This window comes from Sutcliffiella horikoshii (assembly GCF_002157855.1).
In the GTDB taxonomy this organism is placed as follows: domain Bacteria; phylum Bacillota; class Bacilli; order Bacillales; family Bacillaceae_I; genus Sutcliffiella_A; species Sutcliffiella_A horikoshii_C.
In genome coordinates, this window is record NZ_CP020880.1 from 687,276 (window position 1) to 744,946 (window position 57,671).

General features: G+C 41.8%; 55 protein-coding genes and 3 pseudogenes (1 of these 58 only partly in view). 41 read left to right on the plus strand and 17 right to left on the minus strand.

The window, feature by feature from the left end; all coding sequences use genetic code 11:
• Window positions 1-46: 46 nt before the first annotated feature.
• From B4U37_RS03735 to B4U37_RS03750, 4 genes and pseudogenes are all read right to left on the minus strand, one after another.
• Window positions 47-1,345 (minus strand): annotated as a pseudogene (locus tag B4U37_RS03735) (FtsW/RodA/SpoVE family cell cycle protein).
• Window positions 1,342-1,779, minus strand: coding sequence for a PadR family transcriptional regulator (locus B4U37_RS03740; protein ID WP_088017140.1), 438 nt, complete (start codon window positions 1,777-1,779; stop codon window positions 1,342-1,344). The pseudogene B4U37_RS03735 and the gene B4U37_RS03740 overlap by 4 nt, the downstream one beginning before the upstream one ends.
• A 3-nt stretch (window positions 1,780-1,782) precedes the next feature.
• A complete protein-coding gene (locus B4U37_RS03745) occupies window positions 1,783-2,331 on the minus strand; it encodes a sigma-70 family RNA polymerase sigma factor (RefSeq protein WP_088017141.1) in 549 nt (182 codons plus the stop codon).
• Window positions 2,332-2,458: 127 nt separating this feature from the next.
• Window positions 2,459-3,253 (minus strand): sporulation protein, encoded by a 795-nt coding sequence (locus tag B4U37_RS03750; RefSeq protein WP_088017142.1) that lies wholly within the window; start codon window positions 3,251-3,253, stop codon window positions 2,459-2,461.
• 168 nt (window positions 3,254-3,421) lie between these two features.
• Between B4U37_RS03750 and B4U37_RS03755 the strand changes: the two genes are divergently transcribed.
• Both B4U37_RS03755 and B4U37_RS03760 read left to right on the plus strand, forming a co-directional pair.
• Window positions 3,422-3,775 (plus strand): PadR family transcriptional regulator, encoded by a 354-nt coding sequence (locus B4U37_RS03755; protein ID WP_010199323.1) that lies wholly within the window; start codon window positions 3,422-3,424, stop codon window positions 3,773-3,775.
• Entirely contained in the window at window positions 3,762-4,421 is a 660-nt protein-coding gene (locus tag B4U37_RS03760) for a permease prefix domain 1-containing protein (RefSeq protein WP_198317079.1), read from the plus strand. Before B4U37_RS03755 ends, B4U37_RS03760 begins: the two co-directional genes overlap by 14 nt.
• A 137-nt stretch (window positions 4,422-4,558) precedes the next feature.
• Here B4U37_RS03760 and B4U37_RS03765 read toward each other — a convergent pair whose 3' ends face one another.
• Entirely contained in the window at window positions 4,559-5,128 is a 570-nt protein-coding gene (locus B4U37_RS03765; RefSeq protein WP_088017143.1) for a biotin transporter BioY, read from the minus strand.
• 148 nt (window positions 5,129-5,276) lie between these two features.
• Between B4U37_RS03765 and B4U37_RS03770 the strand changes: the two genes are divergently transcribed.
• The 6 genes from B4U37_RS03770 (at window position 5,277) to B4U37_RS03790 (ending at window position 9,459) form a co-directional block, all read left to right on the plus strand.
• The gene (locus tag B4U37_RS03770; protein WP_088017144.1) at window positions 5,277-6,059 is read left to right on the plus strand and encodes an SDR family oxidoreductase; all 783 of its coding nucleotides are present in this window, start codon (window positions 5,277-5,279) and stop codon (window positions 6,057-6,059) included.
• Between the two features lie 290 nt (window positions 6,060-6,349).
• Window positions 6,350-6,514, plus strand: coding sequence for a hypothetical protein (locus B4U37_RS21815; RefSeq protein WP_157663702.1), 165 nt, complete (start codon window positions 6,350-6,352; stop codon window positions 6,512-6,514).
• A gap of 229 nt (window positions 6,515-6,743) precedes the next feature.
• Window positions 6,744-7,271 (plus strand): RNA polymerase sigma factor, encoded by a 528-nt coding sequence (locus B4U37_RS03775; RefSeq protein WP_088017145.1) that lies wholly within the window; start codon window positions 6,744-6,746, stop codon window positions 7,269-7,271.
• A complete protein-coding gene (locus B4U37_RS03780; protein WP_088017146.1) occupies window positions 7,246-7,953 on the plus strand; it encodes a hypothetical protein in 708 nt (235 codons plus the stop codon). The genes B4U37_RS03775 and B4U37_RS03780 overlap by 26 nt, the downstream gene beginning before the upstream one ends.
• A 143-nt stretch (window positions 7,954-8,096) precedes the next feature.
• Window positions 8,097-8,630, plus strand: a complete 534-nt coding sequence (locus tag B4U37_RS03785; protein ID WP_088017147.1) for an RNA polymerase sigma factor — start codon at window positions 8,097-8,099, stop codon at window positions 8,628-8,630.
• Window positions 8,620-9,459, plus strand: coding sequence for a hypothetical protein (locus B4U37_RS03790; protein WP_088017148.1), 840 nt, complete (start codon window positions 8,620-8,622; stop codon window positions 9,457-9,459). The genes B4U37_RS03785 and B4U37_RS03790 overlap by 11 nt, the downstream gene beginning before the upstream one ends.
• 52 nt (window positions 9,460-9,511) lie before the next feature.
• Here B4U37_RS03790 and B4U37_RS03795 read toward each other — a convergent pair whose 3' ends face one another.
• Window positions 9,512-10,150: a GNAT family N-acetyltransferase gene (locus tag B4U37_RS03795; RefSeq protein WP_088017149.1), complete on the minus strand. Its 639-nt coding sequence runs from the start codon at window positions 10,148-10,150 to the stop codon at window positions 9,512-9,514.
• Between the two features lie 256 nt (window positions 10,151-10,406).
• Between B4U37_RS03795 and B4U37_RS03800 the strand changes: the two genes are divergently transcribed.
• The 3 genes from B4U37_RS03800 (at window position 10,407) to B4U37_RS03810 (ending at window position 11,991) form a co-directional block, all read left to right on the plus strand.
• Window positions 10,407-11,042: a lysoplasmalogenase gene (locus tag B4U37_RS03800; RefSeq protein WP_088017150.1), complete on the plus strand. Its 636-nt coding sequence runs from the start codon at window positions 10,407-10,409 to the stop codon at window positions 11,040-11,042.
• A 137-nt stretch (window positions 11,043-11,179) separates the two neighbouring features.
• Entirely contained in the window at window positions 11,180-11,608 is a 429-nt protein-coding gene (locus tag B4U37_RS03805; protein WP_281252777.1) for a CBO0543 family protein, read from the plus strand.
• 11 nt (window positions 11,609-11,619) lie between these two features.
• Window positions 11,620-11,991, plus strand: coding sequence for an ATP-binding protein (locus tag B4U37_RS03810; RefSeq protein WP_088017152.1), 372 nt, complete (start codon window positions 11,620-11,622; stop codon window positions 11,989-11,991).
• 29 nt (window positions 11,992-12,020) lie between these two features.
• Here the strand turns inward: B4U37_RS03810 and B4U37_RS03815 are convergent, their stop codons facing one another.
• The gene (locus B4U37_RS03815) at window positions 12,021-12,533 is read right to left on the minus strand and encodes an acyl-CoA thioesterase (RefSeq protein WP_088017153.1); all 513 of its coding nucleotides are present in this window, start codon (window positions 12,531-12,533) and stop codon (window positions 12,021-12,023) included.
• A gap of 161 nt (window positions 12,534-12,694) precedes the next feature.
• Here B4U37_RS03815 and B4U37_RS03820 point away from each other — a divergent pair, with 161 nt between their 5' ends.
• Both B4U37_RS03820 and B4U37_RS03825 read left to right on the plus strand, forming a co-directional pair.
• The gene (locus B4U37_RS03820; protein ID WP_088017154.1) at window positions 12,695-14,158 is read left to right on the plus strand and encodes a protein adenylyltransferase SelO; all 1,464 of its coding nucleotides are present in this window, start codon (window positions 12,695-12,697) and stop codon (window positions 14,156-14,158) included.
• A gap of 356 nt (window positions 14,159-14,514) precedes the next feature.
• On the plus strand, window positions 14,515-15,105 hold the full coding sequence (locus tag B4U37_RS03825; RefSeq protein WP_245840053.1) for a Uma2 family endonuclease: 591 nt from the start codon (window positions 14,515-14,517) through the stop codon (window positions 15,103-15,105).
• A gap of 48 nt (window positions 15,106-15,153) precedes the next feature.
• Here B4U37_RS03825 and B4U37_RS03830 read toward each other — a convergent pair whose 3' ends face one another.
• Window positions 15,154-16,890, minus strand: coding sequence for an ABC transporter ATP-binding protein (locus B4U37_RS03830; RefSeq protein WP_088017156.1), 1,737 nt, complete (start codon window positions 16,888-16,890; stop codon window positions 15,154-15,156).
• Window positions 16,891-17,066: 176 nt separating this feature from the next.
• On the opposite strand from B4U37_RS03830, the gene B4U37_RS03835 reads away from it, so the two are divergent.
• Complete coding sequence (locus B4U37_RS03835) at window positions 17,067-17,636, plus strand: TetR/AcrR family transcriptional regulator (RefSeq protein ID WP_088017157.1); 570 nt, start codon at window positions 17,067-17,069, stop codon at window positions 17,634-17,636.
• A 51-nt stretch (window positions 17,637-17,687) separates the two neighbouring features.
• Entirely contained in the window at window positions 17,688-18,626 is a 939-nt protein-coding gene (locus B4U37_RS03840) for an SDR family NAD(P)-dependent oxidoreductase (protein ID WP_088017158.1), read from the plus strand.
• Between the two features lie 57 nt (window positions 18,627-18,683).
• On the opposite strand, the gene B4U37_RS03845 is transcribed toward B4U37_RS03840, so the two are convergent.
• Window positions 18,684-19,751, minus strand: a complete 1,068-nt coding sequence (locus B4U37_RS03845) for an AI-2E family transporter (protein WP_088017159.1) — start codon at window positions 19,749-19,751, stop codon at window positions 18,684-18,686.
• Between the two features lie 162 nt (window positions 19,752-19,913).
• Here B4U37_RS03845 and B4U37_RS03850 point away from each other — a divergent pair, with 162 nt between their 5' ends.
• The 5 genes and pseudogenes from B4U37_RS03850 to B4U37_RS03870 all read left to right on the plus strand — a co-directional run.
• Window positions 19,914-20,267: a PadR family transcriptional regulator gene (locus B4U37_RS03850; RefSeq protein WP_088017160.1), complete on the plus strand. Its 354-nt coding sequence runs from the start codon at window positions 19,914-19,916 to the stop codon at window positions 20,265-20,267.
• The gene (locus tag B4U37_RS03855; protein WP_088017161.1) at window positions 20,254-21,243 is read left to right on the plus strand and encodes an HAAS signaling domain-containing protein; all 990 of its coding nucleotides are present in this window, start codon (window positions 20,254-20,256) and stop codon (window positions 21,241-21,243) included. The genes B4U37_RS03850 and B4U37_RS03855 overlap by 14 nt, the downstream gene beginning before the upstream one ends.
• A 144-nt stretch (window positions 21,244-21,387) precedes the next feature.
• Window positions 21,388-21,738 (plus strand): annotated as a pseudogene (locus B4U37_RS03860) (STAS domain-containing protein); the annotation flags it as partial.
• Between the two features lie 65 nt (window positions 21,739-21,803).
• Window positions 21,804-23,356 (plus strand): IS3 family transposase gene (locus B4U37_RS03865; RefSeq protein ID WP_088016950.1). Its coding sequence is split into 2 segments (ribosomal slippage): window positions 21,804-22,440 and window positions 22,440-23,356, totalling 1,554 coding nucleotides; the frame shifts between segments, so codons are not numbered across the junction.
• 49 nt (window positions 23,357-23,405) lie between these two features.
• Window positions 23,406-23,900: pseudogene (locus B4U37_RS03870) on the plus strand (STAS domain-containing protein); the annotation flags it as partial.
• Between the two features lie 130 nt (window positions 23,901-24,030).
• On the opposite strand, the gene B4U37_RS21820 reads toward B4U37_RS03870, so the two are convergent.
• On the minus strand, window positions 24,031-24,183 hold the full coding sequence (locus B4U37_RS21820; protein ID WP_157663703.1) for a hypothetical protein: 153 nt from the start codon (window positions 24,181-24,183) through the stop codon (window positions 24,031-24,033).
• 129 nt (window positions 24,184-24,312) lie between these two features.
• Here B4U37_RS21820 and B4U37_RS03875 point away from each other — a divergent pair, with 129 nt between their 5' ends.
• Window positions 24,313-25,539: a helix-turn-helix domain-containing protein gene (locus tag B4U37_RS03875; protein WP_088017163.1), complete on the plus strand. Its 1,227-nt coding sequence runs from the start codon at window positions 24,313-24,315 to the stop codon at window positions 25,537-25,539.
• A gap of 44 nt (window positions 25,540-25,583) precedes the next feature.
• Here the strand turns inward: B4U37_RS03875 and B4U37_RS03880 are convergent, their stop codons facing one another.
• Both B4U37_RS03880 and sipW read right to left on the minus strand, forming a co-directional pair.
• Window positions 25,584-26,183, minus strand: coding sequence for a TasA family protein (locus tag B4U37_RS03880; protein ID WP_088017164.1), 600 nt, complete (start codon window positions 26,181-26,183; stop codon window positions 25,584-25,586).
• A gap of 82 nt (window positions 26,184-26,265) precedes the next feature.
• On the minus strand, window positions 26,266-26,811 hold the full coding sequence (sipW, locus tag B4U37_RS03885) for a signal peptidase I SipW (RefSeq protein ID WP_088017165.1): 546 nt from the start codon (window positions 26,809-26,811) through the stop codon (window positions 26,266-26,268).
• Window positions 26,812-27,055: 244 nt separating this feature from the next.
• On the opposite strand from sipW, the gene B4U37_RS03890 reads away from it, so the two are divergent.
• Complete coding sequence (locus tag B4U37_RS03890; protein ID WP_088017166.1) at window positions 27,056-28,831, plus strand: M4 family metallopeptidase; 1,776 nt, start codon at window positions 27,056-27,058, stop codon at window positions 28,829-28,831.
• A 177-nt stretch (window positions 28,832-29,008) separates the two neighbouring features.
• A complete protein-coding gene (locus B4U37_RS03895; RefSeq protein ID WP_157663704.1) occupies window positions 29,009-30,259 on the plus strand; it encodes a helix-turn-helix domain-containing protein in 1,251 nt (416 codons plus the stop codon).
• Between the two features lie 49 nt (window positions 30,260-30,308).
• Here the strand turns inward: B4U37_RS03895 and B4U37_RS03900 are convergent, their stop codons facing one another.
• Both B4U37_RS03900 and B4U37_RS03905 read right to left on the minus strand, forming a co-directional pair.
• On the minus strand, window positions 30,309-34,025 hold the full coding sequence (locus B4U37_RS03900) for a S8 family peptidase (protein ID WP_088017168.1): 3,717 nt from the start codon (window positions 34,023-34,025) through the stop codon (window positions 30,309-30,311).
• Between the two features lie 446 nt (window positions 34,026-34,471).
• A complete protein-coding gene (locus B4U37_RS03905) occupies window positions 34,472-35,374 on the minus strand; it encodes a TetR/AcrR family transcriptional regulator (RefSeq protein ID WP_088017169.1) in 903 nt (300 codons plus the stop codon).
• A gap of 182 nt (window positions 35,375-35,556) precedes the next feature.
• Here B4U37_RS03905 and B4U37_RS03910 point away from each other — a divergent pair, with 182 nt between their 5' ends.
• From B4U37_RS03910 to B4U37_RS03925, 4 genes are all read left to right on the plus strand, one after another.
• A complete protein-coding gene (locus B4U37_RS03910; protein ID WP_088017170.1) occupies window positions 35,557-37,128 on the plus strand; it encodes a DHA2 family efflux MFS transporter permease subunit in 1,572 nt (523 codons plus the stop codon).
• 286 nt (window positions 37,129-37,414) lie between these two features.
• Entirely contained in the window at window positions 37,415-37,708 is a 294-nt protein-coding gene (locus tag B4U37_RS03915; RefSeq protein ID WP_157663705.1) for an antibiotic biosynthesis monooxygenase family protein, read from the plus strand.
• A gap of 10 nt (window positions 37,709-37,718) precedes the next feature.
• Window positions 37,719-38,207 carry a hypothetical protein gene (locus B4U37_RS22175; protein WP_187442443.1) on the plus strand — a complete coding sequence of 163 codons (489 nt, stop codon included), beginning with the start codon at window positions 37,719-37,721 and terminating at the stop codon, window positions 38,205-38,207.
• Between the two features lie 14 nt (window positions 38,208-38,221).
• A complete protein-coding gene (locus tag B4U37_RS03925) occupies window positions 38,222-38,833 on the plus strand; it encodes a methyltransferase (protein ID WP_088017173.1) in 612 nt (203 codons plus the stop codon).
• Window positions 38,834-39,021: 188 nt separating this feature from the next.
• On the opposite strand, the gene B4U37_RS03930 is transcribed toward B4U37_RS03925, so the two are convergent.
• Complete coding sequence (locus tag B4U37_RS03930) at window positions 39,022-40,086, minus strand: GIY-YIG nuclease family protein (protein ID WP_088017174.1); 1,065 nt, start codon at window positions 40,084-40,086, stop codon at window positions 39,022-39,024.
• Between the two features lie 185 nt (window positions 40,087-40,271).
• On the opposite strand from B4U37_RS03930, the gene B4U37_RS03935 reads away from it, so the two are divergent.
• The 4 genes from B4U37_RS03935 (at window position 40,272) to B4U37_RS21830 (ending at window position 45,331) form a co-directional block, all read left to right on the plus strand.
• The gene (locus B4U37_RS03935; protein WP_088017175.1) at window positions 40,272-41,348 is read left to right on the plus strand and encodes a hypothetical protein; all 1,077 of its coding nucleotides are present in this window, start codon (window positions 40,272-40,274) and stop codon (window positions 41,346-41,348) included.
• 5 nt (window positions 41,349-41,353) lie between these two features.
• Complete coding sequence (locus B4U37_RS03940) at window positions 41,354-43,381, plus strand: McrB family protein (protein WP_088017176.1); 2,028 nt, start codon at window positions 41,354-41,356, stop codon at window positions 43,379-43,381.
• Entirely contained in the window at window positions 43,365-45,113 is a 1,749-nt protein-coding gene (locus B4U37_RS03945; RefSeq protein WP_088017177.1) for a DUF2357 domain-containing protein, read from the plus strand. The genes B4U37_RS03940 and B4U37_RS03945 overlap by 17 nt, the downstream gene beginning before the upstream one ends.
• Window positions 45,114-45,184: 71 nt before the next feature.
• Complete coding sequence (locus B4U37_RS21830) at window positions 45,185-45,331, plus strand: hypothetical protein (RefSeq protein WP_157663707.1); 147 nt, start codon at window positions 45,185-45,187, stop codon at window positions 45,329-45,331.
• On the opposite strand, the gene B4U37_RS03950 is transcribed toward B4U37_RS21830, so the two are convergent.
• Both B4U37_RS03950 and B4U37_RS03955 read right to left on the minus strand, forming a co-directional pair.
• The gene (locus tag B4U37_RS03950) at window positions 45,309-46,283 is read right to left on the minus strand and encodes a sensor histidine kinase (RefSeq protein WP_245840054.1); all 975 of its coding nucleotides are present in this window, start codon (window positions 46,281-46,283) and stop codon (window positions 45,309-45,311) included. The genes B4U37_RS21830 and B4U37_RS03950 overlap by 23 nt on opposite strands.
• Before the next feature lie 18 nt (window positions 46,284-46,301).
• Window positions 46,302-47,000 (minus strand): LytR/AlgR family response regulator transcription factor, encoded by a 699-nt coding sequence (locus tag B4U37_RS03955; protein ID WP_010199180.1) that lies wholly within the window; start codon window positions 46,998-47,000, stop codon window positions 46,302-46,304.
• A 190-nt stretch (window positions 47,001-47,190) separates the two neighbouring features.
• Here B4U37_RS03955 and B4U37_RS03965 point away from each other — a divergent pair, with 190 nt between their 5' ends.
• The 10 genes from B4U37_RS03965 to B4U37_RS04015 form a co-directional block, all read left to right on the plus strand.
• Window positions 47,191-47,943, plus strand: coding sequence for an ABC transporter ATP-binding protein (locus B4U37_RS03965; RefSeq protein WP_088017179.1), 753 nt, complete (start codon window positions 47,191-47,193; stop codon window positions 47,941-47,943).
• Complete coding sequence (locus B4U37_RS03970) at window positions 47,933-49,090, plus strand: ABC transporter permease (protein ID WP_088017180.1); 1,158 nt, start codon at window positions 47,933-47,935, stop codon at window positions 49,088-49,090. The genes B4U37_RS03965 and B4U37_RS03970 overlap by 11 nt, the downstream gene beginning before the upstream one ends.
• Window positions 49,091-49,273: 183 nt before the next feature.
• Window positions 49,274-50,692 carry a PTS mannitol transporter subunit IIBC gene (locus B4U37_RS03975; protein WP_088017181.1) on the plus strand — a complete coding sequence of 473 codons (1,419 nt, stop codon included), beginning with the start codon at window positions 49,274-49,276 and terminating at the stop codon, window positions 50,690-50,692.
• A gap of 220 nt (window positions 50,693-50,912) precedes the next feature.
• On the plus strand, window positions 50,913-53,045 hold the full coding sequence (locus B4U37_RS03980) for a BglG family transcription antiterminator (RefSeq protein ID WP_088017182.1): 2,133 nt from the start codon (window positions 50,913-50,915) through the stop codon (window positions 53,043-53,045).
• A gap of 3 nt (window positions 53,046-53,048) precedes the next feature.
• Window positions 53,049-53,486, plus strand: coding sequence for a PTS mannitol transporter subunit IIA (locus B4U37_RS03985; protein ID WP_088017183.1), 438 nt, complete (start codon window positions 53,049-53,051; stop codon window positions 53,484-53,486).
• 1 nt (window position 53,487) lies between these two features.
• Window positions 53,488-54,630 (plus strand): mannitol-1-phosphate 5-dehydrogenase, encoded by a 1,143-nt coding sequence (locus B4U37_RS03990; protein WP_088017184.1) that lies wholly within the window; start codon window positions 53,488-53,490, stop codon window positions 54,628-54,630.
• Window positions 54,631-54,938: 308 nt separating this feature from the next.
• On the plus strand, window positions 54,939-55,301 hold the full coding sequence (locus B4U37_RS04000; protein ID WP_088017186.1) for a PH domain-containing protein: 363 nt from the start codon (window positions 54,939-54,941) through the stop codon (window positions 55,299-55,301).
• A gap of 95 nt (window positions 55,302-55,396) precedes the next feature.
• Window positions 55,397-56,470, plus strand: a complete 1,074-nt coding sequence (locus B4U37_RS21840) for a PLL family lectin (RefSeq protein ID WP_198317080.1) — start codon at window positions 55,397-55,399, stop codon at window positions 56,468-56,470.
• Window positions 56,471-56,583: 113 nt separating this feature from the next.
• Entirely contained in the window at window positions 56,584-57,261 is a 678-nt protein-coding gene (locus tag B4U37_RS04010; protein WP_198317081.1) for a GntR family transcriptional regulator, read from the plus strand.
• Window positions 57,262-57,282: 21 nt separating this feature from the next.
• Window positions 57,283-57,671, plus strand: partial view of a sterol desaturase family protein gene (locus B4U37_RS04015; RefSeq protein ID WP_088017189.1) — the 5' portion only. 223 nt of this gene lie beyond the right edge of the window; only the first 389 of its 612 coding nucleotides appear in the window; the start codon lies at window positions 57,283-57,285; its stop codon lies beyond the right edge, outside the window.

The following is a 57,671-nucleotide window of genomic DNA, read 5'->3' on the forward strand; positions in this document are numbered from 1 at the left end:
GAGGTTTCTACAAGTACACAGTAGGAACCTCCCTTTTATTTCAGAACTAAACTTCACTTGTTTCGACTATATCTTTCCGTCTATAAACACTTAAGATAATCCCTAAAACGGCAGAATAAAATAGTAGTGTGGTTCCGCCATAACTGATGAATGGTAAAGAGACACCTATTATTGGTGCAAAACCTAACCCCATAAGAATATTCCATATAGCTGGGACCACGATTAAGGTAACTCCTCCTACTACTAGTACCCTTCCATAAGAGTCTTTTGTCTTGCTTGCATTACGTTAAATTTTCCATATGAACACTATTAATAACATACAAAGAAATATTCCAAATGCCCAACCGAATGAGTGAACAAGATAGGGGAAAGCGAAATCTGTATGGGCGTCCGGAAGGGATTGAATGGCATTGTTCCCATTTAGTCCATTTCCGAACCAGCCTGCGTCAGCAAGGAATTCCTTGATTAAGATGTACATATAACCCGTTCCATTTGGATCTTGTTCAGGAGAAAGAAAAGTAAACAATCTATCACTTAACAGGCTGCCACGGGAGCTTATTAGAATCGGCACGATGATAAAAAGACACGTTGATAATTTTGCTGTGATTAAGTTGATCTTGGTTTTTTTTCGGATAGATGAAAAAATAAACATTGTTAACACACAAGAGAAATAGATGATACTATAAGGAAAGTATGGAAGCATCATGAAAAGTAGAAATGGCACCCAAAATAGACCAAACATCATTCCTTGTCTCCACCCGTTAAACATGTCAGATTTAGTGAAAATACCAGACCAAGCCAGGAAAAACAAAAGCATAGATATGGTAGCCGCATCCACCGTAAATCCGCCAAAAGAAACCCATCTCTTGACTCCGGCTGATGAAACGCCGAATACAAGAAGGTATAAAAGCAAAAGCACGCCACTACTATAAAAAAATGACCACCAATTTTTCAGTTTTCTATAATCAAAAAATAGAAAAGAAATCAGGACCATTGTTCCCAGGCTGAACCAGATTGCCTGCTTCTCCAAAAATATAGAGCCGGGTGCATTCCCCATTAAGGGGAGAAAGCTTATTGCTCCTATAATGGTAAACAGAATAATGAGCATCCAGTCCATTCTAGGTTTATGAAGCTTATTTAATTTCTCCCCGATTGAATAAGGATTTCCCATTTCTTGAACGGCTTTTTCCTCTGCTTTTTCTTTGGAATCCTCACGATTCTGGAATGACTGGCTTAGTTCTAGGAGGTGATGATGGAGCTCTTTTTTTATCATGCTGTGAGCATCTTTGGATTTTACTTTTGATATTACTTTTGTTAAAAATTCATCAAAAATGGGCGAACTCATAAGGATGCCTCCTCTAGTAAGTCCTTTAATAAAAACGGTTGTTTGGCGTAACCTTTTTTAGTGTCGGCTGCCAAGTACTTTCGACCTTTTGCGGTTAGTGCATAATACTTTTTATCCTCTCTCCACATCGAAACCAGAACTTCTTTATTTTCTAAAAAATGTAAAAGTGTATAAAGTTGTCCTTCATTGTGTAAAAAGCTTTGTTCTTCTTTTTGGAAAAGCTGTGTGGAAATCTCAAAACCATGTTTGGCCTCTATTTGTAGAGATTTCAAAATTGAAAGGATGGTCTCTTCGCTAAATGAATGAAGAGAAGAGGAAGAACGCTTTGCCTGTATCGCTTCGTTCACTCTAGTTTTCCTTTCGTCCGTAAAAGAGAGATCCTTGAAAACATTCTTCTTCATAGATTTTTTTAAATTTAGAAATGGATCGTTCATCCTTTATACCTCCTCTACCATGTATGCTTTTAAAATTTCCCTTGCACGTTTCAGTCTTGTTTTTAATGTATTGACATTTACTGAAGTAATAGCGCTTATTTCATTCAAATGGAGCTCCTCATAGTAATGAAGGATCACCACTTCACGGAATTGTATCGGTAATTCCATTACTGCATTGGTAAGGCTGGCTTCTTCACTTTTAGCTATTACCTCCACCTCGACATCTTTTGCTTTGGAAGGTATATAGTTCAATATTTTCTCATTGAGTAATAGCTTTCGATAATGCCAGCTTTTTAGATAATCTTTGCAATGGTTGCTCGCAACGCGGTAGAGCCAAGTTTTAATGGAAGACTGGTGATTGAATTGCTCCAACTTCTCATAGCACTTAATAAAAATCTCTTGTGTTAAATCCTCCGCTATCGTCTGGTTCTTTACATATGTAAAAACAAGATGGAGAACCGCGTCCCCGTTCTCATTCATTAGCTCTTGGATAAGTTGTTCCTTATCTATCACATTTTCCTTAGAAACAACTACATGTTCTAGCTCGTTCATGTAGACATCCCTCCTTTCTCCATTTTAGACGATGCATCCACTGTTTGGGTTTGGAAAAAAATAAAAAGTTTCATCGTGAAGCAAATTAAAAGAGCCAATCCGACTTAAGGATTGGCTCTTCTTTGCCTTATAACACTCGATCAATGATCTTTTCAAACTCGTCACTCACAGATCTTCTATCATTCAATATCTGTTCATTCTTAAACGTGACGCTGCCTCTGTTTTTATCCAAGTTCAACTTATCCACAACCGAGGAAAGTGGATTTCTCCGCAGTTTATCCACATCAAACAGTACTGTCGTTTCCACATCGCCTTGGAAAATATAAACTTCAATCTCTTCTAATCTCTTAAAATATTTTCCGAATGTAGGGACGAATTCGTACTGTTGGCCGAATACTTTTTCTGATTTTAGATTAAAGGGAAGCTTCTGGCTTTCCATTTGGCGGAACTTTAACCCGAGAACTCTCAGTGCGTCGAGGATTTGCTCATGCACTTTGGTTGGTTCGATGGTGATGTAATCCTTATCTCTTGGATCGATGGCGTTTTTCACATCCGCTTCTGTCGCAATCCAAACGGGAGGAATGTTCTTGCCAGTTTCAGGATCTTGCATGGTAATAGGTGTATCCAAAGGAATCCGGAAAGAGAATGGAATTTCCTTTCGTTCGCCTGCATGAATAGTAAACGAATCATTTAGTTTGTGCGTATGTATGACCGTGTTGGTGAGGCGGCTGCTCCCTTCATGACCGTAAAGTGTCATCAGTTTTAAATGAATGGCATCAATCTTTTGATTGGAGTTTCCACCGAGAATCTCAACCATTCCATCCAATACTTCTCCTTGCATAAAATAGTTCTTCTTTAGCTTCGTATCCACTTTTGCCGAGCCGATCCCGACACTTGTAATTAATTTTGTAAACAATGACATCGCTATTCCTCCTTCAATCGTCTACTAATTAGTACGAAAAGGAGTGGGAAAAGTTTCTTTAATAGAATTAGTAATTTGTGGTATTTTACAATCAAAGTACTTCGGTGTAAAAATTACTTTGACACACACAGTAATATGTTGTAAATTATAACCAGGAGGTGATTGGATGTGGAAAACAAAATCTCGACTGATTTAATACGGGGTCATACGGATACGATTATTCTGAATGTGCTTCGCCAAGGGGACAGTTATGGTTATCAGATTTATAAGACCATTATTGAATTAAGTAAAAATCAGTATGAACTGAAAGAAGCAACACTTTATACAGCTTTTCGTCGTCTGGAGAAGGAAGGATCTATTGCTTCTTATTGGGGAGACGAAACCCAGGGTGGCCGCCGCAAGTACTACCGGATAACGGAAGACGGTGAGACGCGCTACGAGCAATACAAGAAAGAATGGAAGTTTGCAAAAGAGATACTTAATTACCTGATAGAGGGAGGAATCGAAAATGATGAGAAATAATGTGGACAAAAAAGTTCAGGCACATGTGGATGGTCTTTTCTCCGGTGTTGGGGAAAGTCAGCAATTATATGATCTTAAAGAAGAGCTAGCAACTAATCTGAAAGAGAAAATCGCGGACTACAAGAAGGCCGGGATGGATGAGTCGGCTGCATTCAAGGAAGCGGTTAGTTCCATGGGAGACCTTAGCGGACTTGTTGATGATATGCGTGAAGTCGGGCAGAACAAAGCGAAGCAGGCGGTGTACTCTTCCATGACAGCGCGAATCTCCGCGGCCGGTTTGATCACTGGGATATTGCTTATCTTGTTCGGTGTATTAACATCTGCCATGTTGTATTTTATGGATATGGACTTGGAGGCTGTGACAGGTACTGCGATTTTCGTCGTGTTTGGGATTGCCATCATTACGTATAGCGGATTAACGAGAGAGAGCAGTAAGAAATATGCGATGAATAGGGTTCGGGCGATTTTGTATGCAGTGGCAATCGGGTTGGTCGCATTTAGTCTGTTTGTCGCCTTTACAACAGGTTTTGCGACTGGTGAGGTGTACATTGCGATTAGTTCTTTCATGATTTTTTTCTTAGTGGGAATTGGTTTATGGCTAGGACTTATATTTACAGGGACCGATCGAAGAAAGATGGTGGCGTGATAGTGATATCGCAAGGAATTTGGCCAAAAGAAAACCACCTTCTGCTTCGGTAAAAGAAAAAGGTGGCATTCGTACTTAGTTAAATTGTTGAGAGAGGTGTTGGCGCACTTCTCTCTTTTTTATTATACACCAGAGTGTTACGCAGCTACATCCCCTTTTACCTGCAAAAGGTTAGCCTGCTTCAGACGTCTTCTTACTGTAATCCCAATCCAACTTGCCAAGAATGCTTTAATGAGACCTACCACAATGAAAGGATAAACACCGAATTTCAATGCATCGGCCCATGTCATATCCATCACAAATTTTAACTGAACCGTTCCCATCACAAGTGTAATAATCATTCCGACGGTATTGGCAAACATTGCCCACTTTAAAGTGAAAGATGTTTTTTCTAATATGTAGCCGGTGAAGAATGCAGCTAGGATAAAGCCGAATATGTATCCTCCGGTTGGACCGACAAGGACCCCAGCTCCACCCTTCATTTCAGCAAACACGGGCAAGCCGACCGCTCCAAGCAGGACGTAACAGACCATTGACATAGCCCCATATCTGCTTCCGAGAATGGTTGCCGCAAGTCCCACCGCAAGTGTTTGCCCGCTGATTGGCACAAGAGGCAATGGGATTTCCATTTGTGCGAGCACTGCTGTGATCGCGGCGAACATAGCGCATAAAATTAGCCATCTTAGTTTTTCGTTTTTTGTGGTCATCTGTTGTTCCTCCATCATTGTTAACTTATTTATTATTTAAGTTTACATAAAATTTTAGAAATTGAAAAGGCTTTTTTTAGCTCCTTGTTTTGCCACTACTCCTACAGGGAACACAAAACGATAACCTATTTTTACAGGAGGAATTCAAATGGCTAAAACAATATTTATTACAGGAGCGGGAACTGGACTTGGAAGAGGTGCTGCGGTAGGACTTGCCAAGAAAGGACATAGAGTCATCGCTACAACGGAACTGACATCTCAGAAAACCGATTTATTGCGGGAAGTGGAGAATCAAGGGCTGGATATGGAAGTTTTCAAGCTCGATATTACGAACCCTTTGGATTTGGAACAGATGGAGAAATACGATTTTGATGTGTTTGTGGCAAATGCCGCAATCAATGAAGGAGGGCCGCTTGGGGAAGTGCCGATGGAAAGATTCCGTGCCCTTTTTGAGATCAATGTTTTCGCGACCCTTGAAACGGCGCAGATTGCTGCAAGGAAACTGGTGAAAAGGGGAAGCGGAAAGATCGTCTTCATGAGTTCGATGGCTGGCATTTCAGCGACACCTTATGTGGGTCCTTACACGGCAACCAAGCATGCATTGGAAGGAATTGCGCAGACGATGAAATCGGAGCTAGAAGAGTTCGGTGTGAAAGTGGCGACCATCAATCCGGGGCCATACGCAACTGGCTTCAATAAACGAGCTGCCGAGGAAAAGTGGAAATGGTTTGATGAAGAAAAGCATTTCACAAGAAAAGCAGACATGATCGAGCAGGAAGAGCAGTTAAAGGAGTTCGACCCTGAAGACATGATTGAAAAGATGGTGGAAATCATTCCAGCTGATGACCATAAGTTCCGCACTGTTTATCCTGAGGAGACGGAGAAACAGCTGAAAGAGACGGAGCAAGAGCGTTGGGATATGAGGATTTGAGTGGAAAGTATAGAACCGGGGACCTTCCTTTATGGGATGGTTTCTGGTTTTTTGTTGTTTGAATGGTGGTGTTTATGAAGACAAGAGTGAGGTAGAAATAGGAGGAAAGATGTCTTCATTCGAGTGATGAAGACGTGAGTGAGGTGAAATTAGGAGGAGAGAAGTCTTCATTCGAGGTATGAAGACATGAGTGAGGTAGAAATAGGAGGAGAGATGTCTTCATTCGAGTGATGAAGACGTGAGTGAGGTGGAAATAGGAGGAGAGATGTCTTCATTCGAGGTATGAAGACGTGAGTGAGGTGGAAATAGGAGGAACGATGTCTACATTTGAGGTAAGAAGACGTGAGTGCTGGAGAAATGAAAGCAATAAGGTCATCATCTGCCTATGCTCAACACTCCATCAAAGAAATTCATCCAAGCTGCCCCCAACGCAGCAATTAGCTATGGTAAAATAATCCTAAAAACTAGTTACTAAAAGAGAAAAGTTAAAACCATTACATATTTCAGATAATGAAGATAAAATCATTGAAACAAATCTGGAATGAAGTGAAGATACTATAAGGAATGGTTCTTCTGCTTCTATCTATGAGGCAGGAAGCCATTCTTTTATTTTTAAAATTATTTCAAAACTTTTTTGCAGTTCGCCCGTCTATACAGTGTCAAAAAAACGAGGGGGAAAAATTGGTGTCAATCTATAAAGAAAATGAGATAGAGGAGTGGTATAGCCAATATCATCAGACTATCTTCAAATATATTATTCTCATGGTCAAGGACAGTCAGCAGGCGGAGGATTTGACGCAAGAGACTTTTTTAAGGGCTTATAAGCATCATCATACATATAAGAGGGATTCTTCACCTAAGACTTGGCTCTTTAGGATTGCCCATAACACCACAGTCGATCACCTTCGAAAAATGAAACCAATAAGGTTATTTCAGCATGTCTTTCAAAAAGAGCAGTCCGCTTCATCTGAGGATATTGTCATTTTAAAAGAGAACTCACGTGAACTTTATGAGGCACTTAACAATCTAAAGGTTAGCTATAAGCAAGTAATCATCCTTAGAAAGATTAAAGGATTTTCTATCCTGGAGACAGCTCACATCTTGGACTGGTCCGAAAGTAAAGTGAAGTCTACTTTGTTTCGGGCAATGCAGACCTTGGAGAAGAAAATGAAGGGGGAGGTAAATTATGATGAGAAGCAAGTCAGAAGGTGATTCCCGTTTGGAGCAATCATTGAAGAGGTTGGAGTATGATTTGGAGTGGAATCAGGAGCGTGCCGGTTTGGTAAGAGAGCGAATTGGGGGCAATATAAAAACTATTAAAAAAAGGCAGGTTGCATTAAAGTTTCTTATAGCTGTTGCAACATTGTTACTGATGGTAAGTATTCCGATTATCGTGATTGAAACACAGGAAGTTGTTGTCAAAGAGGAAAATCTTTATCAAGCAGCTCCAAATACAGAGAAGAATGTCGATGATAAAAGTATCGAATTTGATTCGGAATATCATGTGTTCCCGATGAATGCAGAAGACTATATTGATGCCATCATTGGGGAGCCATTAATTTCGGAGGAAAGTCTCTTTGGTGTATACTCCTATCAGCTTGGAAATCCGATTCATATTTCTATTTATGAAAATGAGCATTTCACGGAGATGCTATTACCATACGAAATAATTCCGTCAGCATCTTATGAATCTATAGACATTCTAGTCGGTGATCACCCGGCGGTATTGACTATTTCAAAAGAAGAATATGGGGGAGTAAATCTTGAAGTAGTAAGTGGAAAGTATGTCTATGTCTTTTTAACCTATTTACAATTTAAAGATATTACAGACAAAGAAGCAGAGCAGGTGAAAAAGGATATAGTCGAACTTGCAAAGCTAGTCAAATATAAATAAACCAATAAAAGGTCCATCTACTTTCTAGTGTAAACTAGAGTTGGAGATGGAATTTTTATTTTTAAAAACTGTAACCAAAGAACAATCCTCACGTCCTTAAAGTAAGCAAATTTGCGATAGCTATAGAGAGATAGGTGAAATAAATGGGGGGAGAATGGTCAATTCGGAAGCTGAATGATTGGTATGAGCGTTATAGTGATGAGGTTTTTCGTTATGTTCTGATGATGACCGGTGATCCAGAGATGGCGAAGGACTTGACGCATGATACGTATATCAAGGCTTATCAAGCAATAGATCGTTATAAAGGGGAAACGAGTGAAAGGAATTGGCTGTATCGGATTGCGCGGAATGCGACAATAGATGAGTTTCGAAAGAGGAAGCCTTTTCGATATGTGGCGGATTCTTTTGCCGCTACTGCGATGCTTTCGGCGACGGAATATCTACCAGAACAGGTAGCGCAGCAAGGGGAATATGAAGCGTACCTGTATCGTGCCTTGCAGCAATTGAAAAGGTCTTATCGGGAGGTCATTATTTTACGAAAAATAAAGGATTTGACGGTGAGGGAGACAGCGGAAATCTTGGATTGGAATGAAAGTAAGGTGAAGACGACTTTGCATAGAGCGTTGGAGGCATTGAAAAAACAGATGCTGAAGGAGGGGTATAACCGTGACGCATGAGAAAGATGAGAATCGCTTGGATCGGACGTTGAAAGGGTACCAAGAGATCAGGATGGATGAGGAAGGGAAGAGAGAACTCCATGAAAAAGTGATGGGTTCAGTTAGGCAACCAGAGAAAAGACAACAAAGGAGATGGGATATGAGGCCGGTATTTTCGTTTATGTTGGCTGGGTTTTTGTTGGTGGTTGGTGGGTATTTTCTTGCGAATGAGTTGATTTTTTCCGAAGATAAGGATACAAGTTTGACGGTGGAGGAACAGAATGAAGACGTTGTTGAAAAAGGAAATGGAGGAATAACTCCGTACACTAGTTTAGAAAAAGCGGCATCTGCTAAACTGGGGACAGAGGTTAAGATTCCGTTTCATGCTGATGTTCCTTTACAGACTGCTTTTATCATTAATGACGGGTATATTTTGGATGATGAGGAGTTTATCGGTGATCCGGTAGTGGCAGCGTTTGTGTATAGTACTCTTGAATCGGGTGAAGAGGAAGAGAAGTCAGAGGAGCTTAATAAGTTAAAGTTATCGCCGGGGACTGATTTGATTTATGGGGAGTTTTTGATAAATGATAAGCACATGATTGGGCTGAACATTTTGAATGGAGAAACTACCCATATTGATAGAATTAATCGCAACCTTATTGGTGAAGAGAAAAATATTGCCGGAAAAACGGTTTACTATAGTCATAGAAAAGATTCTATCCCAGAATCATTCAGAATAAGTTTCCTTGTGAACGAAGATGTGTATGCATTTTATTTTAATGCGGAAAGAGTGTCGGAGAGTTATGCGTATGCTTTTGTGGAGAAGTCGTTAAAGCAGATGGAAGAGTAAGAGTAATATAGAGAGGGGTTCTTTCGCATTTAGCGAGAGAACCCCTCTTTATTTAGAACTCTAATGTAATAAAGCTTTTAAGGGACTCTTTGAAATTCAAAGGCGCTTCTGTGGTTTTTAGGTTATTATAATCTGCTGAAGGCATCCATTTTTCAAGAATTGGTAAACATTCTATCAGGTCATTCTGCCGGGTGCCGATGGTTTTATCCGTTAGTAAGTGAAATCCGAAATCTGAGTATAGTTTTATAGCCCGGTAGCTGCCAGGTTGAGTGTGCAGGTACACGGGATATTCGTTATTCGGCACTTCCTTCATGATGATGGAAAGCAAGGCTCGCCCGATACCCTTTCCTTCATGTGATTTCTGCACTTTGAACCAATGAATAGTCTGGAATTTATTATAAGCCTTCCATAATAAGCAAGTTGCCACAGGGCGATCTTGCTCATCGCAAACGAAAAGGGTGTTCGTAAAAAAAAGTTTTTCGTTTCCGCCATAGACAGTTTTGAAAAATTCCATCATAAATGAATGGTACTCTTTGGCAGTTGCTTCATCGTCAAACGGCATGCTCGCCCATATATCCAGTTCGTCCTCTCGCATACTACGGACATAATAACCTTTTGGTACATGGGTTAATGCATCCTTGTTAAGTGACGAACACATCATAAATATATTTAAATCAGGGATTTCTTCCAATGGATTTAGCTCCTTTCATATAAAAAAATAAGCTTGTGTGATCTGATTATTTAGCTTTTCTCCCCAAAACCTGCTTTGCCATCTCCATATATTCCTCCAGCTGGATTTAATGGCAAACTCGACTATGGCGTAGTCCAAGTTAGTGAACGCTTCAAGCTAACAGAAGGTAAGAGAGGAGGGATTTATTCTACATCTCGCTTCTAAGGTATATGTATTGTAGATTATAATAGAGTTTTTATGAAGGGGGTTATTAAAATTGTTGTTATCACTTTCGATTCTCACTATGTTTTTGGGCAGCCTGTATCTGTTTGCAGTGGAAAAACAAGATAAGACATGGGTGTATATCTTGAAGCCTGGTACTATGGTCATCATTATTTTAATTGCAATCTTGGGCTTGGGAGAATTGTCTTCAACGTATAGTTGGTGGATCCTAGCTGGATTATTATTTTCTATATTAGGTGATATTTTTTTGATGCTTCCAAAGGATCGTTTTGTATATGGATTAGGTTCTTTTTTGGTCGGGCATATATGCTATGTTGTGGCATTTTGGTATTTTCCTGGCGGTGGTGCGGTATATATGTGGATTTCTGGTGCACTATCTCTTGTCGCTATTCTATACCTTTTGAAACTTTCGAAAGGGGTTGTGCATTCGGGAGGCATCTTTCTTTTTCTTGCAGTCACAGCGTATGTAGCGATCATCACGTCCATGGTATGGGCAGCATTCTATAGTCAACAGCCTCTAATCATTGCTGGCGCGATCTTGTTTTTCTTTTCCGATGCCATTCTTGCTTGGGATAGATTTGTCGGTAAGCTAACCTATAGAAACTATCTGGTGATGATCCCTTATTATTTGGCTCAATATCTATTTGCGATTTCTTTGCATTGGGTTTAAATTTTTTCATGTAGATGTGCCTTAGCATCGGATAATATCTTTCTTGATGGGAAATGTAAAAGTATTAAAATTTTCATTCTTGATGAAAGGGTGTCCCAATGGAGAGAAGGTTGTTAAATCTATTAAATATACTGTGTATGGTCTACTTACCATATGTATTTAAAGGTTCAAAAATGAGAGAGAATTTACTGGTTTTTTTCCTAAAGGGAGTTATTTCGATTTTACTTGATTCTTATGTAGTAGGAACTAAAAAAATTGCTTATCCGGTAAGGCCTTTTTCAAAAATTTTCAGTACAAATATTATTTATGATTTGTTGTTCTTTCCAATATTAAGTGTCATTTGGGTTAGAATATCTTACCATGATAAATGGAAAACCTTACTACTAAAAAGTATGATTTTTAGTGTTCCAATGAGTTTATGTCAATGGTGGCTAGAAAAAAACTCAAGATTATTTGAGTGGAAAAAATGGTCTGCTTTCCATACATTTGGCAGTATCAATTTTACCTTGTTTTTAGTTAGAGGTATTATTGGCTTCTTAAAAAGAGTAGAAGCGATGAAGCAGTAGCGGAAACCCTGATGCATGCCTGTATGGAAAGTGAAATGAAGCAAGTGTTCATCAACCTTTTGAAAAATGCCTTTGAAGCGATGCCGCGTGGCGGAGAGGTAACCATCCGTCTAAAGGAAACAGCCGATTCGGTTTATGTAGAATTTGAAGATCAAGGGGTCGGCATCTCTCCTGAAAAGATTAAGGAGCTGGGGGAACCCTTTTTTACAACAAAAAAAAGAACAGGCTTAGGCCTGCTTGTTACAAATAAAATTATAAAAAATCATAATGGCTCTCTTAATTATGAGAGTGAATTGAATAAAGGAACGGGTGCAAGGATTACACTGGAAAAGCAAAACGCTGGGGCAGCGGAAGTCAAGCTTGCAGCAAATGTGATGGAATAGAGGAGAGTGCTGGGATAATAAGCACTCTCTTATTTTTGTTCTGAAAATCCACTTGTCAGCTTGGAAGCTAGCGCTTTGGATTCTGCTCTTCTAGTGCGTCGTGCTTTTGCCCGTTCTTCCCCGGTTTTGTTTAGGTACAACTCTTCTTCTGTTTCTGGTGTGATAGAAGGTACTGGAGCAGGCTTTCCTTGATCATCTAGTGCCACAAACGTTAAAAAGGCTGTCGCTGCAATGTTCTTGGTACCTTTTGTTAAATCCTCCGCTGTCACTTTGACAAAGACTTCCATGGAAGAATTCCCGGTCCATGTTACAAATGATTCAAAAATAACAGCATCTGTCGGTCGGATTGGGGATAGAAAATCCACCGAGTCCATGGAGGCTGTTACACATTCACAACGGCACATGCGGGCAGCAGAAATAGAGGCAAGCATGTCCACATCCGATAACAGTTTACCTCCGAACAAGGTATTATGGTTGTTAATGTCGTTTGGAAACACTCGGCTGGTTCGAATGACACGGGTATCTTTGCAGGTTTTGTTCATTGGGATTCTCCTTCAATTTGTTGTAGATGAAGTTATTTTAGCATTATTTTCCTTGTTGCCAAAATGTGAACTGTCTTATGGTGAGCTTTCTGTAATTAATTTGGGTGTCCTAGAGGGTATAATAGAAGTAACGACAAGACAGACGAAAAGAAGGGGATATGATGACCAGTCAAAAAAACTTAAATGAAATAGGTTGGAATTTTGCAAATAGCTATGAATCTCTGCCTGAATTATTTTTTTCTGAAATAGAGCCAAACCCTGTGGAAGCACCTAAATTAATTGTGCTTAATGAATCAGTGGCAGATGAACTAGGACTTCGTGCGGATGCATTAAAGGGGTCGGACGGTTTAAACGTTTTTGCAGGTAATACGGTTCCAGAAGGTGGATCCGGAATAGCCCAGGCTTATGCTGGCCATCAGTTTGGTAATTTTACGATGCTTGGGGATGGTCGAGCGCTTTTGGTTGGAGAGCAAATTACGCCTGAGGGTGGCCGTTTTGATATTCAGCTAAAGGGATCAGGACGTACTCCGTATTCCCGTGGTGGGGATGGTCGTGCGACATTAGGGCCAATGTTGCGAGAGTATATTATTAGTGAAGCCATGCACGGTTTGGGGATACCAACGACTCGCAGTTTAGCGGTGGTGACGACTGGAGAAGAGGTGTTGCGTGAAGGACTGCTACCTGGAGCGGTCATGACACGCGTTGCCTCTAGTCACCTGCGTTTTGGAACTTTTCAGTTTGCAGCGCAGTGGGGGGATTTGGAAAAATTAGAGGCCTTGGCTGATTATGCAATGAAGCGTCACTATCCTGAGTTAGATACAGGTGATTATCTGGGCTTTTTTAGAAAAGTGATGGAACGACAGGCAGAGCTGATTGCGAAATGGCAGCTCGTTGGTTTTATCCACGGTGTAATGAACACGGATAACATGACAATCAGCGGGGAAACGATCGACTATGGACCATGTGCGTTCATGGATGTGTATGATCCGGCGACCGTGTTCAGTTCCATTGATGGGCAGGGTCGGTATTCTTATGAAAATCAACCGCGTATTGGTGGTTGGAATTTGGCGCGTTTTGCGGAAGCCTTGTTGCCTTTGTTTGATGAGGACCAGAAGCGTGCAGTGGAGTTGGCGCAAGAGGAGTTATATAAGTTTTCCGATTTGTATAAGGGGTTTTGGCTGTCAGGTATGCGTGCTAAGCTTGGTTTATTTGGTGAAGAGTCTGGGGATGAAGCTTTGGTACAGGGGCTGCTTGATGTGATGAAGGAAAGTAAGGCCGATTTTACGAATACGTTTCGTGATTTGACGTTGGGGGAGCTTGATTTGGAAGTGAGGCCTGCTTTTAGTGAGTGGCATTCGTTGTGGCAGGAGCGGTTGGGAAGGCAGAGTGAAAGTGCCGAAAGTGTGCGGGAGTTGATGCAGAAGAGTAATCCTGCGGTTATCGCGCGTAACCACCGCGTCGAAGCGGCTTTGTTGGCTGCGGTGGAGCATGGGAATTATGGTGTGATGGAGAATTTGGTGAAGGTGTTGCGTGATCCGTTTGCGTATTCGGTTGAGCAGGATGATTATTGTGTGGCGCCGGGTGCGGGTGTGACGGCAGGATACCGGACGTATTGTGGGACTTAATGCGGATTTTCGTTTTGGCACGAACTTGACCTGTTTTGGCACGAACTCGGGCGGTTTTGGAACGAACTTGGTTGATTTCCGCACGAACTCAGGCGTAAATTAGGTTTTTTCTGTTAAAAATACCCATCTCAGTACCCGAAATTTAATTGAAACAGGAAAAACGGTAACAGATAGGCCGTCTCAGAGCCCGAACTGCGATTGGAACAAGAAAAACGGTAACAGAGAGGCGGTCTCAGTGCCCAAACTGTCATTAATATTAGAAAAACGGTAACAGACAATTTGTCACTGTGCATTCGCCTCCACAGCCACAGTAACTAACCGTCCTCCCTAAGACCAAAGATGATATAATAACTAAAATGATAAACAGAGGTGATCAAATGTCACTATCAAAAGAGTCATTTACCTCCCTAGAAAAATATTATGAAATCCGCGAATCAAGTGACCATCTGTACGAGTATATTGATGGCTCTATCTTTATGTCTCCATCTCCGTCCACCAAACATCAACGAATATCAGGCCGGCTTTTGGTAAAAATAAGCAATTACCTCACCCAAAAGAATGACAACTGTGAAGTGCTTGCCGCTCCAAATGATATTGAACTTTCCAAAGAAGGCATGGAAGAGACTAATATAGTCATTCCCGACCTGGCTGTAATGTGTGATAAAAGTGGATTCACGGATACCAAATACGTTGGCGTACCCGATATGATTGTTGAAATTTTAAGTCCATCCAATCAATCTCATGATCTTATCACAAAGCTAAATCTTCACATGAAATACGGGGTCAAAGAATATTGGATCATAAACCCAATGCTGAACTCCATCACAATCTACTCCCTTAACAAAGAGGAAGTATACGAACAACATGCTATAAAAACAGATCTAGGGACAATTACCTCAAAGCTTTTAAATGGGTTTCACCTTGAACTAGAACATATTTTCAAATAAAAAAGGTCAAGGATTCCTCATCCTTGACCATCTTTGTTCCCCAACTATTTAAGTAAGCTGTTGCTCCGCGAACTCACGATACAACTTATGCGACTCCACTAACTCCTGATGAGTCCCCATCCCAGTGATCTCACCTTTTTCAATAAAAATAATCTTATCCGCATTCACAATCGTAGACAATCTATGGGCGATCACAAATGTTGTTCGGCCTTCCATCAGCCTTGTCAACGCCTGCTGGACTATTCCTTCAGATTGACTATCCAGACTTGCCGTTGCTTCGTCCATCATTAAGATTTTTGGATCTCGCAAAAAGGCACGGGCAATCGCGATGCGTTGGCGCTGCCCGCCTGATAGCATAACTCCGCGTTCACCAACCTCCGTATCAAGTCCTTTTGGGAACTCTTGAATGAACTGATCGGCATAAGCCATTTTGGCGACTTCCCATAAGCGATCATCTGTCAAAGATTCTTTATTTTCCAGCCCATAAGTTAAATTATCCCGAATGGTTCCAGCCATCATCGGGCTGTCTTGAGAGACATAACCAATCTGCTGGCGCCACGCTTTCATAGATAATGAGCGGATTGGCAAAGCCCCAACAAAAATTTCTCCGTCTGTTGGCTCATAAAAACGTTCAAGCAATCCGAAAAGCGTACTCTTTCCGCCACCGCTCGGTCCTGCAAAAGCCACCATCATGCCAGGTTCGACATCAAAGGAAACATTGCGCAAAATCGGCTCGTCTTCGTTATAACCAAAGGATAAACCTTTAACGAAAACAGGTTGATTGGTAATATCCGCAGCCAATCCCTCTTGTCCTGGCTCGTCCTCAATTTCCAGAATATCAATGATTCGTTCTGTCGCCCCTTTAGCCTTCTGTAACTGTGTAAAAAACATTGTAAAGGATGTAATCGGAAAGATAATTTGAAACAGGTAAAGTAGGAATGCAACCAGCGCACCGGTTGTCATCGTTCCTTCTGCAACACGAATTCCGCCGTAGCCGATGATCACAACGATGACAAGCATGACGACCATATACATAAGCGGTCCGATAATGGCAAAGATTCGAGCTTCCCTCAAACCAAATGTCAGTAGTGTACGAATACCTGACTGCCCCTTTGCTTCCTCTGCCGTTTCCGCGTTGGATGCTTTCATTAGTCGGATCTCACTTAAAGTCTGCTGGACACTGCCGGTAAAATTGGCCGTTTCATCTTGCATGCCACGGGAGATTTTCGCCATTTTTGTACCAAGTGGAATCATGACAAGCGTCGTGACTGGAACAGATATCAGCATAAGCAAGGTCATTTTCCAATCCATGATAAAGAGGATCGTGACAGCCCCGATGATAGTGATGATCCCTGTGATGAACTGGGGGAAGTGTTGGGAGATTAAATCTTTCACAATCCCGGTGTCATTGACCACACGGCTGACCGATTCGCCACTTGTTTTTTTATCAAAATAACTGACAGGAAGGCGGATCAATTTGAACCACATTCTCTCGCGTAGGCCGGCAACGATGCTTTGGCCGACATAGGCGAGGGAGTAGGTGGAAAGTCCGTCAATAACGGCTCGGACAATAAAGACAGCCGCAATGGCAACAATCAGTCCAACACTGAGCGATTCCATGGAAAAACCATCGACAAGTTGCTGAGTGAGCAATGGGATGGTTAATCCAACCATTGTGGTGATAAGGCTGCCGATTAACCCTAGTGTCAATGCAACCTTGGGAATGTTGGTTGACATGATGAGAGAGATGAATTTCTTCAGATTCTTATTTTTTGCTGGTTCCATATATTGTGATCTCCTTTAAAAAGGTATGCTTGATAATTGTACGTTCATAAGACAAGTTAGTTCCTTTATCATTGTGACAGATTGAGGAACATGTTTCCAATTTTACAGTTGACAACAGTATTTCCAAAGGTTTATATTTTAATTAAACAGTGGTCAATAAAAAGGATGAGTAAGGAATGTCACCTAGAAAAGCGGTAACAAATGAATTAACACAAAGTATGGTAATGGACGCGGCCCGCGAGTTGTTCCGAAAGAAAGGGTATCAGCAGGTTTCTATGCGGCAGATAGCAACAGCGTTAGGGTATAGTCATGGTGCCATTTATTATCATTTCAAAAATAAAGCAGAACTTTTTTATGCCATGATTGAAACGGATTTTAAAGAGCTAGATCAATGGCTGGACAATGTGATGATGCAGGACCTTGATAACAGAACGAAATTAAAGCAAGTTTTGCTTGAATTCATCCGATTTGGCCTCACGCACAAAAGCCAATATGAGATGATGTTTTTGTTGTCAGATGAAGAAGTAAAAAGCTATGTAAATAAAGGTCCGAATGATTCTTATGAGAAGTTTGCTAAAGCCATAATGGAGTTGAGCAATCAATCTATAAGCATCCAACATGCATGGTCCATTTTCCTCTCGTTGCACGGTTTCGTCAGTCATTACTGTCGGTGTGATGCAGACTATGATGAAGTAAAAGGGTTAGCAGAATCACATGTGAATTTTATCCTAACAGCTTTAGGGTAAAATTTTTTAAAGATTTATTGACCAGTGGTTAAAAATCAGGGGGTATTTTTTATGAAAAAAGCAATGGTAATTGGAGCTTCAGGCGGGATGGGGTACGCACTCGTGATGGAACTTGTTAGTCGTGGAGTGGAAGTGGTGGTTTTTGCCAGAGGAAAAGAGAGACTCGGGGAGCTTTTTGGCAGAGAAGAAAAAGTGACGATCATAGCTGGAGACGCTAGTGAAAAGAAACAAGTTTCCCTTGCTGCCAATGGAGTGGATGTGATCTTTCATGCAATGAACCTTCCATATGAAGAATGGAAGGGAAAACTTTTGCCAGTCACCCAAAACATCATAGAAGCAGCAATAGAGAACGGTGCAAAGCTTGCGGTGGTGGATAATATCTATGCATATGGTAAAAGCGGTGGGAGTCGGCTGAAAGAGTGTATGGAGAAAAAACCGCATACCAAAAAAGGGAAGCTTCGAAAGGAAATGGGGGAAATGATTCAACAGGCCAACATTCCGACTTTGATCTGCCACTTTCCAGACTTCTACGGACCAAATGCAACGAATACCTATATTCACTTTACCCTTGAACAACTTTTGAAAAAGAAGAAGGGTGGTTTTGTAGGACCAAATCATATTGAAAGAGAATTTATTTTTACAAAAGATGGGGCAAGGGTGATGGTGGAATTAGCTTTAAGAGAGGATGCCTATGGACACAATTGGAATATCCCTGCTGTGTCGACCATTACAGCGAGGGATTTCGAAAAGATAATAAAAGAGCAACTAGGAAAAGATAAGCAGCTTTACTACATCACCAAACCGATGTTTGCGCTTTTTGCCCTTGTTGCTGGAAAAGGGATGCGTGAGGCAGTGGAAATGCAGTATATCAATGCCGAGCCTACCATTCTATCAGGGGAAAAGCTAACAAGGTTTTTAGGAGAATGGAACAGTACTCCATATGAAAAAGGTATAGAAGAAACCATAGGGTATATGAAGAACCAAATATAAGCTAGAAAAGGGGAATCAGTTGTTATGTCTGATTCCCCTTAAAAAGTTAGTGTTCAGCTACGCCCTTCGCAGCCGGTAAACTTCATAAAGATTCTTCGTCACAACCTTCAACACCGAATACACCGGAACCGCCAATAGGATTCCAATAAATCCGTAAAGCTTTCCTGCTGCAAGAAGAAGCAAAATGACGGTTAAAGGGTGAATGGACAGCTTGTTTCCGATAATCTGCGGGGACACAAGATTTCCTTCAATTTGTTGCACGATTGCAAGAAGTATCAATATTTTCACGACCATAAATGGATCTGTCATCAGTCCGATGATCACTGCGGGCAGTACGCCTAAAGCAGGACCGATAATGGGAACGACAGCCGTAATCACGATAAATAGGGCCAACACAAGCGCATAATCCAATCCGATGATGAGATAGCCTATGTACATAAGAAAGCCGTTTACCAATGCCACAATCATTTGTCCGCCAATGTAGGTGGATAAGGTTTTGTCGATATCGGTCAACAATCTCTTCCCTTCGTCATGGTGCTTGTTCGGCAGCATTTTCAAGATAAACGGCAAGAGTTTATGGCCATCCTTTAGAAAATAGAACAAGATGAATGGGACGACCACAAGGATGGTCACAAAGTTGGTGATGGAGGAAATGATGGAAGATACGTTTTCTCCAATGCGCTGGGACTGGTCCTTTAAAAAGGCTAGCCCTCTCTTTTTAGCTTCCTCATAAGAAATGAGACCGAAGTTATTGTCATCCATCAGTTCCTTTGTTTGTTCTTCATTTTTTTCAAGAAAAGCTGGGAAGTCTTCTGCAAACTGTACGACCTGCTCCTCAATTTTCCCTCCAACAGAAAAGCCACCTAATACTGCTCCTCCAATAATAGCTGAGAATACAAGAATGATAGCCAAAGTCCTGGGGATATACTTTGACTTTGCGAGAAAATTCACGAGAGGCTTTAAGATATAAAATAGAAAGCCGGCAAATAGAATTGGAAAGAATAGAGTTGTGATGAAGCTGATAATTGGATTTACTATAAATTGAACTTCACTTAATAGAAAAACAATAAGTAATACTAGAATGGTACCTGTTGCATATTTAAAGAACGGGTGTCTAATCCACATGCTATCCCTCCAATTGAAGTAATAGTAGTTTATTCCCTTTTTTAGAGTTGGATTAAACAGGAATAAACACGGATCAAAGTATTTACTTTTTTCACCTTCATACTGTATGATACATAGTATAAAACATACTGTACGACATATAGTATGAAAAGAGGTGAGCAGATGGGCGATGGATTGTTGCAGTCGATGACGACGGAATTGAGAAGGGGAACGTTGACGTTGGCGGTGTTAAGTCAATTGAGGACTCCTCAGTATGGATATTCACTTGTCCAATTGCTTGAGAAAAGTGGAATTACTATTGAGCAAAGTACGCTATATCCTTTACTCAGGCGTTTGGAGAAGCAGGAGCTTGTAACAAGCAGTTGGGACAAAACGGAAAGCCGGCCCCGGAGGTATTATGTTTTGAGTGATTATGGAAAAGAGGTTCTCGAGAAGTTGAAAAAAGAATGGGAGAAAACGTCTCAAGAACTATCTATTTTACTTAGGGAGGAGAGTGGAGAAAATGAAACTGATTGAGTTATATATTCAGGAGGTGACAAGGAGGCTACCTGAACGCCAGCGGGAGGATATCGGTCTTGAATTGCGATCGACCATTGAGGATATGTTGCCAGATGACCATAAGGAGGAAGATGTTAAAGCAGTACTGTCGGAGCTTGGGCATCCTGCAAAACTTGCCAGCGGCTATCTGGATAAGCCAATGCATTTAATAGGGCCACGATTTTTTGATGTGTATGTTAGTTTATTAAAGTTGATCATTCCAATTGCGATGATTTTTTCCTTTTTAGCTGTGACATTCAGTCATGTTTTTTCCTTCAGTGGAGAAGGGGAAGTGGTTTCTTCTATATTGAGTATCATAGGTGATGCGACTTGGAACAGTATAGGGGCAGGGATGCAAACATTTTTTTGGATAACGGTCACGTTTGCGATTGTGGAAAGATACGATACATCCAATAAAACCAATCCAATAACGTCCAAATGGAAGGAGTGGACACCTGAAGACCTCAAGGATGTCCCATATATTCCTAAGGAAAAAGCTATTACAAAAGTTGAGTTGTTCGGCAGTTTGATTTGGACGGCCATTTGGGTAGCGGGGTATTTTAACGCCGATAATCTCCTGGGAATCTATGCAAAAGGGGGAGAAGGTCTAACCCTTACCACGCCATTGTTCAATCAAACGGAATTACTTTCCTTCTGGCCACTGGTTATATTGGTAATCTTTTTGGAGCTTGGATTGGTCGCGTATAAATGGAGGCTTGGACAGTGGACAATGAAGCTTGCTGTGGCGAATGTATTTGTCCATATGGGATCCCTTGCTGTGTTTATTCTCGTGTTCAGCAACGTAACTGTGTTCAATCCAGCGTTCTTAGACTATTTTCAAGAGAGGTTCGGCTTTACGCACCAGCTTCATTTAGTTTTTTGGTTCGCGGTATTGATATTCCTCGTTTCTTCTATTTCTGATATCTATCAAGGCATTAAAAAAGCAAGACATTGATATTTCACCAATTAGAATATATGATGAGTGCAAGGGAGTTGGGAAATAACGTTACACTTCCTTGTTTTTTTGTCGAATGAAAGAGGATTATTCAGCTTTTTATAGAAGTAGGAATTAATAAATATATTTAAAGGGGATTAACTAATGAATGTGAAATTTGTCAGCAATGGAGAGGTTACCAGTTACCTAAAGGACCATAAAGATGAGTTCGAGGCTACTCTGCTGTCAGAGGCTGTAAATGTCGCATCGAAAATCAATGATATTTTGCAAAAGGGAAATATTGATCTTCTTAAAAATGCTCAAACTTTGATTCAACGAGTGGTGGAGCAGAAAGAGTCGGAAGTGATAGCTTTTGCTGAGCAAGAAGGGATTGCGTGGGCGAAGCATTCTGATTCGCTTACCTTATCATTCAAGTTAGAATGGGTCCAGGCAATTAGAAGAACCTTATGGAAATTTATCAATAAATTCATTGAAGAAAGAGGTCAGTATCTTGATATGCTCCCTTTTAAGTAGACAGATAAAAAACTAAAAATCTGTTTCTGCTAAGGGGAGTATTTATTATGTCAAAAAAAGCTAACTCTTTCGATGTCAAAATCAATGTCATAAGAGCCTGGGAAAATCGCACGCACACTATTACAGATTTAGGCCATATAAATAATGTTAGTCCATCCACTATATATAATTGGATCGATAGATATGAAAGTCTGGGGGAGAAAGGTTTACACCCTACCTCAAAAGCGTATTCGAAGGAATATAAGCTGAAGGTAGTCCATGAATACCTTAACGGTGGGTATTCTCAAAAAGAACTTGTTAGGAAGTATGAAATATCAAGTAAATCTGTCCTCCAAAAGTGGATTAAGAATTATAATAGCCATAGAGAGTTAAAGGATACTTCAAAAGGAAGGAAATTCACTATGACTAACAAAAGAAAAACTACCTTAAATGAACGAATAGAGATTGTGCACTATTATCTAGAGAACGGCATGGATTTCCATAAGGCAGCTGAGACCTTCCAGGTCTCTTACCAACAAGTGTATCAATGGGTTAAAAAGTATGAGAATGGTGGCGAAGAAGCCCTCCGAGATAAACGTGGGAGGAAAAAGGAAGAAGTGGAACTTTCTCATGAACAGAAAATACAACGAGAGATGCATAGGCTAGAAAGGGAAAATGAACGATTGCGAGCTGAGAACGCATTTCTAAAAAAGTTAGAGGAGATCGAAAGGAGGCAAAAATAAGTCAGGTACGCCATGAGGAGAAATATTTAGCTATTCAGGAACTGGAACAGGAAGAAGGATTTTCTATCGTGATGCTCTGTGACATTGCGGAGATTGCCCGGTCTGCCTATTACAAATGGTTGAAGCGCGAGCCTTCAAAACGTGAACGGGAAAGTGAAAAGTTAATGAAAGAGATTTCTACTATATTCCAAAAAGTGAAGGGGATTTATGGATATCGTAGAGTGGCCATTACTTTGAATCGAAAGTTAGGAAAAGCTTATAACCATAAACGTATCTATAGATTAATGCGTGTTTTAGGCATTCAAAGCATTATTCGAAGAAAAAAGAGCCGTTACAAAAAAGCGACCCCTAATCATATTGCCCAAAACTTGTTAAACCGGGAATTCCAAGCGGAAAAGCCAAATGAAAAGTGGGTGACGGACGTTACGGAGTTTAAGTTCGGTAAGGCTACAAAGGCTTATTTGAGTGCCATTCGAGATTTATATGATGGGGCTATTATTAGTTATGTGTTAGGACTTAAAAATAACAATCAGCTAGTGTTTAAAACCTTGGATCAAGCAACTGCCATGTTGAATGGTGAACAGCCGCTTTTACATAGTGATCGAGGATTTCAATATACCCACCTTGAATTCAAAAGAAAAATTGATACAGCAAAGATGACTCATAGTATGTCCCGAGTTGGACGATGTATTGATAATGGTCCAATAGAGTCTTTTTGGGGGACATTGAAATGCGAGAAGTATTATTTGGAGAAATATGAAACGTTCGACGATCTTGAAGAGGCGATTGATGAGTACATTCATTTTTATAATCATGACCGCTATCAAAAACGTTTAAACGGTCTTAGCCCTTTAGAATACAGGGCTAAGACCGCTTAGTCTTGTTTTATTATTTCGAGTGTCTACTTGACAGGGGGCAGTTCATCTCTCTCAAGATGATTTCTTTGAATTAGAAAAGAAAATCAATAATAATATCGACTTTTTCTTAAATAGCTTTTTCCTTAGTTATTCCCAATTTAAGGATGATTTGATTAGTTCGCAAAGGAAATTGGTGGAGCATTTATCTGTACCTATTATTCCTGTTAGTGCGTCGGTTGCTGTGTTGCCTTTGATTGGACATGTGGATGAATATCGAATTCGCATCATTGAAGAGAAGGCCTTGATAGAGATTTCGAACTTGAAGTTACAGACACTTGTTTTAGACCTCTCTGGTGTAACTACGATGGAGCAGAGCGTTATTGCAAAATTTGAAGATATTCTTACTGGGGTTTCGATGATGGGGTGCAAAGCGGTCCTTACTGGTTTGCGTGCAGAGCTTGTTAGGAAGATGGTCAGTATGGGAGTGACTTTCCATCAGCATGCGGAGACACATGGTACGTTGCAGCAGACGTTGAGGAAATATCTTGTTGCGCAGGAAATTTAAGAAGAATCTGGGAACCTGGATGAAGGGTTTCCCGGGTTCTTTTTTTTATTTAAACACGCTGTTGATTTCCGCAAATGGCTTCGCTTTCCGCGAGACGGTGTTTGAGCCTCCTCACAACGCTTCAGGGGTCTCAACCTACCGTTATTCCCCCGATGGAGTCTTCGCCTTTTGCTCCAATGAACAGCTGAGAGTCTGGAATTTCATGCAATTCCCCCAATTTTCTCGCCTTAACTTCCGACTTTTCGCCTATTGTTTTGTTTATTTCGACATGGAGTAATAGCAAAAAAGGTAGGTTGGCGTCATTTTCAGGACTTATTTCCCGAAAAATAACCCCAAGAGGAATTTGGTTAGTTTTCTTTAATTCTATACATACAACAATTTTAGCTAATTGCTGCCAAAAGGGGACATGAACATGATCGTAGGGGAAATTATCAGGTTTTATCGGGAACGAGCTGGACTAACACAATCTCAATTGGGGGAAGGAATTTGTACGACGACTCACGTGAGTAAAATTGAGCGGGGAAAGACAGCTTTTTCCGAAGAGATTATTGCTTTATTTTCAGAGAGATTGAATATTGATATACAGGAAGAATTGGCATATCTCCATCAGGTTAAAAAGCTTCTGCGAGATTGGCATAACGCGATAATTTTACGAAGAGAAAAGGAAATTGAACAGTTGAAAGAAAGGCTGGAGGAGTCGACTATTGTTCATGCCTCTAAGTATGCTGCGCGCTATCAACTTTTGATGGCAAGGTATCATCTGTTTCAAAATGAATTGGAGTCTGCATACGAGATTATTAGTAAAGTGGAAAAAGAGTACCCTAATATGCTGGCATTTGATTATAATTTATATCTTCATGTGAAGGGGATTTATTATCTGGCTTCCTCAAATAGTGAAGATCATCAGAAAGCAATCAGTGTGTTAAATCAGATTGATTTAAAGGAGTATGGAAATAAAGAGTATTATTTTCACCTTGGAACGGCCTACTATTTGATTGATTCAAAGGTAATGTCTTTCTTTTATGTTGATAAGGCTCTGCGTCATTTTCAAGAGACGAATAACTACATGCAAGCGAACAAGGCGGAAGCGTTGATGTTGTTGCAGTTGAGTGGTGATTTGTATAGTGATTTTCATTATATTGTAGGGAGATATAAGGATTTGATCAGCAATTGTGAGCAATATGGGTTGGAGGAAAATAAAGGCCTTTTACTGAATAACCTTGGATTTGAATATTACAATAGAGGATTTTTTGAGGAGGCGAAGACTTATTTTGAAGAAGCACTGTCACTTGTGGACGAAGATTCTAACAGCTACTTGGTTAGACTGTATAACTTCGTTGATAGTTGTATGGAAGGGAAACTTGCTAAGAAGCGTGTCCTTCAGCGACTCATCAAGGAAGGGGCGAACAAAGCAAAAGAAAGAGGGATCACTTTACATATTACCTTATTTAAATTATTGAAATATCGGGTGGAAGAAGACTATGAAACGTATTATACATTCATGGAAGAAGTAGCCCTTCCCCAATTTTATTCAGGCAAACATGTACCATTGATGAAACGATATGGGAAGCTATTGTTTCTTCATTATATAGGAACCAATAAACACGAAAAAGCGACGGAAGTATCCTTGTATATTTAGAGACAAAAGAACCCGCACAGAAGATTGTGCGGGCTTTTAATCTATTATTGCTCACTGCCCTCTGCTTGGTGGGCATTAAATTTCCATTCAAGTTCTAGGGAGTCGCCTTGGAATTCATTTTGATCTTCGCCATTATCAACAAATTCGAAGTAGGCAATGATCTTGTCTGTTTCTCCTGGCTTCAATCCGTCTGGACGTTGGCCGCCACCGACGAAATTATCGATTGCTGTTAGGTCTGGTGTTTCATTTTGCAGTTCATGAAGGGTCATTTCGGCTACTTGAACGCTTGCATTAGCTTGATTGTAAAGAATCGTTACTTTGATGTGATGTCCAAGGTCCTCTGCATTCGCTGCCCCATTTAGTTGAGCATCATTCACTGTGTAGTTTGTTTCTAACAGAATTTTTGAGATGTCCAAGGTACCATTGTTTGTCACGTCAAACTCACGGACAATCTGATCTCCTGGCTTTAAATTAGGAAGGTTCACAATCGTTTCCGGATTAACAGATAAGTCCAATGTTCCTACTGCAAATGTATTGTTGGTTACTACAGTATCGCTGAAATACGCATATGTACCCCCGCCAATTAAAGAAAAACCTAATGCTGCCGTTAATAATCCTTTGCTTACTGTTTTCGTAAAGCTCATGTCCAATTCCTCCTCTTTCCTTTTTTCATATATTATTAATCTCTTAACTATCAAGGTGACAACTAAGAGTACTAACCAATTATCAGGCTGTTTTAGCCTTCTCAAATTCCCGCAATGCACGGACGATCGAAAGCCCGGCAGATGCCACTAGCAGTATCCCAGGTACGACCAACAGAAAAGTGGAGCCTTCTTTGGTACTAGCTAAATTTACTAGGAAGCCGATATAAGGAACTGTTAAATCGGCATATTTCCCGACAATCTGATCCTCTGTAACATAGACAGGATCTGGGGCGTTGTTGTTATCCCCTTTAGTTTGATAGATTTCTTTGCCATTCACATCCTTGATATCGATGATTCTATGGGTGATCAGGATATCTTCGGAGCGGAATGTGATCACATCATTCTTTTTAAAAGCGGAAGAAGGGGTTGTCTTCTCCATAAGGATGATGGATCCTGTCATAAAGGTCGGTTCCATGGAACCTGATAGCACTACTTTCAGCTGGTGACCTAGAATGGTCGGCTCCCCGCCAGATGCTTTGGCGGAAAGGACAATAAAGAACAGGGTGCAAAATAGTAGAATCGATACTAGTTTTGACAGCTTCCAAAGCAACGCAAGTAGAATCTTCAAATGGCTTTCACATCCTTTCGCATTCTTGGGGTTCGTGTTGCTATGAATCTAGCATATGTTAATAGTCTGAATATTGTAAATTGGGTTATTTTGAGGGGTGAATTAGGATTTTTCACATAACTATTGGCCTATTAAACGGTTGGAAGGCTCCTTTTAGTAGCTTAAATTAACCCAATTGACCGTTTTGTGAATTGTCAGAATAATAGAGGGTGTAGCACAAAATTGATAGAAGAGGTGAACCGTTTTGAAGAGTAATCATTTGAAGAAGAAAGTGGTTCCTGCAGTTCTCGCAGCATCCATCGCTTTTGCTGGACTAGCTCTACCGGCAAAGAATGTGTTAGCGAATGAAGAAGTAGTAAGGATTCAACAACAGCTGATGGAAGCACCGACAGGTCTTAGCAAACAAGAGATCCTGTACTCCTTCTTAGGATCACAAGTTGGTGCTGAAGGGAAAGCAAGAGTGACTAGTGTAGACGCGACAGAGCAATTTTCAATCATCGAAGAAAAAGCAGACAGTAAAACGAATACGTACCATTTTAAAACACAGGAAATGTATCAAGGAATTCCAGTATATGCTTCCCAACAGACAATCGCCTTGGATAAAGACAACAATGTTATTTCTTATATCGGGGACGTGAATAAGGACCTGTCCCGTTCGATTATTCCAACCGAGCCTTCGTTAACAACAGAAGAGGCGGAAACGGTGGCAAAAGAGAGCATTGAAGCAAAAATTGGAGAAGTATCCTCCTATGATGGAGTAGAGTCAGAACTGATTATTTACCCATCTGACGCTGGAAAACGTTTAGCCTATTTAGTGAAGGCTTCTACTTCCATACCTGCACCTGGATATTTCCATTACTTTGTTGATGCTACTAGTGGAGAGGTTCTGCACAACTTCGACGCAGTGGCGGCATTGACTCCTGCCTTAGAGGAAGATGAGAATGCGAAGTTCACACCACTAGCAGGTGGAGGGACTACTCCAGCTCCACGTGCACTGCCAATTGAATACGTGGACGTAACAGCAAAAGGGATGGACATCTTTGGAAAGCTTCATTCATTTAATGCAGTTAAAGATGCAAGCTCAAGTAAACATTTCCTTTATGATGGAACTCGTGGTAAAGGCGTTCACACGTTTAAAGCCAATAGAATGCCGGAAACTTCCTTCATCCTATTGTCTGGGCTTCTTGGCTTGACTGGCTTTGAAGTCGAGAGTAATAAAAACTTCTTCTATGATCCAGCGGCCGTTTCTGCCCATATTAATGCATCGAAAACATTTGATTACTTTAAAAATATCCATGGCAGAAATTCTCTTGATAATAACGGAATGAAACTTGTTTCGACTGTACATATCGGGGACAAGTGGAACAATGCAGCGTGGAATGGCAAGCAGATGCTTTACGGAGATGGAGATGGACAACGAATGATCTCCCTATCAGGTGGGCTTGATGTTATTGCGCATGAAATGACACATGGAGTAATCGAAAAAACGACGAATCTCATCTATGAAAATGAATCTGGCGCTATCAATGAGTCTATTGCAGACATCTTCGGTGCATTTGCGGAAAATAAAACTGGTGAAGGCCTATGGTTGCTAGGAGAGGATATTTGGACTCCTGGAATTCAGGGGGATGCCCTGCGATCCATGAGTGATCCAGGTTCTGTTTACATTGGTGGTTACACAGAGGATGGATACTACCCAGATCATTACGACAAGCGTTATCTAGGAGAGCTGGACCGAGGTGGGGTTCACATCAACTCCAGTATCAACAATAAAGCCGCACAGCTTATCACAGACGGCGGTACGCATTATGGTGTAACGGTGAATGGAATCGGAAAAGCTAGGACTGAAAAGATTTTCTACCGTGCTCTGACACTTTACCTGACACCATCATCTGGCTTTGCGGAAATGCGCCAAGCAGCAATCCAGGCTGCAAGAGACCTTCATCCTGACAGAAACGGTGCACCATCCTTAGAAGTGCAGGCGGTTATGGCAGCCTATGATGCGATTGGGGTTTACTAAGCTTAAACTATAAAAAAGGACAGTCCCCCTTAATCTACGAAATGGTAGTAGGGGGACTTGTCTTTTATTTAGTAGTCATATGTCCGACTTGTTTCATTTGGGAGAAGCTGTCTGTCACCCGTAAACGAACTGTGGTAGGATTAAAAAAATTATATGATTTTCACAGGGGATGACAGCATGCTGGAAGGTAAGATTATTAAATTTTATCGAGAATTTCAGGGATTAAAGCAAAAAGATCTAGGAGATGGAATTTGTTCCAGTACCCATATAAGTAAGATAGAACGGGGACTGACGGAGGTTTCCGGTGAGACTATTGATTTTTTATGCAAGCGTCTGGGAATTGAGATGGAATCGGAAATAAAGAATTACAGGGAGATCGAACAACTATTGAAAGAGTGGCAGGAAGCTATTGTGAAAAAGCTTAAACCTAGGGTGGAATCTATCAAACGACAACTCCAGGGTTTCAACCTATTACACATGCAGGACTTTTATCACCTGTACACACTGATTCTGGCAAGATACTATTTATTTATTGGTGAGGCGAGAATGGCGGATGGATTAATGGAGGAAATATCGGCTTGGACGGATTCAGATTTAACCCCTTATGAAAATAATCTGCTGCTTCACGTAAAAGGCGTTTACCACTTAAACTTGAAGAACAACTACGTGGAGGCGCTTGCATATTTGAAGGGAATTAATCTGGAAGGTTACCCCAATCAAGAGTACTATTATGATTTGGCCTATGCATACCATTCTTTAAATTCTAGGGTCTTGGCGTTTTTTAATGCGAATAAAGCCCTTCAATATTTCACTAAAATACGGAGTTTTTCCCGCATCATAGAAGCAGAAATGCTCATGGTCATTCAACTTGAACAATCTGAAGACCATCCTACCTTAAGTCAAGAATACCACAGACTGATAGAAATGACGGAAGACTACGGGCTAGAACATCAAAAAGCGATGCTATATCATAATGTTGCCTATCTCTATTTACGAAATGCCGAATACCAAAAAGCCAGTGGATTTTATAAAAAATCAATGGATGCGAGAGAAAAGAGTCATCCAAATTATTTAGGCTCCTTAGAAGGCTATGTGAATGCTTTAACCAAAGAAGGAAAGACCTCTAAAGAAAAGCTTCTAACCTTGGTGGAACAAGGGTTGGATTTATCCAAAGCCTCAAGTTCAACAACATTTATCCACATTTTTAAGATGCATTATTTCTATCTGTCACATCAAACCGAAAAGTATTATGAATACTTGGAAGAGGAAGCATTCCCTTATTTTAAGGAAAAAGGTTATATGTTGCTAGTCGAGCACTATGGGGTCGTTCTTTTTGATTATTATATGGAAAAGAATGATATGGAAAGAGCAAACCGTTTTGCTGGGCCGGTGATTAATAAGTTCAGGCGGAATAATCAGTTTGTGTAAAAAAAGTGGAGCATGAAAACCTTTGAAGGTACCATGCTCCATATATTTGTTAGCGTAGTCCGTATGCTTTGATGATTTCTTGTGTAATCTTGTTACCTTGGTCGTCCCATGCGGATGCTTTTAGGGAGACGGATTTTGCAGATTTAGGATTTGTAATGGAAGCTGTAAACATATCCCCATCGCGGTTCAGTTTTACTTTCTTCCATTTTTTCCCTTCATTGAAGGATACCTCAAGGGTTGCTCCGTCCACATTTCCATAGCCAATTGCATCTTTTACTTTTTCTACAGAAATTTTCAGCTGGGTAGGTCTGTTTAACAAGGCATCACCGTTCACGTCGGTGTCGACACCATAATTCAACGTATAGAATGGAAGAGGAGATTGCCATGGTTCCATTTCTTCTTTTGCTTTGAAGATCCATTCTGTTTTTGTGCTAGTAGATGTATTCCATCGTTCAGCATCACGTTTTGCCTCTGTGACTACCCGGAATTCTTGCAACTCATCCGTTAATTCGCCAAAGCCATAGACAGCTTGCCCTTTTCCTTCACGGATAAGCGTGTCCCCTTTGAATAGTTTGGTTGTTTGGTTTTGAACGGAAATATCGTAGTCTGTTCCACCTGTATTACCTGAACCAGCATCTGCCCATGCCGGTACGTTAATTTGCATCGAGTTCCCTTGGCGTTTAGGAGCCCAGTAGCCTTCTCCTAAAGCAGGGCGAACAACTGGTGAGAACCAATTTTCTACAAGCTTTTGCCCTTTTTCATAAACAACACGAGGCTGACGGATCTCCCAAGTTTGATCTAGTACTGTTGCTTGGTGGTACCAGTACGTATCCTTTGTGGCGGACACATATTCCGTTCTAGTAGTCGGGAAGGAAATCTTGTATAGGAATCCGATTGCTCGAACTGTGTAAGGTCTCATGTCAAATCGGAATTCCCCGCCATCTGTTTCCACATGGGAATTGTAATTTGTTTCAATAACTGCCAGATCTCTGTTTTTTGGTTCGTATGCTAATTTTTTCGGAACATTGCCTTGGTGGACATAATCTAGATCATAAGCGTAAGGGGAGTCCTTTGTTCCTTCGACTTGAAGCTTCACATTGCCAGAACGAACCGCTTTAATCAGTTTGTCTCCTTCTGATTTACTGATGGCTGCAACAGTAATAGGTACTTCTCCTACATAAGCATTGAATTCCACATTTTCATAGTTTGCGATAATCAATAGTTTCGCACCTGCTGCAACTGCAGCAGCAGCTTGTTCGGATTCACTGATCGTTTTGCTGCGATCTACCACAACCACTTTGCCTTTTGCATTCAGGCGGTCGTAGTCAGCATGTGATCCCTCTCCTGCATAGATTGCCTTTAAGTTATGTTTTCCTTCCAGAAGAGTACTTCCAGGCATCGCAATTTCATCAAGTTCTTTGCCTTTAAAATTAATGGTCAGATATGGCTTTGTTAAGCGCCAGCGTGTTAAAAATTCAAACTCACCAAGCTTTGTCTTTTTCGTAGGTGCTGCATAAAGTTTATCTATCCATACAGGCATCAAATAAACACTGTGTACCGTACCTGTTCCCATCGTTTGGTAATATTCCATACGCTGATACATCGGTTCTGTTTTCTTTGGAACTTTGACTGTGATTTCGTTGGCTTTTCTTGCATCCAACTCCACCGTCTTAGGCCCATCGAGTACGACTTCCGGTTCCCCTACAAGGGCAACACCTTTATGGTCAGTATTCACATCCACGTCCATCATGGACATCACGGAATAGGTGCCTTTTTTCAAGCGAAGTTCTCTTGTCCCTGGTACTGCAATAGCTTCTGGCAGCATCGTTTCGTTGAACATGACGACATATGCAAGGGCAGGTGAACCGTCACGGTCTGTTGCATTTAACGTTAGTGTGTATCTTTCATCTTCTTTTATTGTAGCCATGGTTGTGTGAACCACTGCTTCTCCATTTGAACTTGCTGTTAAGTGCCCTTGGTAGCGTTGACCGCTTTCTCCATGTGCAGGGTCTACTGTTACTTTGACGTCAGCCGTTCCATTAGCTGGAACAGTGACAGAAGTTTGTGCGAGTGTCAGCATGCCTTCAGGAGCCGACTTGCCGTTTGCATCTGCAAAAGTAGCTTCAAGATCAAGGGTGATGTCTTGGTCACTTTCATTTGTGTACGTAACTGTTTTGTCTACAGGTGCTGCCTCATCATGCGGCCATTGGAAGAAACCAAATGAAACGGAGCCTGTTGCTCTTATGTCTGTATTTAACGCTTTTACAATATCAATGCGTCCAGTCCCGATATGGTACGGCTGATAGTTTGGTAGTTTTTTCGCTGTATTCATTAGTGTTTCTTTTAATTCTTGAGGAGTGGCTTCAGGATTTTGTTGTAAAAGAATAGCCACTGCTCCTGCTACGTGAGGAGTTGCCATGGATGTACCGTTCAAACTTTTATAAGAACCTGTGCCTGATGAGTATTGAGAACGCGCAGCCATGATTCCTACTCCAGGTGCGGAAACATCTGGTTTTAATGCCATGTCACCAAGTCGCGGTCCTTTGGAAGAGAACCAGGCAAGTTGATCATTTTTGTCAACCGCACCTATCGTCAGGGCAGCATCCGCAGCACCAGGAGAGCCAACGCTTCCTTCTGCCCCAGCATTACCCGCTGCAATGACGAATAATGTTCCATGCTCTTCTGTCAGTGTGTTAACTGCTTGTGCCATTGGGTCCGTTCCGTCACTGCCGACAGTACTGCCAAGACTCATGTTAACAACATCTGCATTTTGAGCTGCCCATTCCATTCCTTCGATGATCCATGAGGCAAGACCCGAACCGTTATCGCCCAGTACTTTTCCTACTAGTAATCTAGCATCTGGGGCCACACCTTTATGTTGGCCTTCAGAAGCAGCACCAGTTCCAAGGATCGTAGAAGCTACGTGTGTGCCGTGGCCATTTTTATCCTGGACTTCTTCACCAGGTACAAAACTTATTGCTTCATCCAGTTGCGGAGCAATGTCAGGGTGAGTCGAGTCTATTCCGCTATCAAGGACGGCCACCTTGATCCCTTCACCTGTTAAGCCTGCTTCCCAAGCAGTGTGCGTTCCAATCTGTGGCACACTCTCGTGAAGGGTAGCTTCGACTTTAGCATCCAGCCAAATTTTTTCGATTGCATAGTTAAGTTGTACAGATTCTGGTTTAGATTTGTCTGTCTTTTTGGATTGAACATCATTCCAGAAAGTTGTTGCTTCATCTTTGTTTGTTTCTAAGGCTGCAGCGTTAATACTTTTGAGTTCACGCTGTTTTTTTGCGCCTTTTGGAGCTGCTTTTGTGGAAGCTGCTTTTGCTTTCGTTTCTTGGTATTCGACGATGACAGGAACGGTGGAGCTGTTAGTGTCATCAAATTGGTATTCTACTAGTTTTGTAATGTTGAAAAGATTGTGATCAAGCTTTCCCTCTGCCAGATATGGCATCGCAGCATTTGGGTACACATATGTGTCTTCACCGACTGTGATGACGCGAATTCCATCACCGTTGTTCTCGGCAGGTTCTACATTAATGACACTTTGTCCAGATGGCAAAGAGGTTACATGAACAATATCCCCAGTAATTAAGGTGATTTTAGTTTCGCCAGTTCCAAGTTGATCGTGGATGATGGTTGGTTCATTAGTGGTTGTGGATTTGGTGTTTGCCCCAAGCGCCTGTCCTTGAAAAAGGGATGTGGCAAGCATGAAAACGGCGATGACTGCTATAAAGAAAGTCTTAAGTGTTAGCTTTCGCATGTGCATTCTCCTGTTCTTGTTTTTGATAGAATATGTAGTTCTTAGAAGTTGGCCAAAGGTAGAGTAGAGCGGGAATTCACCTCCTGAAGTGAGATTCAATTGTCTGTCGATGTTAAGAAATGTCTTAGGTGTGAGAAAAAAATGAGCGTGAGTAATTCGTGTTGCGAAGTTAATTGAATTGTAAGGGCTGTTAGGCTTCGCTGACAAATGGTGTTTTGAATGGGTCTAGAGGGCTATCAAAAAGAGACGCGAGAGTGGTTGAATGGCCGGGAATAACCTTTGGAGTGTGAAAAAAGAACTAAAAGGGAGGAGGAGAGTTGGGGTTTTGAGAGTATAAGGGGTCTGACCCGCTGTGCGTTAATGCGTTAAAGCTACACAAAAAGGACTGCTTCAAAGTCTAGTATTTGGACTTCGAAGCAGCCTGTGATGGTGGTATTCAGTTTGGGTTAGTTGTTTTGGTGGAAGTATTTTTCTATTAATTTTTGTAGTGTAGTCCATTCCTGTTGGTTAGAGGAATGGATAGAGACGCTTTTGGTAACGGTTTCCAATGCGCTCTCTACTAGGAAACGCCTTGGTGGAGTGCTGTTTTTCCCGCTTAACTCCACCTGAATAAAGTCTAACAGCTCTGCTGATTTCTCATAATCGGCACTACCAGATAGATTCTTTTTCAAGTCGCTCACTGCATGCGCGATAGCATGTGGCAACGGCAGTTCTTTGTCTCCTTCATGTGGCACCCAACGCGCCATAGACTCTGCTTCTACCAGGACCTCCCCGGACTCCGCCACATCCTCCACGATCTTGACTAAGCGATTGACGCTGTATTGCACAACTCTATGAATGTCCAGTTTCTTGTCGTGGGTCATGGTGTAGTATCTGATGCCGTGATTCAGGATTCCAAGATACATAATGGCACAGTCCCAGAGGTATTCGCGTTTTTCTTCACCGAAGATCTCCAAGAATCGTTGATGCACCCAGCGCAGCATCCTTAGCTGACTCTTTTGGATGAAGTCCTTTAACTCTGAATCATTAATGAAGATGACTTCTTCAAAAAGAGAAATCAATTTATTTGCCCGATTAGTCTCCATTTGAAGTTCAAACTGTTTGATGAAAATGTTTATGTCGGAAGGGTCCTGTCCAATTAAGAGGTCGTTCCGCTCTTTTTCCATATTTTTATATAAAGTTTTAAATAACGCAATTAAAAGTTCGTTCTTAGAAGAAAAATAATTATATAAGGTTCCTTTGGCAATCCCGCTCTCATCCAGAATGTCCTGAATCGAAGTCGCTTGAAAGCCTTTTTCAATAAAAAGTTTATGAGCACATGTAAGAACATGCAGTTTACGATCCTTCATTTTATCACCTGACTAAAATAGACTAGTGGTACAAAAATAATAGTACACCAAAACATTTTTTTACACAAATAGCAAATTGACAAAGTTTTCAAGATTGAAAAATATGAACTGATGGTATAAAATTGGTGTAGATGTAATAGTAGTATAAAAAATGTACTGTTAGTATAAATGGAGGAGAAAGAATGCAGCAAGCAGCACCAAACACCACTATAAATCGTCCGCCATATGGTATTTTGGCCATTTTAATGATCGGCGCATTTATTGCTTTTTTAAATAATACATTATTGAATATTGCCCTGCCGTCCATTATGACGGAACTTCAAGTGGGGCCTTCTACCGTACAATGGCTGACAACCGGCTTCATGTTGGTCAACGGGGTATTGATTCCGACCACAGCTTTTCTAATTCAAAAGTATTCTGTGCGGAATTTGTTCATCGTCGCGATGGGTCTTTTTGCCGTTGGAACAGTGATGGCCGGTTTTGCACCGATTTTCGGGGTTCTTTTAGCAGGCAGAATGATGCAGGCATCCGGGTCGGCGATCTTAATGCCGTTATTGATGAATGTCATGCTGGTCAGCTTTCCAATTGAAAAGCGCGGAACCGCGATGGGGATATTTGGACTTATTTTGATGGGAGCACCTGCAATCGGGCCGACGCTTTCTGGTTGGCTGATTGAGCATTATGATTGGAGAATGCTATTTCATTTCGTTTCTCCGATTGCCGTCGGCGTTTTGCTTCTTGGGGTATTTTTGTTGAAAGATAGAAAAGAAAAACAGGATATTCGCTTGGATAGATTCTCTGTCGTTTTATCGAGTCTTGGGTTCGGTGGACTGCTATACGGTTTTAGTTCCGCAGGCGCCAAGGGTTGGGACAGTCCGCTTGTTTACGGTACGATTGCCATCGGAACGTTATCGTTAGTTTGGTTCATTTTACGTCAGCTTGGAAAAGAAAAACCGATGCTAAACTTCCGAATCTACCGTTATCCAATGTTCGCTTTATCATCTGCCATCTCCATGGTTATCACAATGGCGATGTTCTCCGGGATGATCTTGTTGCCAATTTATGTGCAGACGATCCGTGGAATTTCACCATTGGATGCAGGATTGTTGATGCTACCTGGTGCAATTGTGATGGCGTTGATGTCGCCCATCACAGGGAAGTTGTTTGATAAATACGGTGGACGCGCGCTCGCCATTACTGGTTTGGCGATTACGGTCGTAACCACATACTTCTTTAGTCAATTGACATTTGAAACAACTTACACACAATTATTGATTTTATATACGGTGCGGATGTTTGGGATGTCGATGGTGTTTATGCCGGTGTCCACAAACGGGTTAAATCAACTTCCAACTCGCTTCTATCCGCATGGTACCGCGATGAACAACACGCTTCAGCAAGTGTCCGGAGCGATTGGAACGGCGTTGCTTGTGACATTGATGTCTACTAGGGCGGAAAGTGTTGGCCGCGAACTTTCAGGTGATGCGATGGCCGCTTTGGGTGCAAATCCCTCCACCGAAGCCATTGCGGGTGTGCAGCAGCAAGTCATGATGCAAGGGATGTTAGAAGGAATCAATTTCGCCTTTTTCGTGTCCACGTTTATTGCGGTGGTTGCGCTTGTGTTGTCTTTCTTTATTAAGCGAGCGACACAGGCAGAGGATTCAGAGGCAGAAGTGGAGACGGCGCCGATGGGCGAACTCGCGGGTGCCGATGGTGAGCGCAAGGTGAAGACGAAATTGGTTGGGAATAATTAAACTGTGTGAGGGAAGTCCGCTTCTGCCTTTTAGGTGGGGGCGGATTTTTTTTTTGTGAATGGCGTGCGGAGGTGTGTGTAAATGATGTGTGTTTGTGTCGAATGGCATTTATATGGGGAAAAGTGGCTTATAAAATGAAAAGTTGGACTATAAAATGAAAACTTGGCTTATAAATCGCGAAAGTGGCTTATAAAATGAGGAGAAGCTACGTATCTGGTTTTTAATTCTAGTGTTTTTAAAGCATAATGGAAGTATGAGAAATTTTACTAGTGAGAGGAAGATACCTATGATAACGGAAGTAGCATTTTTCTATATAAATGAAGGAATGGAAGTGAGATTTGAAAAAGATTTTGCGGTAGTAGCCCAAGAAACAATCGCTCTTTCCAAAGGCTATATTGCCCATACTTTACATAAATGCATTGAGACAGAAGGGAAGTATATGGTGCAAGTTGAATGGGAAACCCTTGAGGACCATATGGAAGGCTTTGTGGGTTCTGACTTATTTAAGGAGTGGGTTAAGAAAATGGACCATTATTTCAAACCTAATATTTATATGGAGCATTTTCAATTAATAAAATAATTCGAAAGGGGTGCTAAAACTGAAGGGAGATAAAGAGGTTCAGTATCAAAATGAGGAGTATTATCATGTGTACCTATATGGATTTATGGCCATAGCTTTATTTTTGAATATCGTGTTTCATACTTTGTATCCGTTGCTTCCAAGAGAAAGTCATTCCAGTTATTACGATATGGGAGGTTTATCAGGCGCTACTTTTGTTATCTATTATTTTTTCTTCTTGGTGTTCGTCCTATTTGTAGGTGGTGCGGTTTATTGGGTGGTAAATATGTCAATAAAGAAATGGAATGTGTGGAATCCATTCCTCCATTTTATATTGTATTTTTTAATGGGGAGTTTTTCTGGTTTTCTTATTCCTATCTTTCCAACAACGAGCATGATATTCTCATCAGATAATATAAACACAACATTCAATCCCTATTATGTTTTTGGTGTGCTATTAGGGGGTGGGTTGTTTGTATTGAATAGAATCGTAGGTAAAAGAAAAATAAACACAACCTAAAAGGGGAGATGGATATGCCAAAATCTCCAGTTAATTATGATCAGAAACTTTACATCGAAACGACTGATATACAGATGGGTATTCACCGCTCTTTTACATATCATCGCTATGAGCCGACTCCATATGAAGCGCTTGACCGGCTGTTTGAAACATATTTGGTAGATTCCTGTGATCACGTGGTTGACTTTGGTTGTGGAAAAGGCAGGTTGAATTTTTACTTAGCGCATCAGTTTGGACCAAGGGTAACCGGAATTGAAATGAATGAGACATTTTACGAGGCTTGTTTGAAGAATTTGACCATGTATAAAGGTAAGGGAAGACAGAATATCATGTTTGAAAAGTGCTTGGCCGAAGAGTATAAAATACCTGAAACGGCCAATGTATTCTATTTTTTCAACCCGTTTACGGTAGATGTTTTCAGGAAAGTGGTGAGTAAAATTCTCTTATCTATAGAACAACATTATCGGCCGATAGAGATCGTGCTTTATTATCCGGCTCCTGACTTTGTGTTCTTCTTGGAAAATCATTCTATGTTTACTCTTAAGCTAGAGGTCCAGCTTGATGGGTTTGAGAAAAATGTGAATGAGCGATTTTTGGTGTATGAGTTGGGGCTGAGCTCGAGCTAAAACTGGTTTCATTTGCATGTTTGCTCGTTCGGCACGAACTCGGGGCATTTTGGCATGAACTCGCCCTCTTTCGCACGAACTTTTCGACTTTTGGCATCAACTTGTGTGTCCAGATCAAAAAGTCCGAAAAGACAATAAGAAAACCAGCCCCTTCACGTACAAAGTGGCTGGCAATAGTGAATTTTTCCTTATTCCTCTGAAAAAACATCTGAAATCACAGCATCCAACGCATCCAAATCCTCGCGACCGACCATTTTATACTTACATTTCCCACTGCGCAGATAACTGTAGATAATTTGCGCTTTATCGATTTCAAAGCGGCTTACTTCACGTGCCGAAGCAGGTCCGGCATCGGCCAGTTCACGCGAAAGCCGTGCGAAAATATCGTGACGTACTTCCTCACTCACACCGTTCCCACCGCCATAAACCTCACTAAACAACACATCCGTCCTCCTGATCACAAAGCATTTCACTCTGTTTTCATCCAATCTTTCCACCACGAGCATTAAGTGATTTCCTTCCGTAAAGTCCATCACATCTTCTTTTTGCAAGAGTGCCTGCAAGGATTGAATGCAGTTGCGGTATTTGGCTGCACGTTCAAAATCCAGGTCGGCAGCAAGCTGGTTCATCTCCCGCTGCATGTCTTCGAGCAACTCTGCACTTTCCCCATTAAGCAAGGCGATGAGCTGTTCCACACTGGCATTGTATTCTCCGACCGCTTTGCCGCCAAGACAGATGCCGCGGCAAAGACCAAGGGAATAATTTAGGCAAGGAGATCCGTTGATGGCGGGGTTAGAGCAGTTTAGTCGGTACACATCTTTCAATCCTCGTATCGCAAAGCTGACTGTTTTTCTGCTTGTATAGGGGCCAAAGCTCCAGCCGCCGCCGCCGCGCAAGGGCTGGGTGGATGGACGGAGGCGATAGAGCTTGCCGACTTTTCGAATCGTTAAATAGAGGAAGGCCTCTGGTGTTTTCATTTGTCGGTTGTATTGTGGGCGGATTTCTTGGATAAGCTGCCATTCGAGCAGTAGGGCTTCGAATTCCGTATCCGTCTCGATGATCTCTAAATCTCTTATATGTTTGACGAGTTTTCGGATCTTGTTTGAGTGATTGGATGACTCCCTGAAGTAGGACTGAACTCGCTGACGAAGGCGTTTTGATTTTCCGACATAGATGACTTGGCCAATAGAGTCTTTCATAAGATAAACGCCTGGTGTTGCAGGGATTTCTTTTATTTTTTGTACGAGACTCATGACCAATCACCTCTCTCAAATAGCAACAACCTTTTAGAAAAGAGTTCTCTAGGAAGATAGTTCTATGTTTAAATTTTCGAAACCTTACAAAAACGTGTATGTTCATGTAGAATTAGAAGTGTCATTACTTAATAGATTACCAAAGAAAATAGGAAACTAACAAGAAATTAGAGGGGGTCATTCAATTGAGCAGGGAAACATGGAAAAAGGTATTTAGTACGATTCCAGATGTGGAATTGGTGGAGTTAGCGGACTTTTGGTCGATACAGGTAAAAGGTTTTCGCCAAATAAATCAGGAAAATATAAAACACGCAAGGGCGATGGTCATCACAGAGGCATTGAAACCGCGAAATCTGAAAATGATTAAAGCTTATTACACGATAAACGATGACGAAACAGATGAACCGGCAGACAAAGGAGAAGAGATTACGCTGGATGCATTGATTGAGATATATGAAGAAGGGAAAGAGTTGCATCTGATCCTTGGAGGCTTGTATGCGAGCGAAGAGGAGAAGTTTGAAAAGCTTGCGTTGGAGCTGGAAGAGGCGTTGCTAGAAAAATATAAGGTGGATGATTTAAGTAGTCTTGTAGACAGCAAGGAAAAAAAGGAAGATGAGGTCCCGCAGGAAAAAGGGGAGTCCAAGTCCACATCGGAGTGGGAGAAAAAATGGAATAAATCGGAAGACAAGAATAAGGATCTGCGTGCGAAAATAGGGGAGTGGGAGAAAAAGTACTCTCAGTTAAAGCAGCAATCTAAGGAAGAGAAACAATCGGCATTGAGCGAGAAGTTTAAACTGCAACAGGAACTTGGTACAGAACGGGCGCAACACAGGGAAACCGTGGAGAATAACAAGAAGACTGCCGATGAAAACGAAACGCTGAAAGAGGAAGTGGCAAAGTTGAAGGGGGAGATTTCTCACTTGAACGCGATGTTGCTTCATCAACAGCAAGAAGTGGCCGCAACAGCAGCTAAGGTAGATGAAAAACAACCAGCTATAACGGATCAAAAGGAAGTCGTCTTGGTGGGTGATCCAAAGAATAAATTAACAGAAAATTCAGCAAAACATACCATTCGTGTATTAGAACTGAAGGATGTTCCAGAAGCACTTGAATCGGATTGGCTTGAAAAGTGTGATGAGGTTTGGATGATGACGTATTTAGTGCCGCCACAGGTGAGACGGAAAATAAAACGAACGGTGCAGAAAAGTATAAAAGAATTTAGCGATTTCCCGACAATGAAACGTTATATAGAGAAAGGTTGAGAGAGATGAATAAGGTTTGGGAGAATGACTTAGTTGGTGTGCTGGCAGATGTGGATCAAAGTGAGCTACTTTACAGGGACTCCATTTTAATAAATAAGCAGGACAGTCTCCAGTTTTTTGTCCGAATCATTTCACAGCCTGCCGAAAGCTTTCCGAATGTCAAAGCGGTAACAGGATTCTATTCGGATTTGGAGAAATGGGGATTTGAAGATGATTATTTGCAGCCGGAATTTATTCGGAAAGAAAAATTACGCGAATGGTTGGATGATCGGCTGTTAATTTTCAAGGTGGAAAAACGCATTCGTTACAATCATGAAGAAGTGTATAACATGTTCGGTGTGAGGGTGATGCCAAAGCTGCCAAGTTATGAAAAAGATTTGAAGCTGATTCCTGTTCCTATTTTCAGCAAAAAAGTAAATGGGATGGAGCAGGTTGAATTCATTTCAAGGCTTGTAGAGAAGAAATTTGTCGGCCGCATTGCAGAAGTGTCGCATGAGACGAATGATACCCCTCCGATTGTGCTTTGGAAGGAAGAAACGGAAGAGGATGAACAATTTACCGTGTACGGCGTGTTTGAAAAACATCAATATGCGCATGGTGGTTTCAACTTTGAATTGCGGGATGAGTTGAAAGGGTTGGACTTGGAGGAAGAGTGGCTTGATGAGTGCTACCTCACGGATGAAAGTCCAAATGTTGCATTTTTGCCAATTGGGTTTTATCAAGAGTTATTGAATCGTTTAGAAGAACAAGAGGTGGTACAGGTATCTAGCGAGTTTGCTAGAGAAAATTACCCGCAAGAGACGGGGAGCGGGTCAGCTTCCTTAGAGCAGCAAGCCTCACCGGACATTCAAAGCAGCAGGCAAGAAGTTGCCGTTACGGTGATGGAAAAGCCGACAAGCGAAAATAATGTATTGGCAACAAAGGAAAACGAAAAGGAACAGGAGTTTTTGGAGCTTCTATACAGTCATACGCAGGATGCCGGACTCATCTATCGAAAAGAAAACTTGATTAATTTTCATACTTCCATGAAGTCATCCTCACTTGTGATCTTGTCAGGGATGAGCGGAACGGGGAAAACGAAGCTGGTGGAGTTGTACAGTCAGTCACTCGGGTTAAAAGGAGAGCAGCTTACAGTCATTCCGGTAAGTCCGTCCTGGACGTCGGATTCTGATCTAATCGGTTATGCGGACACGCTGAATATGGTGTACCGTCCTGGGGATTCCGGGCTGATTAATGCCCTTCGAAAAGCGGAAGATGATAAGGATAAGCTTTATATTATCTGCTTTGATGAGATGAATCTGGCAAGGGTGGAGCATTATTTTTCTCAGTTTTTATCGATTTTGGAAATGGATCATGGGAAGCGTGTGTTGAGACTGTATAACGATGATTTAGAGAGCAGGTTGTATAATTCCGCTCAATATCCGCCGACCATTGTAATCCGCGAGAACGTCTTGTTTGTCGGAACCGTCAATATGGATGAGTCGACTTATCACTTTTCCGATAAGGTGTTGGACCGGGCAAATGTGTTGTCTCTTGATGTGATGCCATTCACGGAGATGAAACAGCTTCCAGAGAAGAAAAAAGGAATGGTCGCGCGGGCCGATGAAGTCGATTATGACACGTTTGAATCTTTTCAATATAAAAATAGAAGTTTATGCCTTCAAGATGATGAACTTGCATTGTTATGGGAGATTCATCAAATGATGCAGAATGTGAACAAGCAGGTGGGGGTAGGTCCGCGGATTGTGAAGCAGATTAATCAGTATTTGGGCAATCTTCCGGTGCAGGACTATATTTTACGGGAGGATGCCTTTGATCTCCAAGTTGTCCAGCGTGTTCTGACGAAGGTGAGAGGGTCTGAAGATCAGCTAAGGGATTTGCTTGGCCGCTATAACCGGGAAAAGGATACCGTGGAAGGTAGTTCGATTATTCGGTTATTTGACCGCTATACAAGTGTTTCGATTTTCAAGGAAAGCAGAAATGTCATCAAACAAAAAGCGAAAGAGCTGAAATATAATGGATACACCATGTAGCACGCAGCCTTTTTCGGTTATTTTTACACATGTTTTTCAAAATGGATCTCGGGAGGATACCGAGGTTCAAAGCTTTGTCGAGCATCTCTCAGATTGGGATGAAAGCGTACATGTCTACACGGCGATTCGGGAGAATGTGAACCTTGAGCTGCGGTTTCGATGTGAGGATCAGGGTGCAAGATGTTATATGGACGGATTTGATGGGCTAGGGGATAACAGATTGTTGGTTGATCAGGAGTCAGAGGAGAATTATCTTGGTTGCAATGGCCATGTAACACTCTTCAGGCATTCTACTTCTGATAATTATTATCCCTATATTCCCGGTCTGTACAGCTTGAGGGTGGAAACGTCAGATGGGAGGACGTTTTATACGCTCGTAAAGGTTATTTCGAACAGACTTTTTGACGATCAGCTTGCAACGATGCGCTCTGATGTAGAAGGAAAACTAAAGGGTGTTGCCCTCGACGTCATCCGCAAACAGCATAGCCCGAAGAGTTTAGCGGCCTTGCGGATTGATCCGGTATTGTTTCGTCAGTACCAGGTGCTGCAGCATTATTTTGCGGATATATACGCCATTGTTTCTGATCTAGCCAAAAAGGTGCGGTCGTCGGTCGCGAAGGAATACCAGATGCAACCAGCTGAAATGCCGGCGCATGTAGATGTTGTGTCCATTCAGCATCGACTGAAACGGCCAGACACGATGAATCTGGTGAAATCGGTGCATAAACGCATTAATTATGACCTGCCGGAAAATCAGATGTTGAAGGCGATTTTGGAAAAATGGAACAGGTTGTTGCATGAGTTTGTGGCTTGTATGGACACGACCATTAAAGGGTTATCGAGTCGTAAGGATTATTCCTTCTCCATTTCTCTTCCATTAGAGAGGAAACGGCGCCTTGTGGAGGAGTTAAAGGAGTATCGTGGAAAAGCGATGCGCATGAGTGGCGCGTTAAGTCTGGTTAAATCCAGCCATTGGTATCGGGAGGTGTCTTATAAAAAGGCACTTGCGGTTCCGACGGTCATGTTTGTGGATGTAAGGTACCGAAAGCTTTATCAAATCGACCAGGCTCTTCAAGGGGATGAGATTCCCGTTCACACAGGGCTTGGACAGCAGTGGAAACGAACCGATCAGTTATATGAGATTTGGGGTTGGCTGCAGGTGGTGGATGTGTTTGGCGAGATGGGCAGTGGTGAGGACGGGCAACGTGGCAGCTTCGAGATAACTAGTAAGCCTGTTGCAAAGGATAATATGATTCAGTATAGGTTTGGCGATATCTCACTGCATATTACCTATGACGGAACCATCCCAAGCCATCCAGAAGCAACGGATAAATGGACGGTACCTGTGTATACGACTGGTACAAATAATAACCCGGATGTACGGATGGATCTGTTCTTGCGGGAGATCTATATTGGCACCATTATGATTGACATGAAGTATCGCAAGCGTCATGCGCTGACAGATTCAATGAGGCAGCTGACAAGCTATGCCGATAATGTCAGGTCTCCGTATATCTATGGGAAAAAGCGATGGCAGAAGTATCGTCCGGTGCACCAGGTGCTTGTGTTATATCCGGAAAAGCATGGTGGAATTGAAGTGGAGGAGCTGGACGGGAAAAGTATTAGTCTTGTCCCATTGACGCCTGCAGAAGATCAGACTGTTTTCCAAGAGACATTACGGTGGCTTGTGGCGGAAATGCTGTTGGAGGCAGAGGAAGAAGGGATACAGTAGAGTAGAACAACAGGTATATTGGCAAAGCTCCCGTTTTGGGGGAGCTTTGTTTTTTGTTTTGGAGGGCTAAAATGGATATATTGCATTTACAATGGATATATGACTTTTATGATGGATATATTGTTTTTACAATGGATATATCCCCGCTTACAATGGATAAGTCCAATCAGCTTGTTACAAATCGAACTTACCCTACTACCGTATCGCCGGCACTTTAATTTTCACGGTAAATTCCTCGTTTTTACACACAAAATCCAAGAAACCTTGGTGATCCTCGACGATATCCTTGATTATTTTCGTACCTAACCCTTCGTGATCCACGCCCTTAGTTGTATGTCCATAAGTAGCGAACAAGGAGTCCAACACGTCAACCGGTACAGGCAAGGTGTTATTTTTGCAGATTAGCATATACAGGCCGCTGCGTTTATAAAACTGTAAGGTCAATATTGCCTGCTCCCCGCACTCACGCTGCCATTCTTCGCATGCATCTAAACTATTGCTTAACATATTTCCAAGTAGAGCAACGATCTTCTGGTCGCCAATAGGCAATGTAGACAAAGGCAAGTCTAAATCATATACCATACTAATTCCTGAAGCTTTTCCACGCCGATACATTTGATGAAGAACGCCAGCGACTACTCCGCGCTCTCCTCTAATGGAATAGTTTGTTTCTTCATAGTTTTCCACTAGATCATCGAGATACAATTTAGCCTCTTCTGCCTTACGGTTCTCAAGCATAAAGTGGACGGCAGATACGTGCTTGAGGAAATCATGGCGCTCGCTGCGGACGATCCGGAACGTTTCATTGATATGAGCTCGTTGCTCTTCGTGTTGAGCAAGGTCCCGGTGCAATCTAGTAAAATAGTGACCAATCGATATCCGGACGTATTCGCATGCAATTAATGCGATTAGTGGTCCTACCGCCAACCATGCAGGAAGGTTCACCCCTAAAGCAACCGCCACCACGATAACTTGCACACACCAAAGCCCGCTGTTGGCTTTCCAATCTAAACCTTCCATCTCAACTGCTATTTTTCTATGAAAATAAAATGAAAGAGCTGCGGCAACCACTAAACTAACATAAAACGCAATCCACTCTTCTAAAAGAGCATGCATATGTAAAAATAAGAGCGCCCCCAGCGCCACCCAGTAAATAAAGGAAGTCTTCAACACTAATCCATCCTCTTTTTAGAAATAGTTCTCTTGCAGAAAGTCCACTTTATCTTTTGTGATCATTGCCTGTTCCTCCATGCCTTCAAACGTTACGATGTATGAGTTCTTCGCATAGAGGGAGAAGTTTTTCACGTGATGAATGTTAATGATGAAAGAACGGTGGGAGCGGAGAAAGTCTCGCTCGCGCAGTTCTCCTTCTAGTTCATTTAATGTTTGGTAGGTTTTGATAGGGCCGCCTTTTGTGTAGATGGTGGTGGAGCGGCCAGATCTTTCAATAAAAACAATGTCCTTTTTTTGAACGATGTGGATGTCGTTTTTTTGTTTAAGATAGAGTCTGCCGGCGATCTCGGCAGACTTGGATTTTTCCAATAATCTTTCTATGCTTTTCACCAGACGGTCTTTTGGATAGGGCTTCATGATGTAGTCGTGCACGTTCAATTCGAAGGCGTGGACGGCATAACCACTGCTGCCAGTGACAAATATAACTGCGATATTCAATGCGTGTGAGTGGATGATGTCTGCTAGTTCATAGCCGGAAAGGTTTGGCATTTCAATATCTGCAATCAAAAGGTCCACGGCTTCTTTTTTTATATAATCATAGGCTTCTTCGGCAGATTGAGTAGAGAAGACGATCTCCACATTCGGAACGGCTGCCACAATTCCATTTAGTTTGTCCAAATCTATGTATCTGTCATCTACAAGACCAACTCGCATTGTTTTACCCTCACCTTGATGATATTAGTACATCCCATTTTCATGATAATTATCTTTATTTTACCATCAAAAATGTAGAAATGGTTATTTTCGCGACATCAAACGGAATATTCACGACATATCTAGAGATTCATAACAAAATAGTTTGTATGATGAAAACAAGAAATCAAACAGAAGAGGTGAAAGAAACATGATTGAAATTAATCAAGTAACAAAGAAATTTCAAGATAAAAAGGCGTATGTGACGGCGCTTAAGCATGTAACATTTACGGTGAATAAAGGGCAGGTAGTCGGTTTGCTAGGGGAGAACGGTGCGGGAAAGACGACTTTATTAAGATCTATTGCAACGTTATTAACTCCGACAGAAGGGTCCATCAGTGTGGCGGGTTTTGATACCGTAAAAAATTCAGACTCTATTAAAAGAAAAATCGGAGTACTGTTCGGGGGGGAAACGGGCTTGTATGACCGACTGACTGCTCGTGAGAACCTGGAGTACTTTGCGGCCTTATACGGAATGAGCAAGCATGAGACAAAGGTGCGGATTGAGGATTTGGCGAAAATGTTCGGGATGAAAGATTACTTGAATCGGAAGGTCGGCGGCTTTTCGAAAGGAATGCGTCAAAAGGTGGCAATAGCCCGCACGTTGATTCACAATCCGGATATCATTTTGTTCGATGAGCCAACAACGGGTTTGGATATAACGTCTTCTAATGTATTCCGCCAGCTTGTCCATCAGTTGAAGCATGATGGAAAAACAATCATTTTCTCTAGCCACATCATGGAAGAAGTGAGCTTGCTGTGCGATACGGTGGCAATGATGCATAAAGGAGAACTTGTCCACCATGGCTCTTTGGAAGCCTTATATAAATCAGAAGGTTCTCGTGACCTTAACTATATTTTCATGAGTAAACTTGTAAGGGGGAACGAAGACTATGCTTCGTAAAATATACTTTAAAGAAATGAAAGATTCATTCCGAGATAGAAGGACACTATTATTGACCGTTTTATTGCCGATTGTGATGATGACAGGACTTGTATTATTTTACGAAAGCATGTTGTCAGATGGGGAAGGGGAAACTTATACCCTAGCTGTGAATGAAGAGTTTGGTGCAGAGGAAGAAGCTTTGTTTGCTGGAGTGGAAAATATTGAATTTTTAAAAGCGGAAGATCCAGAAGCGTTGTTGGAAGAAGGAGAAGCGCAGGCTGTATTGATTATAGAAAACGGATTTTTTGGAAAAGTTGAAAATGGCGAAGCGACTGTTGTGACACTTATAGGTAATTCTTTTAGTCAAAGCTCTTCCATGCTAATGGGGGAGGTCACTAGTGTTCTTGGAGCCTATGAAAAATTGGTGATTGCAGATCGACTAGAAGCAGAAGGTACGCCTCAGGAGCTTGTTCAACCATTTACGATTGAGCAGAAGGAACTGACAGAGGAGACAGCAGGTGTAAACATGGTTGCCATGCTTGTACCGTTAATTTTAGCTTTAGCGATTGGAATTGGAGCAGGCCCTTCAGCCTCTGATTTGTTTGCGGGAGAAAAAGAGAAGAAAACGATGGAAGCGTTATTGATGACACCAGTAAACCGAATGACTTTGTTACTTGCTAAATGGTTAACTATTTCAACGATTGGTGCACTGACTGGTATTGTCACGTTGATTGTAGTTGCGCTGGAAATCACCTTCTTAACGGAAAATATGAAAAATGCCATTTCGTTTGGTGAAAATGTTTACTTAGTGGTCGGATTTGCAATCTTCGTATCGGTTGTCTATGCCATGTTCATTGCTACGTTGCAAATGATCACAAGCATCATGGGTAAAACAGTAAAAGAATCACAAAGCTATAGCACCCCAATTATGATGATCGCCGTGTTCCCAATCATGATTATCTCTGGTATTGGAATCAATGAACTATCATTTGAACACTTTGCGATACCAATCATGAACATCTTCACCGTACTAAAAGAACTAAGCTTCGGCATCATCAACTACGAACACCTCGCCATCATGATCGGCAGCAACCTAACCTGCATCATCGTCGCATTTGTGATCGCTAGGATTATGTTCTTGAAGGACAAATGGGTGATGAACTGAAAAAGGGGTCTGACCCGCTGTGCGTTAATGCGTTAAAGAGGGGCCAGACCCCTCTTTATTTTTGCTTATTTTAATTATGTCAACAATACATTTGCCAAATGGGTCTTTAGTAACAATGGATTGTTTGGTGAAACCGCTTTATCATAAAGTTAAGCAAGAATTATATGATAAGGGGGCAGGATAATGAGCTCTGAGACAAAATCATCTTCTAACTTCAAAGTGAAAATACAGCGTTTTGGAAGTCATCTTAGTGGAATGATCATGCCTAATATTGGGGCGTTCATCGCATGGGGACTTATCACGGCATTATTTATACCTACTGGCTGGTGGCCAAATGAGGAATTAGCGACACTTGTCGGTCCAATGATTACGTTCTTATTGCCGATTTTGATCGGTTTTACTGGGGGGCGCCTAGTTTATGACCTTCGCGGTGGGGTTGTTGGTGCAACTGCGACCATGGGGGTTATCGTCGGAGCGGATATTCCGATGTTCCTTGGTGCGATGGTAATGGGACCGCTTGGTGGATATGCCATCAAGAAGTTTGACCAGGCAATTGATGGAAAGGTAAGACAAGGATTTGAAATGCTTGTAAACAACTTTTCTGCCGGGATTATTGCCGGGATCCTTACGATCATTGGTTTCAAAGGAATCGGTCCGATTGTCTTAACATTGAATAAGACGCTTGCGGCCGGGGTGGAAACACTAGTACAAGCGAACCTGCTTCCACTTGCAAGTATTATCATCGAGCCTGCGAAGGTACTATTCTTGAACAATGCGATCAACCATGGAATCTTAGGGCCGATTGGAATTGAGCAGGCCGCACGTGAAGGTATGTCAATCTTATTCCTTCTTGAAGCGAACCCTGGACCGGGTCTTGGAATCTTGTTGGCATTTGTTTTCTTTGGAAAAGGAATGGCTAAACAATCTGCATCTGGTGCAACCGTTATCCATTTCTTTGGTGGAATTCATGAAATTTACTTTCCATATATCCTGATGAAGCCTGCACTTATCTTGGCAGCAATCGGTGGGGGAGTAGCTGGTGTGTTCACACTTCTACTGTTTAACGGAGGGTTGGTTGCCGCACCATCACCCGGTAGTATTTTTGCAATCGTAGCAATGGCGCCAAGAGGTGGGTTCCTTGCAGTCATGGCTGGTGTCCTTGTAGCTACTACGGTTTCCTTCTTGATTGCATCTGTCATCTTAAAAGGTTCTAAATCGACAGATGACGATTTGACAAAAGCAACAGAAAAGACGTCTGCACTAAAAGGGAAAGAAAGCAGAGCGAGTGCTCTTGTAGCTAAAGAAGAGGAAGCTCCTGTGGAAGAAAAAGAAGTAAACAAAATCATCTTTGCATGTGATGCAGGAATGGGTTCAAGTGCAATGGGTGCATCCATCATGAAAAATAAAGTGAAAAAAGCTGGACTGTCGATTGATGTGACTAACTCCTCTATCAGTAATATTCCAATGGATGCAGACATCGTCATCACACACAAAGATTTAACAGACCGAGCAAAAGCAAAGCATCCAAATGCGACTCATATTTCTGTGGAAAATTTCCTGAACAGTCCTAAATATGATGAGCTAATTGAAAACCTAAAATAATAAAATAATCATAAAAAAGAAGGAAAAGAGCAATGACTCTCTCCTTCTTTTTTTATAGGGTTGGAATGTTAAATGGATGTCATTATTAACTTTTGTCAACAACGAACCTGACGAATTCTTATTTTCCTTTTATTGAATCAATAAAAAAGGTGATTTATGATGAAGCTATAAACATAGTATTTAAATTTTGTCATCATCCATGGGTATTGGAGTGAGCGCTATGTATATTACCGCAAGAGAGCGGCAAATCCTGGAGATTCTATTATCAACAGATAAAGAACTGACAGTCGGTGATCTTTCGAACGAAATAAATGTTAGTACCCGAACTATCCACCGTGATTTAAAGGAAGTCGAGGGAACCTTGGCTCAGTATCAACTTTCTTTAATAAAAAAATCAGGTGTGGGTATCCAGATAATCGGGGAACAAGAAAATATAGAACATTTAAAGCTCTTTCTTTTCAATGTAGATCATAATCAATACACCGCTGAAGAAAGGCAGACAATCATTTTATGTGCACTATTGGAATCGGTCGAACCGGTCAAGTTGATTGCGCTCGCTAATGATTTGAATGTCACCATCGCGACAGTAAGCAATGACCTCAATAAAGTGGAGGAGCGGCTAGAACAATTTAGCAATCTATCACTTATCCGAAAAAGAGGATATGGTGTACAGATTGAAGGCGACGAGAATGCCAAGCGTAAGGCGATGAGTAAGGTAATCACTGATAATGTGGATGAATATGAACTGCTGAGCCTTATAAAAGAGAGCATCCAAAAGAAGAGTAAGCAGTCTTCAAATCCAATATCGGAAAGATTGCTTGGTCTAGTGGAGAAAAAGAATCTGCATATTGTAGAGCGGACAGTGGATGAAATGAACAAAGAGCTTCTCTATTCCATTGCAGACAGTGCTTATATGGGGTTGGTTGTCCATCTGGCATTGGCGATGGAGCGAATCATGCGAGGGGAGAATATTACAATCGATCAGAGCTACCTTTCCGAACTGGAAGGGACGCCTGAATACATGATTGCTAAAAAAATCATTGAGAAGCTTGAAAAGGTGTACCAAACAGAGATTCCAGTCGCTGAAATTGGCTACATCACCATGCACTTAAGAGGAGCAAAGTTAAGGCAGGACAAGGAATATTTTGCAGTAGAAGCGGGAATGCAGGATGCGTTAAAAGCAAAGCACCTCATCCGTTATGTAGAAAGAAGAATCCATCAGAATCTATCAGATAATCCTTCTTTATTGCAGGGGCTGGTTGCCCACCTTGGTCCAGCGTTATTCCGCATCAAGCAAAACATGGGGATAACGAACCCGCTTTTAGACCGGATCAAAACGGAATATGCAGAATTATTTTCCATTATAAAAGAAGGCGTCGAGGTGACATTTCCTGATCTCTCGATTCCAGAAGAAGAGGTCGGTTTTCTGGTCATGCACTTTGGGTCTGTCTTATTAAACATCCACCAAAAAAGACCGTTGGAGGCACTTGTCGTTTGTTCGACAGGCATTGGAACCTCGAAAATGCTGGCAACAAGGCTTCAAAAAGAAATTCCAGAGATAAAGGTTTGCCAGAATGTATCTCTATTTGAGTTGAATCAGTTAGATCACGAAAACTATGATTTGATTATCTCTACGATTCGACTACATGATTTGAATAGAGATTACTTTATAGTCAATCCAATATTAACAGAAGAAGAAATAGACAAAATCAAACAGTATATCTATAAACAGCATAAAAGCAAATTGATAGAGATAAAGGGAAATCTCGAACAAGAGGAAGCATTTTATTACCCCGAGCTTCCAAAAGAAGCGGTGGCAGATAATCTGGAAAAGGTCTCTCTCTATTCTAAAGCAGTTTCAACCTTATTGAAGGGCTTTATTTTTAAAAAGGGAGAAGGTCGCGAATCCATTCGGGCTGCGTTGCAGACTCTTTGCATGGAATTGCAACATATGGAGCAGCTCTTAGATGAGGAACAAGTACTTCAAGACCTTTTGGAGAGGGAAAAGCTTGGCGGACTAGGGATACCGGGCACAAAACTTGCATTGTTCCACGCCAAAAGTGATGCCCTTTTAAATCCATCCTTTTCTATCTACAAATTAGCTCATTCTTATCCGACCACAGGCATGGATCAGCAGCCGATGGAAGTGGAATCAGTCCTCCTTCTTCTCGCGCCATCTGAGGTGAAAAAAGAGGTTTTGGAAGTACTGAGTCATATTAGTGCATCCATTATAGAAGATGAGCGAAGTATTGCACGATTTGAATCATTGGACGGGGTTGCGATCGGGAATCATCTCGCCGCCACATTGAACCGCTACTTTAACGAAAAATTAACTGAATTAAGGAGTGTTTGAATCATGACTTTACCAATCTTGTCAAAAGAAAACATCTTATTGAACACAACTGTTGGAACAAAAGAGGAAGCAATCAGGAAGACAGGACAATTATTGGTGGACCGTGGGTATGTGGAAGAAACATATATTGAAAAAATGTTGGAACGTGAGCAATTGACATCCACTTACATGGGTAACTTGGTTGCGATTCCACACGGTACAGAGGATGCAAAAAAAGCAGTAAAAGAGTCCGGAATCGCTATTTTACAAGTTCCAGCCGGTGTGGAATTTGGTGCAGGCAATGAAGTGAAATTATTGATCGGTATTGCAGGGAAAGGCGATGAACACTTGGAAATTCTTTCACAAATTGCGATTGTTTGCTCGGAAGAAGAGAATGTTCAACAGATTGTGAAGGCAACATCTGCTGAAGAAATCCTTGAGCTATTCGAAGGGGTTCAATAAAATGAAGGCATTACATTATGGTGCTGGTAATATCGGTAGAGGTTTTATTGGAGCATTACTTTACCAGGCCGGCTATGCCACCACTTTCGTAGATGTAAACAGTGAAATAGTGGATTTGCTAAATGAAAAGAAAGAGTATCGAGTGGTACTGGCGGATAAAACGCAGGATGAGCTGGTTATACGTAATGTATCTGCCATCAATAGTATGGAAAAACCGGAGGAGTTGGAAGCGGCAATTGTGGAAGCGGATATTATTACTACTGCGGTTGGTCCGTCGATCCTTCCAATCATCGCTAAGTCACTTGCGAGTGGATTGCGAAAGCGTGTGGAAATCAACAAAGCGCATTTGAATATCATAGCATGTGAAAATCTTATTGGAGGAAGTTCCTTGTTGAAACAGCATGTATACGAAGGTCTTACCCCTGAAGAAGTCGTGGTATTCGATGAGCTGTTCGCTTTTCCGGATGCTGCAGTAGACCGGATTGTACCAAATCAAACAAACGCTGATAAGTTGATGGTCACAGTGGAGCCATATTATGAGTGGGTAGTGGATGAATCTGCACTTGTTGGAGAAACTCCGGCCGTTGAAGGAATCACCTTTGTCCGTGATTTGACACCATATATTGAACGTAAGTTGTTCACGGTCAATACAGGACATGCCACAGTTGCCTATTTGGGTTATAAGAAGGGCTGCAAAACGATAGATGAAGCACTGACAAATGAAGAAGTTCGTAAGGTGGCGAAGTCCGCTTTGAAGGAAACAGGAATGGTCCTAGTCGGGAAATATGGCTTTGATAAAAAGGAACATGAGGCATATATTGTCAAGATTCTTTCCCGATTTGAAAACTCCTATATCACGGATGATGTCACAAGGGTAGGACGCGCTCCGCTCAGAAAGCTCGGCGGGAACGACCGCTTAGTAGCACCGGCCAAACAATACCTTGAGCTATTCGGTCATCCACCAGCAAATCTTATAAAGGCAATCGCAGCTGCCATTACTTATGATGGGGCAGAAGATGAAGAAGCCCAGACAATTCAACAAATAATCCGTAGTAATGGATTGCAAAAGGCCATCACGGAAATAACTGGACTTGAAACCGACAACCCCATTACGATGCAGATTATGAAGGAAGTAGGGGTCTGACCCTCTATTCGGTGGCAAAGCTCCCTTTTGTGGGAGCTTTGTTTTTTTTTGTTAACGGCGGGAAGGCTAAAATGGATATATTGGATTTACAATGGATATATAACTTTTACGATGGATATATCGTTTTTACAATGGATATGTCCCCACTTACAATGGATATATCATTTTTACAATGGATAAGACCATTTGTTGGTGGTTTCCGTTAGATTGCCGCCTACCAATTCTCCAAAAACACCATCTTCCATGCAGGATTAACCCTTTGTTTATATAATACTATCAATATAGGTGAAATAAAGGAGGATGAAAGCATGGCAGTTAACACATTAATGACATGGACATTCTTGTCAGAAACAGCTGTAACCCGAGACATTGAGGATATTTTAATTGAAGGGGAAAGGGCGGAAATTGCGTATAAAACTATCCGGGATATAGCGGTTGTCACAAATAAGCGGATTATAATTGCGGATCGTCAAGGCCTCACTGGGAAAAAAGTTGAGATGTACACGATTCCTTTTAAATCCATTGTGATGTACTCTTCGGAAAACGGTGGGATGCTCGATACCAATGCGGGATTAGAGCTATGGACAAAGGCGGGTACGTTCAAACTGAATATTAACAAAAAAGTGGATATCCGCAAGCTAGACCGTTTAATTGCTGAGCAAATCCTATAATACCTTCGCACCTTTAATCACATAGAACATGCACCTCCCCACACTCTCTCTGCATAAGCTATTAGGCAGAAGTCTAGTTAGGGGAGGTTTTTTTTATGTATTCCAATCAACACTTTGGGCAAAATCATCATGCATATCGGCAAACACCGGCTGATGAGCGTTTGATTTATGTCTACCCTCGTCCAAGGCCATTTTATCCTTATTATTATCCATACTATCCGGCGCCATATTTTTATCCTTACTACTATCCTCGTCCACGCCCGTACCCGTATTACAGAACGGACGATAATGAAAATGAAATGCGTGCAAGTTGGCGGGAATGGGAGGACCTTGGATCGCCGTTACTTGGAATGAAAGGGGCACCTGCAGTATCTTCTTGGTCTGCTAATCGTCTAGACACGTTTGTTCGCGGAGAAGACAATCGATTATGGCAAAAGTTCTGGAACGGAAGACGCTGGAGTCGCTGGAATGACCTTGGTGCACCACGAGGTGGCTTGAGAAGTTCTCCGGCAGCCGTATCATGGGGACAAAATCGTATTGATACGTTCGCGCGCGGTGCCAATGAAACGATGTGGCACAAGTGGTGGGATGGGCAGCGTTGGAGTCAGTGGGAGGATTTAGGTTCCCCACGAGGAGGCTTTAAAGGAACGCCATCTGTAGCTTCTTGGTCAGCCAATCGTTTGGATTGTTTTGTACAAGGCATGGACAATAACATGTGGCACAAGTGGTGGGACGGATCTAGCTGGAGTCAGTGGGAAAACCTTGGTTCCCCACGAGGCGGCTTGACCGGTTCCCCGGGTGCAGTCTCATGGGGGCCAAACCGGATCGATTGCTTTGTCAGAGGATTGAATGAGCGCATGTGGCACAAATGGTGGGACGGAAGAAGTTGGAGCCGCTGGGAGAACCTTGGCACCCCACGAGGCGGATTTGAAGGTGCACCTGCTGCTGCTTCATGGGCACCAAATCGGATCGATGTTTTTGTAAAAGGTGATGACAACCGCATGTGGCAGAAATATTGGAACGGCCAACGTTGGAGTGAGTGGGGCAATCTTGGTGCACCTCGTGGCAGTGTGCAATCCCATCCAGCAGCAGTCTCATGGGGAAGAGGCAGAATCGACACCTTTGTAAGAGGCAACAACAAGAAAATGTGGCACAAGTGGTATGCTTAATTAACAGAAAATTATTGAAACTAGTTAAATATAAGGATAAACTGGTAATACCACGCATAAATTTGGTATTACCAGTTTTATTTTATGCGAATAAAAGGAGGGCCTTAACCATCATGAGGGCAAGCGATAAAATCGAAAAGCTATTTATTCAAAAAATCCTCAAGGGAGAATTTGCGCCAGGCACTCAAATTCCGTCGGAACGTGAACTTGCAACAGCATTTAAAGTTGGCCGGCCTGTTATCCGTGAGGTGTTGCAACGTCTTGAACGGGATGGGTGGCTCACCATTCGCCATAATCAACGTGCTACAGTGAATGACTATTGGAAAGAGGGCAATCTTATGACAATCGCCCACATTCTAAATGAAGAGGACAGTATTCCGAACGAATTTATCATCCACCTCCTCGAGCTAAGAAAAAACCTTTCACCTTCCTATGTAAAAGGAGCGGTCCTACATAAACCGATGGCGGTCATATCTTTGTTAAAAGAAAGCGAAAACGTTGCCGACAACCCTGTTTCTTTTGCCGAATATGACTGGCATCTTCAACGGGGACTTGCGGCGGCTGCACCGAATCCTATCTATTTGCTCATTCTTAATAGTTTTGGAGATCTTTATCTTAAACTTGCAACCTATTATTTCACAGAAGCCTCCTACCAGAATGCCTCGAAGAGCTACTATATGAAGCTGATGGAAGCTGTATTAGAAAAAGATGGTGACAAAGCGGAAAAGCTTGTGCACAGCATGATGGAACAAAGCATCAAGATGTGGCAAGAGCAAACCGCTATAAAATAAACTGAACAAGGGGGAAAAGAAATGAAGGGGTATTACAGGGAGTTCTTTTTGTTTCCGGACATCACTATTTTACTAGTGCTGATTGTGGGAAGTATCGGGTGGCAGGTCTGGAGTGGGTTAACGTGGGGAGCGTTTATCGTGTTTGCATTCGGAATGCTGACATTTATGTTCAGCGAGTATCTTACACACCGGTTTGTGTTTCACCTCAAGCCCCCCAAAAATCCATTCTTATTAAAAATGTTAAAACGTCTTCATTATGACCACCATACGGATCCAAATGATTTGCATTTACTATTTTTACCGCTCTGGTATAGCCTGCCGAATCTGTCGGTGCTCGCTATTATTTTCTATTTGATTGCTGGCAGCTGGGGGTTAACGCTTGGATTTGCAAGCGGGTTGATGATGATGCT

Excerpts from the sequence above, each read along its gene's own strand:
- B4U37_RS03880 (WP_088017164.1), bottom strand. The coding sequence starts at position 26,183 with ATGAGCTTTACGAAAACAGTAAGCAAAGGATTATTAACGGCAGCATTA.
- B4U37_RS03940 (WP_088017176.1), top strand. The coding sequence starts at position 41,354 with ATGAATAAGGTTTGGGAGAATGACTTAGTTGGTGTGCTGGCAGATGTG.
- B4U37_RS03965 (WP_088017179.1), top strand. The coding sequence starts at position 47,191 with ATGATTGAAATTAATCAAGTAACAAAGAAATTTCAAGATAAAAAGGCG.
- B4U37_RS04000 (WP_088017186.1), top strand. The coding sequence starts at position 54,939 with ATGGCAGTTAACACATTAATGACATGGACATTCTTGTCAGAAACAGCT.
- B4U37_RS03905 (WP_088017169.1), bottom strand. The coding sequence starts at position 35,374 with ATGAAGGATCGTAAACTGCATGTTCTTACATGTGCTCATAAACTTTTT.
- B4U37_RS21840 (WP_198317080.1), top strand. The coding sequence starts at position 55,397 with ATGTATTCCAATCAACACTTTGGGCAAAATCATCATGCATATCGGCAA.
- B4U37_RS03910 (WP_088017170.1), top strand. The coding sequence starts at position 35,557 with ATGCAGCAAGCAGCACCAAACACCACTATAAATCGTCCGCCATATGGT.
- B4U37_RS03820 (WP_088017154.1), top strand. The coding sequence starts at position 12,695 with ATGACCAGTCAAAAAAACTTAAATGAAATAGGTTGGAATTTTGCAAAT.
- B4U37_RS03835 (WP_088017157.1), top strand. The coding sequence starts at position 17,067 with ATGTCACCTAGAAAAGCGGTAACAAATGAATTAACACAAAGTATGGTA.
- B4U37_RS03780 (WP_088017146.1), top strand. The coding sequence starts at position 7,246 with ATGATGAGAAGCAAGTCAGAAGGTGATTCCCGTTTGGAGCAATCATTG.
- B4U37_RS03990 (WP_088017184.1), top strand. The coding sequence starts at position 53,488 with ATGAAGGCATTACATTATGGTGCTGGTAATATCGGTAGAGGTTTTATT.
- B4U37_RS21830 (WP_157663707.1), top strand. The coding sequence starts at position 45,185 with ATGGATATATTGCATTTACAATGGATATATGACTTTTATGATGGATAT.
- B4U37_RS03740 (WP_088017140.1), bottom strand. The coding sequence starts at position 1,779 with ATGAACGATCCATTTCTAAATTTAAAAAAATCTATGAAGAAGAATGTT.
- B4U37_RS03850 (WP_088017160.1), top strand. The coding sequence starts at position 19,914 with ATGGGCGATGGATTGTTGCAGTCGATGACGACGGAATTGAGAAGGGGA.
- B4U37_RS03845 (WP_088017159.1), bottom strand. The coding sequence starts at position 19,751 with ATGTGGATTAGACACCCGTTCTTTAAATATGCAACAGGTACCATTCTA.
- B4U37_RS03770 (WP_088017144.1), top strand. The coding sequence starts at position 5,277 with ATGGCTAAAACAATATTTATTACAGGAGCGGGAACTGGACTTGGAAGA.
- B4U37_RS03825 (WP_245840053.1), top strand. The coding sequence starts at position 14,515 with ATGATAAACAGAGGTGATCAAATGTCACTATCAAAAGAGTCATTTACC.
- B4U37_RS03955 (WP_010199180.1), bottom strand. The coding sequence starts at position 47,000 with ATGCGAGTTGGTCTTGTAGATGACAGATACATAGATTTGGACAAACTA.
- B4U37_RS03970 (WP_088017180.1), top strand. The coding sequence starts at position 47,933 with ATGCTTCGTAAAATATACTTTAAAGAAATGAAAGATTCATTCCGAGAT.
- B4U37_RS03915 (WP_157663705.1), top strand. The coding sequence starts at position 37,415 with ATGATAACGGAAGTAGCATTTTTCTATATAAATGAAGGAATGGAAGTG.
- B4U37_RS03805 (WP_281252777.1), top strand. The coding sequence starts at position 11,180 with ATGGTCTACTTACCATATGTATTTAAAGGTTCAAAAATGAGAGAGAAT.
- B4U37_RS03895 (WP_157663704.1), top strand. The coding sequence starts at position 29,009 with ATGCTGGAAGGTAAGATTATTAAATTTTATCGAGAATTTCAGGGATTA.
- B4U37_RS03815 (WP_088017153.1), bottom strand. The coding sequence starts at position 12,533 with ATGAACAAAACCTGCAAAGATACCCGTGTCATTCGAACCAGCCGAGTG.
- B4U37_RS03785 (WP_088017147.1), top strand. The coding sequence starts at position 8,097 with ATGGGGGGAGAATGGTCAATTCGGAAGCTGAATGATTGGTATGAGCGT.
- B4U37_RS03925 (WP_088017173.1), top strand. The coding sequence starts at position 38,222 with ATGCCAAAATCTCCAGTTAATTATGATCAGAAACTTTACATCGAAACG.
- B4U37_RS03980 (WP_088017182.1), top strand. The coding sequence starts at position 50,913 with ATGTATATTACCGCAAGAGAGCGGCAAATCCTGGAGATTCTATTATCA.
- B4U37_RS03810 (WP_088017152.1), top strand. The coding sequence starts at position 11,620 with ATGCATGCCTGTATGGAAAGTGAAATGAAGCAAGTGTTCATCAACCTT.
- B4U37_RS03830 (WP_088017156.1), bottom strand. The coding sequence starts at position 16,890 with ATGGAACCAGCAAAAAATAAGAATCTGAAGAAATTCATCTCTCTCATC.
- B4U37_RS03900 (WP_088017168.1), bottom strand. The coding sequence starts at position 34,025 with ATGCGAAAGCTAACACTTAAGACTTTCTTTATAGCAGTCATCGCCGTT.
- B4U37_RS03875 (WP_088017163.1), top strand. The coding sequence starts at position 24,313 with ATGATCGTAGGGGAAATTATCAGGTTTTATCGGGAACGAGCTGGACTA.
- B4U37_RS03985 (WP_088017183.1), top strand. The coding sequence starts at position 53,049 with ATGACTTTACCAATCTTGTCAAAAGAAAACATCTTATTGAACACAACT.
- B4U37_RS03930 (WP_088017174.1), bottom strand. The coding sequence starts at position 40,086 with ATGAGTCTCGTACAAAAAATAAAAGAAATCCCTGCAACACCAGGCGTT.
- B4U37_RS04010 (WP_198317081.1), top strand. The coding sequence starts at position 56,584 with ATGAGGGCAAGCGATAAAATCGAAAAGCTATTTATTCAAAAAATCCTC.
- B4U37_RS03975 (WP_088017181.1), top strand. The coding sequence starts at position 49,274 with ATGAGCTCTGAGACAAAATCATCTTCTAACTTCAAAGTGAAAATACAG.
- B4U37_RS03945 (WP_088017177.1), top strand. The coding sequence starts at position 43,365 with ATGGATACACCATGTAGCACGCAGCCTTTTTCGGTTATTTTTACACAT.
- B4U37_RS03855 (WP_088017161.1), top strand. The coding sequence starts at position 20,254 with ATGAAACTGATTGAGTTATATATTCAGGAGGTGACAAGGAGGCTACCT.
- B4U37_RS03760 (WP_198317079.1), top strand. The coding sequence starts at position 3,762 with ATGATGAGAAATAATGTGGACAAAAAAGTTCAGGCACATGTGGATGGT.
- B4U37_RS03750 (WP_088017142.1), bottom strand. The coding sequence starts at position 3,253 with ATGTCATTGTTTACAAAATTAATTACAAGTGTCGGGATCGGCTCGGCA.
- B4U37_RS03840 (WP_088017158.1), top strand. The coding sequence starts at position 17,688 with ATGAAAAAAGCAATGGTAATTGGAGCTTCAGGCGGGATGGGGTACGCA.
- B4U37_RS03765 (WP_088017143.1), bottom strand. The coding sequence starts at position 5,128 with ATGACCACAAAAAACGAAAAACTAAGATGGCTAATTTTATGCGCTATG.
- B4U37_RS03745 (WP_088017141.1), bottom strand. The coding sequence starts at position 2,331 with ATGAACGAGCTAGAACATGTAGTTGTTTCTAAGGAAAATGTGATAGAT.